This is a genomic window from Clostridium punense (assembly GCF_017874425.1).
In the GTDB taxonomy this organism is placed as follows: domain Bacteria; phylum Bacillota; class Clostridia; order Clostridiales; family Clostridiaceae; genus Clostridium_J; species Clostridium_J punense.
In genome coordinates this window covers 115,343-173,013 of sequence record NZ_JAGGLL010000005.1, presented here as the reverse complement: position 1 = coordinate 173,013, position 57,671 = coordinate 115,343, and the positions used below count along the sequence as shown (strand labels likewise).

Below are 57,671 nucleotides of genomic sequence, written 5' to 3'. Positions count from 1 at the left end.
CAAAGGGGTGAATTTGAATTTATGGAAGCATAGCTCCATCATTACCTAACTTGTAGCCACCTATGGTAGTATTATAAGCCATGTCACCACCAGCATAGAAGTAGTACCATTTGCCGCCAATAAGCACCCAACCAGTTTCCATACCACCATAAATATTTAAATAATATTTATGGTTATTTAGGGTAAGCCAACCAGTTCTCATAGCACCGCTGCCTTCTAAATAGTACCAAGTGTTACCAAGAAGTAGCCAACCAGTTTTCATAATACCGTTATCTTGAAGGTAGTACCAGTAGTTATTTACATATAACCAACCAGTTTTCATGGTTCCATCAGAATTAAAATAGTACCAGTTGCTGTTTTGAAGAACCCAGCCTGTGGTCATAACACCACTGCTGTTGAAATAATATTTTTTGGTTCCAACAGTAGCTATACCTCTTGCCATAATACCATCGGTACTAAAGTAGTAGGTTTTTCCATCAATGGTTTTAAGGCCTGTTTCCATAGCACCATAAATATTAAAGTAGTAGGTGTTACTTCCAAGTGTTATAAGACCAGTTACCATACTGCCGTAATCATCTAAGTAGTAACGCTTACCATCCACAGTAACCCAACCAGTTTTCATAGCACCAGTAGTAGGGTCTAGGTAATACCATCTATTGTTATCTCTTAGCCAACCAGTCTTCTTTACTCCAGTGGTAGTATCATAGTAATACCATATCTTATCCTGAAGAACCCAGCCTTTTTTTACTTCAACTGGAGGTGGGATAGTTGCCTTTGGAGAATTAATAAGCTTTAAACTATCAGTTTTAACATAAGCTTCTTTACTCCAATCAAAAACTCCATCAAATCTTCCGCCATCACTCCAAGGAATTGCTGATCTATCAGGGGTAATATTATAGTAAGAAGTAGTACCATCTCTAAAGGTATTAGAGCTTTTTACTACAATTACATTTCCAACCTTACCAGCCCCGGTTTTTACTGCCTGAGTAACAGTATAAAGCTTTGTAGCACTAGAGTTTGAAGCAGTTAACACATCTGTAGCATTTGTGAAAATTGCTAACTGATAGTTGTTAAAATCCTTTAAGTTGCTAATGGATGCATTATCACCTGCATTTGCTACTACATAGTTACTGGTGTGGTAATCCATTTTATACATATACTGAGATGCCTTTTCGCCCCAGAAAGGGTCTGAGGCATATTTAACATTTGCTCCTAAGTTTTTATTTCCTAAGTAAGCACCGTAATGTTTCCAATCATCGGGATCGGAATAATCTCTAGAAATATAGTTTTTAGTGAAGTCGTTAATGCAATCCTCCACTGAAGCAAAAGCATTAGCAGAACCTGCAGGATTAGAATCCACTGCATTAATTCCGAAAATATTATTCTTTTGTTGAGAAATAGAGGAAGTTCCTAATCCAGACTCATTGCAAGCTACCCCAAAGGTTATTAGTGCATTAACTCCATTAGAATTTTGTCCATTAACAAGATACTGGCCAATACTTCTTAACTTACTATTTGCTGCGAGTCCAGCTCTATCATTTAAGTAAGTGTTAATTTGATCGCCAGTAAAGGTACTCTTGCTTCTAAAGGGCAAAAACTGATAGTAGTTATAATAAACATTACTAGCATTTACTGCGTTGTTATGATGGCCTGCTTTTCCATCAGAAATTAAAGTCTTTAAACTAGTGTAAAAATAATTTCCATCATAGCTATAATATTTTACACCAGACTGCATGAAACTTGGTGCAGGACCTAGCTTTATACCATAGAGACTACCACCTGCATTTACAAGATCATAGCTTATGTAGTGTTTTAATTCACCATTTTCAGAAATATAATAGCTTGGGTTAGCAGCCTTATTAAGAGGTATAACTGCTAAGTCGAATTCTGATTTTGTGGTATCCTTTTGCATCCAGCCAGTATAACCTGCAACCTCTACTTTAGCGCTAGTTCCATTGTCCTCTAAAATGGGAACATCATCCACATAACCATGATTCACATAAGTATAAGCACTAGTCAGTAAATTGGAAGAATATACGTTAGAGTTTTTATCTACAGGCATATAGATTTGTCCATCTACAAACTTAACAACTCTTCCCATTGCCTCTGTAGCATAAACAATTAATCCACTTTGCTTTTCTAGAACTGCAGGAATTGCGTTAGGATCTGAGTTTGCTAATCCTTTTGCCTTTAAAATAGCAGCTTGAAGAGTATCTGCGGAAGTCACAAAAGTATTTTTATCTGGATAAGACAAAACAATTTCATAGTTAGCTGCTGTTAGTGGAGTTAAAGACGCTATGGTAGCTAGTCCACCTCTATCTAATTTGAATTCTTCTCTCTCATCTATATTGCTTGAAGCTGCACTAATACTGCGAGGAACTGGTTTTTTTGTCTCTTCATAGGTAGTCCCGAAAAGTTCAGACTCTTTTTTGTATTGTTCTAGTAATTGAGAGCTTGTACTATTTGTACTAGTACTTTGTAAAACTTTTACTTCATCTTTTGGCAAATCTGAAGCATAAACCTTAGTGATTGGCAACTGAGATAAAACTAAAGCTGCAGTAATCACTAAAGAAGTTGTTTTCTTCATTAAAAACTTCCCCCCTTAAAGACTAAATATTTAAAAATTAATTGCGTAATAACACATAAGTTATTACTATTTTAACATTAAAGCTTACTTAATTCTACACTAGGCATCTGAAAATAAATAACAAGTTAAAGATGTGAAGGCTATTTTGTGATAGACAAGGAAACAGGTTCCGCAGATAGTGGGGCTATCAAAGGGTTCTGTTGACACAGTATAGCACAAAATAGACGAGCAGATTGACTTATTTATTTTTTGAAGATGCCTTATTTAAAAAACTAAAATAGGTTTACATAGCACAAAAACTAGGATATTCTTTTATAAATATAGAATTTGTCATATAATGAGAAGTATAAGACTTTTAATGTATAATAAAGTCATGTATTTTTTGTTATGCATGAGTAAATGTAAGGAAGGTAAAGACTTCTTGGTAGTAATTTCAATTACTATTTATCTTGTTATATAATGATAGAATAAATTATATACAATGATTAAACCACAATAAGTATTGAGCATAAATTTCTATACTTGATGTAGTAGAAATAAATATGACTATACTACTATATATTGTGATTTAAATTGTAGCTTACTAATAATGATTAGTTTTTGTGAGATAATAATACCATATTTTATCCTTAAGCTTTAGAAAGAGCTGTATGCATTTATTTAGGGTACCTTAATCAAATAAGATAATGCAGTTTATGGTATAATAAAAATGTTTAATTTCCTATAATTAAGTTCTTAGTTGGCAGGGGATTATACTTAATGAGGTGATATAAATGAAAGGAATAATTTTAGCTGGGGGTTCAGGCACAAGACTTTACCCAATAACTAAATCTGTATCTAAGCAAATCTTACCTATATATGATAAACCAATGATTTATTATCCGCTATCAGTGCTTATGTTAGCTGGTATTAAGGACATTTTAATTATATCTACGCCAAGAGATTTACCATCTTTTCAGGAACTTTTAGAAGATGGAAGTCAAATAGGACTAAATATTCAGTATGCTATTCAGGAGCAGCCTAATGGGCTAGCAGAAGCTTTTATTATTGGAGAAGAATTTATCGGAGAAGATAAGGTAGCTTTAGTTCTGGGAGACAATGTTTTTTACGGTTATAGCTTTAGTGAAAGACTTAAAAAAGCTGTAGAAAGAGAAGAAGCTACTATTTTTGGATATCATGTAAGTAATCCAACAGAATTTGGAGTAGTTGAGTTTGATAAAAGTTTCAATGTACTATCCATAGAGGAAAAGCCAGAAAATCCAAGATCTAATTATGCAGTACCAGGTTTATATTTCTATGACAATTCAGTTATCGAAATTGCAAAGACTATTAAACCATCTTCAAGAGGAGAGCTAGAAATAACTTCAGTAAATAACGAATACTTAAGGAGAGGAAAGTTAAAGGTAGAGTTGTTTGGAAGAGGTATGGCTTGGCTTGACACAGGAACTCATATAGGACTTTTAGAAGCTTCAAACTTTGTGGAAGCAATTCAAACAAGACAAGGGCTTTACATAGCCTGCATTGAGGAAATTGCTTATAAAAAAGGGTTTATAGATAGAGACCAGCTATTAAAGTTGGCAGAACCCCTTTGTAAATCAGATTATGGAAAATACTTAATTAACATTGCAAATCAATAACTAAATGGTTATAAGTATATTTAGTAGGAACAGCTTTTTAACCGTTGTAGTGATAATATAAATATTTTTCCGTGGTAATTGAGATGATTAAATTCTTTAGTATTTCATGATTGGAGAGGTTATAGTGAAAACTTATTTAGTAACAGGAGGAGCAGGATTTATAGGCTCTAACTTTGTTCATTATATGTTAGATAAATACAAGGATATTAAAATAATAAATTTAGATAAATTAACCTATGCAGGGAATCTAGAAAATCTAAAAAGTGTAGAAAGTAATGAAAATTACACCTTTGTTCAAGGGGATATTTGTGATAAAGAAGTAGTAGAAAATATATTTAAAGCTTATGAAGTAGATTATGTAGTAAACTTTGCAGCTGAGTCCCATGTGGACAGAAGTATAAGGGAACCAGAAGTTTTTGCAAAAACCAATGTGTTAGGAACAGTGAACCTTTTAAATGCTTCTAAAGCTGCCTGGGAAACAAAAGATGGCTGGAAGGAAGGAAAGAAGTATCTTCAAGTATCCACTGACGAAGTTTACGGTTCCTTAGGAGATACAGGATTCTTTATGGAAACAACTCCACTAGACCCACATAGCCCATATTCTTCAAGTAAAGCAGGATCAGATTTAATGGTGAAGGCTTATGGAGATACATATAAAATGCCTATAAATATCACTAGATGCTCTAATAATTATGGCCCTTATCAATTTCCTGAAAAGTTAATTCCACTTTTAATAAACAATTGCTTAAATCATAAGGACTTACCTGTTTATGGAGATGGAATGAATATAAGGGATTGGTTATATGTAGAAGACCACTGTAAGGCTATAGATATGGTATTAACTAAGGGAACCCTAGGACAGGTTTACAATGTAGGGGGACATAATGAAAGAACCAATATTGATATAGTTAAAACAGTTATAAGTTATTTAAATGAAAATGTAGATAAAGAAGTTACAGAAAATCTTATAAAGTATGTAGAGGATAGAAAAGGCCACGATAGAAGATACGGTATTGACCCAACTAAGATAAAAGAAGAACTAGGATGGTATCCAGAAACTACCTTTGAAGTAGGTATAGTTAAAACTATAAAATGGTATTTAGACAATAAGAAGTGGATGGAACATGTAACTTCAGGAGAATACCAAAATTATTATAGTTCTATGTATGAAAAAAATTAACAACCAAACCTATATTTGTTTAAAATAAAAGCCTTCATCATTAGTTGGTGAGGGCGTTTTTAATGACATTTTGGAGGGAGTAACATATGGGAAACTTTAATTTTATAGAAACAGATATAAAGGGGCTTTACATAGTTGAGTCAAAGGTCTTTGGAGATAATAGAGGCTTTTTTCTGGAAACCTATAATGCTAATGCCTTCAAAGAAGCAGGACTAGATATGGAGTTTGTTCAAGACAACCATTCTAAGTCAAAAAAAGGTGTCCTTAGAGGGATGCACTTTCAAAGTAAACACTCTCAAGGAAAGCTAGTTAGGGTTACAAAGGGAGAAGTATATGATGTAGCAGTAGACCTTAGAAAAAACTCACCTACCTATGGAAAGTGGCAGGGAGTTTATTTAAGTGAAGAAAACAAAAGAATGTTTTATGTACCAGAAGGCTTTGCACATGGTTTTTTAGTTACTTCTGAGGAAGCAGAGTTTTTATATAAGTGTACGGATTTTTATCATCCTGAATTTGAAGGAAGCTTAATGTGGAATGACCCAGCAGTGGGAATACAGTGGCCCCTAGATAATATTGAAGAAGTTTTACTATCAGATAAAGATAAAAAGGGAACTTTCCTTAAGGATCTACATTTAGATTTTTAAGCACATTCTACAAGGAAATTTTTGTACTCTTCATATTTCTAAGGATATTTTAGAAATATGATTCTAACAGGCTTCTTAGGTAGAAACTTTGGCTAAAAACAAGCAATGAACAAAGGAAAGGATGCTTTTTTAAAAGAGAAATTCTCTTAAAGAATATTAAAGATAATTTAAAGAACAAGTTCATTTATTATTTAAGAATATTTTGGAAGGTGAATAAGGATGAAAATACTAATAACAGGAGCTAAGGGCCAATTAGGTACGCAACTAATAGAAATACTCAGTAGAGGGAAATCAGAGCTGGGGCCAGTGCCAAAAGAAGTAAAAAACTGTGAAATAATTCCTTGTGGTGTAGAGGAGCTAGATATTACAGACTTAAAGGCTGTAAAAGAGCTTTTTCATAAGAAAAAACCAGAAGTAGTAATAAACTGCGCCGCATACACTAATGTAGATGGCTGTGAAAGTAATGAAGACTTAGCGTTTAAGGTAAATAGCTTAGGACCAAGAAACTTAGCCATGGCCTCAGAAGAAATAGGAGCAAAATTACTGCACCTTTCCACAGATTATGTATTTAGAGGACAGGGGACGGTTCCTTATAAGGAGTATGATAAAGTAGACCCAGTAAGTGCTTATGGTAAAAGTAAGGCACTTGGTGAAGAATATGTGAGGGAATTTTCAACAAAGTACTTTATTGTAAGACCTGCTTGGCTCTACGGATACTATGGAAAGAATTTTGTTAAAACCATAATGAAGGTTGCAAAAGAAAAAGGCCACTTAACGGTGGTAAATGATCAAAGGGGAAATCCAACCAATGTAGAGGATTTAGTTCATCATCTTTTAAAACTAATACCTACAGAAGAATATGGTATATATAATTGTACAGGTGAAGGGGAATGCACTTGGTATGACTTTGCAAAGGCTATAGTAACCCTAGCTAAGATAAACTGCACTGTGGACCCTGTAACCTCAGAACAATTTAATAGTGCAGCTAAAAGACCAAGTTTTTCATCTTTAGATAATATGATGTTAAGGTGCACTGTAGGAAATGAAATGAGACCTTGGGAAGAAGCCTTAAAGACCTTTATAGAGAACGTTAAAACACTTGAAAAGTTTTAACCATATTTTGCAGGAGTGGCTCTCACACTCCTTAGCGTTTAAACATGATTAAGATAGGCGTTAAACCACTTTTTAAAGTGGATTTTTAAAATGAACTTATTCATTATTTATTGGAGGAACCAAAGTTAGGCACCTGAAAATAAATTTATTTATTTTTTGAAGATGTCTTAAGTCCTAACCTGTATATAAACCTACTATGGTTCCCTTAAGATTTTTGGCAAATGTATGAAATAAGGCTGGAGGTAATTAAGTTGACAGTAAATCCAAAGGTTATGCAAGTTTTTAATTATTTGCATAGCATCAAAACTATAAATGATAAAAAGATAAGAAATATAAGTGACTATGAAGAAGTGTTTTATGAAAATGACATAGGCTCCTTAGAAGGAGTTACCCTTGTATACAGTGAGGATAAAGATAACTGGATTGAAATAACAAAAACTTCAAAGGAACTTTATAATAAGTTTTCTAAACTTTTCTTTAGTTTAGAAAAAAATAGTGAAAATTTAGAAGTAATTTATGGACATGGACTCCTTGTAGGAAATTTTGGGCATGAAACCGTGGTACATCCTTTATTCACAACAAAAATGGATTTAACCTTTGATGATAAAAAATCCATGTTTATGCTAAAACCCTATAATAACATAACCAACGTAGAACTAGATATGTTATATGGGTTAGACGAAGAACATAAAGATGCAGAATTACAGGGAATAAAAAGTGATGTTGACCTTTCCTTAGAAAAGCTTATTAATGTATCAGGAAAGGTTAAGGCTCTCGGAATTAATCCAAGAGATGAGGAACAAATTTCAAAGGCAATAGCAGCTATTATAGAAGGCCTTAACCTTAATATAGAAAATGAGTACAAGCCAGTGGAATCTCTTTTTGACCTAGAAGGAGAAAGTGGATTTAATATATACAATGAGGCCGTAATTATAGTTAGAAAAGTAGACACTAGGCTTTGGAATATGGAGCTCACGTCTATAATAGAAGAAGTAAAAAAAGGCTTTAAAGTACCTAAAACTATAGAGGCTCTAGTTACAGAGGAGAAATTAACTCTTACAGAGGAAGAAGAGGAAACTTGGAGGGAATTAGGAGAAGAGCTTTTATTTCCACTACCCTACAATGAGGAGCAGAAGGAAATAACAAAAAGACTTAGTAAGAACTTTGGAGTAGTGGTTCAAGGTCCTCCAGGAACAGGGAAGAGTCATACCATAGTAAATCTTATTTGTCATCTTTTAGCTCACGGAAAAAGAGTTCTTGTAACTAGTCAAACAGATAGAGCACTAAAAGTGTTAAGTAACAAGATTCCAGAGGAGATTAAATCCCTATGTATGAGCATCCTAGGAGATGACTCAAAAGCTATGGAAGAACTGGATGAGTCAGTAAGAAAAATTACAGAAAATCTTTCTTTAGATACTGGAGAGCTTAAAAAAGAAGCTAAGCTTTTAAAATATAAGCTTAGACAAAGTGAAGAAAACAGCAAGGATTTACTTAACAAGTTGAAGGAAGTATATACCTTAGAAAATTCTCAAATTAATTACCTTGGAAATAATTATTATGTAGCTGACATGGCTAAGTTTGTAAAAGAAAACTTAAAGTCTTTATCATATATTGAAGACAATATAGACATCAATCATAATATTACTTTGAATAATGAAGAGTTTGAAAAGCTAATAAACTATAGTAGGGTTTATTCAAAAGACCTAGTAGAGCTTTATGAAAATGTAAATGAGTATATAAATAAGTTGCCACAGGCTGATAGACTAATTTCTAATATGGAAGGTTATAAGGCTTTACTAGATGATATCTATATTCATAGAAGTAATGTAAGCCACTGGCAGGATAAAGAAAACACTAGCTACACCAACTCTAATCTTCTTCAGACAATAGAAGAAGCTATTTCAGTGCTAAAGAAGTATGAACATACTCTAATGGAGGATATCTTAAAGCACATTTATACTAGTGAAACTAATAAAACCTTCTGGGGAGAGTTTGTTACTACAATAAACCAGCACCTAGAAGAAGTTTATACTCTTAGAGCAAAGGTAAACAAGTATAAAATAACAATTCCAGAAACCTTAGATATGGTTAAATTAAGAAGTGATTTTAACACAATTTATAGCACTCTAGCTTCTAAGGGGAAAATAGGTGCCATATTTAAGATTCTTCATAAGGATTTAAATTATATTCTTCAAGAAATCTTAATTGATGGAGAAAAATTAACTACCATAGAACAAGGTAATATCTTAATGGATTATCTAGCTTTAATAAAACTGGAGGAGAAAATTATAAATTACTATAACTCCACAGTGAAGACTTTTGAAGTAGAAGAAGTTTCATTTAAAGCAGATAATTATCTAACTATTATTCAAAGCTTTAGTAAAGAAGTAGAAAATCTTCTGACCTTTGAGGAAGATTATAAAAATAAGGTGTTAAAACTATTAAAGGTGAAAAAGTTTAATAGAGAACTAAACTTTTATAAAGTAGAAGCCTATGAATATCTAAAGTCTGTTATAGTGAGCTTGAATTTCATAAGAGAATTTGAAGCTTATGAAAGAGAGCTAGAAGAAATGAAAAAGGGTATAAATAAATACCCAGTACTTATGGAACTTTCAAGAAAAGTTGGAGAACTAAATATAGACTACGTGAAAAAATACTATGATAAAGTAGCCTATTTAATAAATCACAGTAAGGATTTAGAGGATTTCCTAACCCTTAAAAATAATTTAGTAGAAAGTTGTCCTAAACTTGTAACAAGCTTAATAGGTGGTAATATTTTTACCCCTAAGGATCAGGGAACTTTAAGAGCAGAAGAACACCAGAATAAAGATTATGGACAAGACACAACAAAGAAAAGCAACTGGTATGATTATAAAAACTTCCAAGGAGCTGTAAAATACTCAGCCTTTAACAGCTATATTAAAACTCTACTCAATATAGATGTTAAGTCAATAGAAAAAAGCCTACAGGAAGAAAAGTTAAGACAAGGTCAGCTTGTAAGAGAGATAGTTGCTAAAAAGTCTTGGTATAATCAAATTCAAAGAACTACAGAGCCTCAAAAAAGAAGCTTATTCACTTGGATGGAAGCCATCAAGAGAATTGGTAAAGGTACTGGGGCTCAGGCTGTTAAGTACAGAAAAATTGCTCAAGGTGAAATGGAAAACTGTAAGGATGTAATTCCTGTTTGGATAATGCCAATTAATAGGGTTATTGAAAATCTAAAGCTTAATGAAAATCTCTTTGATGTGGTTATTGTAGATGAGAGCAGTCAAAGTGATATTTCAGCCATAACTGCTTTAATGAGAGCAGAGAGAGCAGTAATTGTAGGGGATGAAAAGCAAATAAGCCCAGAAGCTATAGGAAAGAATGCTGAAAAAGTGGATGAGCTTATAGAGCTTCACTTAAAGGACATACCACACAAGGAATGGTTTGATTTAAAAACAAGTCTTTATAATACTGCTCTTAGAATATTTCCAAACAGGTTGGTTTTAAAGGAGCACTTTAGATCTCTAGAAGATATCATAGGCTTTAGCAACGGACTATGCTATTCTAATGAAATAACTCCCCTTAGAAATCCAATAAGAAGCAACTTGTTAACACCGATAAAAGCTGTAAAAATCGAGGAAGGTTTCAGGGATGAAAGCAAGGCAATAAACATTAAAGAGGCCTATGAAGTAGTTGAAACCATAAAAAAATGCTGCAAAGATCCTTCCTATGATGGAATGACCATGGGTGTTATATCTCTTCTAGGAGAAGCTCAAGCAGAACTTATAGAAAATATGCTTATAGAAAACTTAGGTTTAGAAGAGATGGTGAAAAGAAATCTTATTTGCGGAGATGCTTATTCCTTCCAAGGAGATGAAAGGGATGTAATGTTCTTATCCATGGTTGTGGGGAATAATATAAAATTTGCAGCCTTATCTAAAGCTTCTGATATAAGAAGATTTAATGTTGCAGCCAGCAGAGCTAAAAATCAAATGTGGTTATTCCATTCTGTAGATTTAGAAGATTTAAGTCCTAAGTGTGTAAGAAGAGAACTTTTATCCTACATGGAAAGTTATAATAATGCCAAAGAAGTAGAGAATCAGGCAGCAGCAACCCTAATTTTATCTCCTTTTGAAGAAGATATTTATGAGGAGTTAAGTAACCAGGGGTTAGAGGTAATACCACACTACAATATAAGTAAATATACCATAGACTTTGTAGTATGTGGTGAGAAAAACTTAGCCATAAAGTGCATAGGAAAAAACAATGATATGCCATATAACTATGAAGAGGAATATGCAGCACAGCATACCTTAGAAAGAGCAGGGTGGAATTTTCTCAAAGTTAGAAGCAGTGAGTTTTATTTGAATAGAGATGAAGTTATAGGGAAAATTAAAAGAAGTAATGGGATGAATTAATAATATTTGTTGAAGTAAGGCATCTGAAAATAAATAACAAGTCAAAGATGTGAAGGCTATTTTGTGTTCACAAGCAAATTAACTTATTTATTTTCTGAAGATGCCTAATGTAGAAGTAAAAGGAGAAATAGAAATGGAACATAGTTTAAATTTAGTCTGGAAAAATGAAAATGGTGACAGCTTTAATGTTGGTCAGCTTTCTTTTAGAAGTGAAAAATATTATTTCCAGTATGACCAAGAGGGCGTGAAAAAAGCTAAGGATTCTGGTTTTGAACCACTACCAAGCTTTCCAAGAACAAATTCAAAATACTTTAAGGAAGAGTTATTTACAACTTTTAGAAGCTGGCTTGGAGAAAAGGACCATAGAGAACATAAGGAAGAAGTTACCCTTGAGACCTTAAAAAACTTAGGAAACGGTGACTTTCAATTAGTGTAAATTCTAAAGTATATAGACACATAATATAAAATTAAGAAAAGTTAAAGCCCTGCAAAATTAAGTTTGCAGGGCTTTAACTTTTTATATAGGATTTTCAACTTTTGTGCCTAAAAAAAGCACCTGGAATGCCTTGTAATTACGGGGTTTCAGAGTGTGTGTAAAAAGGTGGCGGTAATCGCTAGCTTTTAAAAGGACCTGTGAATACACGCCTTTTTTATATGAATTAAATTGAGCTTTATTTTTGGTGGGTAGGCTGAAACCCGCATGAATACTATATCTTCTTATCTTCTTTTAAAGATATATTTAAATATTGATTTATTCGTATCTTGTTATATTTTTATAAATATTTATGGATATCTTATTTTATTGATGTCTTTTTAAAAAGACATCAATAAATCGATATATATAGTTATCTTAATTTATCCATGTATTAGAACTTCGAAGTATTGATATTATTCGTATAATGATACAGGGTATCTTGTTTTATTGGCATATTTTATCTTTATGTTCCTTATGTAATACAGGGCTTTGTTCTTATGGATCCTTATTGGGGCATCTGTAATTAAATAGCTTCTATTGTATAAGTTGAAGGTTACCATAATGGAACTTAAATGCTAAAGAAATTAATAAGGAGAAGGAAAGTGATAGATTTTATCTTGCAGTAAATATTGAAAAATGAGGATTGGTGAATTAATTTATCAGTTTTAGCTAATTGAGGAATAATGAAGATTAGTTTTTTTAAAAATGTTTTAATATTGGTATAATATTCTATACAAATTTTATATAACGTAGTACACTAAAGTAATAGCTGACAATTTTTATAGAGGTTATGTTTCATAAGATGAAATATTAAACTATGTTATACTACCTAAAAACATGGAAAGTGAAAGTTATAGTGAGGGATTTTTAACCATTATGATAATACCATAGGTTATGATATAATATTTTTAGTTAACATCATCATATTATCGACAATTTGCTTAATAACTTTATCTATAAAATAAAGTTTATTAAAAATTAATGGATTTAGTCTATATTTTATGGTGAGGTTATTTTCTTGCATACAAATTAAGAAAATAGAAAACTATGATTGTTTTGTTAGGCAAAATTGTAGCAAATTTGAGGAGGATTTTACATGTCTGAAATACAAACCCGGGAAATTGAAGTAAGTATACATAATAGTGTTACTAAAAAGGGAATTGCATATAAGCTTGTAAAAAGGATTATGGATATATTAGGATCCTTAGTTGGACTAATAATACTTAGTCCAGTATTTTTGATACTGGCTATTTTAGTTAAATTAGATTCAAGAGGACCAGTATTTTTTTCACATAAAAGACTAGGATATGGGGGAAAAATAATAAAAGTATATAAGTTTAGGAGCATGGTAACTGATGCAGAAGAGTTACTCAACAATTTAACTCCAGAACAAAAAAAAGAATTTAATGAAAATTTCAAGTTGAAAAATGATCCCAGGGTAACAAAAATGGGTAACTTTTTAAGAAAAACTAGTTTAGACGAATTGCCACAATTACTAAATATTTTAAAAGGGGAATTATCCATAGTTGGACCAAGACCAATCGTAGAAAAGGAAATTGAATTGTATGGTAAGTATGGAAAGAAACTTTTAAGTGTAAAACCAGGACTTACAGGTAATTGGCAGGCTAATGGAAGAAGTGATACCACGTATAAAGAGAGAATACAACTTGATATGGATTATATAGATAACGGAACAATATGGAGTGATATAATAATAATCTTGAAAACCTTTATAGTGGTATTTAAAAGAAGAGGTGCAAGGTAATTATTGAAATTTAACAAGAACGAGAAGGTGCTTAAATGAAAAAATATGATTACTTAGTGGTAGGTGCAGGCTTATACGGAGCTGTATTTGCTCATGAGGTTTCTAAAAGAGGTAAGAGTTGTTTAGTTATTGACAAAAGAAATCATGTAGGTGGAAATATTTATTGTGAAAATATAGAAGGAATTAATGTGCATAAGTATGGAGCACATATTTTTCATACCAATGATGAAGAAATATGGAATTATGTCAATGAATTTGCTGAATTTAACAGATTTACTAACTCACCAATAGCTAATTTTAATGGGGAGATATATAACTTGCCATTTAATATGAATACCTTTAATAAGCTATGGGGGGTAATAACACCTCAAGAGGCCAAAGATAGGATAGAGGAACAAAAGGCTATTTTAAAAAATAAGAAACCAGAAAACTTAGAAGAACAAGCAATATCCTTAGTTGGAACAGATATATATGAGAAGCTAATAAAAGGGTATACAGAAAAACAATGGGGAAGAAGTGCTACGGAACTTCCACCATTTATAATAAAAAGGCTTCCAGTAAGATTTACCTACGATAATAATTACTTTAATGATAGATATCAAGGCATTCCCATAGGAGGATATAATGTAATAATTGAAAATCTTCTTAGGAATTGTGATATTAGATTAAATACAAATTATTTTGAAAATAGGGAAGAGCTGGACTCATTAGCAAAAAAAGTGTTATTTACGGGTATGATTGATGAATATTATGGATATAAGTATGGTGTTTTAGAATATAGAAGCTTAAGATTTGACACAGAATTACTACAGCAACAAAACTACCAAGGAAATGCAGTAGTTAATTATACTGATAGAGAGACACCATTTACTCGTATAATAGAACATAAGCATTTTGAATTTAAAACCAGTGAATCTACTGTAATAACAAGGGAATATCCAATGGAATGGAAAAGCGGGGATGAACCCTACTATCCAGTGTTGGACGAAAAAAACTTGGATATATATAATAAATATAAAGCTCTTGGAGAAAAAGAAGAAACATTGATATTTGGGGGAAGGCTTGGAGAGTACAAATATTACGATATGCACAATATAGTAAGAGCAGCTATAGAAAAAGTAAAAGAGGAGTTTAAAAATTAATGAATATTAAGATACTAGTGGCTACCCATAAAAAGTATAAGATGCCAAAAGAAAAAATATATATCCCTCTTCATGTAGGAAAAGAAGGAAAGCAAGATTTAGGATATATAGGAGATAATACGGGAGATAACATATCCCTAAAAAATACAAATTACTGTGAATTAACAGGATTATACTGGGCTTATAAAAACTTAAAATGTGATTATATTGGGTTATGCCATTATAGAAGGTATTTTACTATAAAAGATGTAGTGTCTAGATTAAATAATGGTAAGGATAAAATTGATTTAATTCTTACAGAAAATGATATAGAAAAGCTAATGAAGGATTACGAAATTATTCTGCCTAAGAAAAGAAACTATTATATTGAAACAGTAAGGTCTCATTACAAACATGCTCACTACTTAAAGGATTTAAATAAAATTGAAGAAATAATAAAAGAAAAACATGTTGATTACATTGATAGCTTTAATTATGTAATGAGTGGAACAAAGCTCCACTTGTTTAATATGTTCATAATGAAAAAGGAAGATTTCGATAGATATTGTCAGTGGCTTTTTTCTATACTCTTTGAGCTTGAAGAAAGTACTGATATATCAAAATATGATGCTTATCAATGTAGAATATTTGGATTTTTAAGCGAAAGATTATTTAATGTATGGCTTCATAAGGAAAAACTTAAGGCAAAAGAAGTTCCAGTGATAAACTTAGAAAAAGTATATTGGGTTAAAAAAGCTAAAGATTTTCTCAAGAGAAAGTATAGCTAAAGAATTATATTATAAGTAACATGATAAAAAAATACTATAAAAGGTTATAATAAGAAAGATAGTAAACCGTAGGGAAATCATGAAAATAAGTAGATTTAAATTAGGTGAAATAAATGAAAAAAATATTATTTATAGCTAACTACTATTACCCAGATGTAGCGTCACTAGGACAGTTAATGACGGAAATATGTGAAGCTTTGAAAGAAAAATATGATATTACTGTTATTGCAGCTGTTCCAAATTATTCTGAAGATATTAATTTAGACAAAAGTCTATTGGATAAAAAATACTATCAGGAAGAAATTGCTGGAATAAAGGTATTTAGAGTAATTGTGCCAAATGTAAATAAAAGAAGTAAACTATCTAGGGTTAATTATATAAAGAAATATTATTGTAACGCTAAAGCTGCCATAAAGCATATAAAGGATTATGATGTTATTTTTACAGTTTCTCAACCACCAATATTAGGAGGATTGCTAGGGAGATATGCTAAAAAAATTAATCCAAAAGCTAAGTTAATCTATAATATACAAGACTTTAACCCAGAACAGATTGAAGCAATTGGGTATTCAAAAGTAAAACCTTTAATAAGCTCTTTGAGGAAAATGGATAACTTAACCTTAAGAGATTCAGATTGTATACTAGTAGTGGGAAATGACCAAGTAGAAACTGTGAAAAAAAGAGGGGAAGAGTTTCTTTCAAAAGTAACAGTAATCAATAATTGGATTGATGAGTCACAGATATTCCCCCTATCTATGGAAGATGAAGAGGTTGTGGCTTTTAAGCATAAGTACAACTTAGCAAATAAGTTTATTGTGATGTATTCAGGAAACCTAGGGCTATTTTATGATTTAGAAAATCTTATAAAGGCAGCACATCACTTTAAGCATAATAAGGACTTAATATTTGTTTTTGCTGGGGAAGGTGCTGTAAAGAAGGATTTAGAACAATATAAAGAAGTAAATGAATTAAGCAATATATTATTCCTACCTTATCAACCTAAGGATAAGCTTAATATATCTCTCAACATCGCAGATGTTCACTTAGTTGTTAATGCTAAAGGCATTAAGGGAGTGTCTGTTCCAAGTAAACTCTATGGAGTTCTTGCAGTTGGAAAACCCATAATTGGGGTTTTAGAAAGTAATAGTGAGGCAAGAAATATTATAACTAAATCAGATAGTGGAAAGTGCGTTAATCCAGAGGATTATAGTGGCTTTTATAAACTTCTTGAGGAGTTTTATAATAATAGAGAAACAATTGGAGCTATGGGGTGTAGAGGCAGAGTTTATCTAGAAGAGAATTTAACTAAGCGAATATCTATGGAAAAGTATGATAAGTTATTTAAGGAGCTTTAGCACAAGGCTCCTAAAAGTATTTACTATGAACAAAAATAACAATAAACATATTGGATTTTGCTTACGAGAGGAGTAGTACATGTATCCTTTAAAATTTCATAACTTATACTACGAGAAAATATGGGGTGGAAGGCAATTAGAAAAATATAGAGATAATTTACCTGAAGGCAATATAGGGGAAAGCTGGGATATTACTTGTCATAATAACGGGAAAAGTATTATTTCCAATGGCATACATAAGGGTAAAACCTTAGAAGAACTTCTAAAAAATCATAAAAATGAAATTTTGGGGGAAGTGTGTAAAGAAGGATCTTTCCCATTACTACTAAAAATAATAAATTCTAAAGATAGGCTTTCCGTTCAGGTGCATCCAGATGATAAATATGCTACAGAGGTAGAAAAGCAGTGTGGTAAAACAGAAGCTTGGTATGTGGTAGAAGCTATGCCAGGAGCAAACATAATATTAGGTACTAAACCCTGTACAAAACAGGATTTTAAAAAAGCTTTAGATGATAATAAAGTTGAAGAATACCTAAATAAGGTTGAAGTGAAAAAAGGTGATGTGTACTTTATTCCTAGTGGGTTAGTTCATGCTATTGGAGAAGGAATAACCATAGTGGAAATACAAGAGAGTAGCGACTTAACTTATAGAGTTTATGACTATCATAGAGGAAGAGAGCTTCATATAGAAAAGTCACTTGATGTAATTAACTTCAGCTTAAAAATGGAGAAAACAAACCCTAAAATAGAACAAAACGGAGATAATTTAATACTTAAACATTGCCAATGTCAGTATTTTACTCTTGAAGAGTTAAGGATTTCTCATAGTCTTAAGGAATGCACCCATAGAGAGAAATTCTACATATATACTTGCGTAGAAGGTAGTGGAGAAATAATCTATGAAGGTGGAATTGAAAAAATACAATGTTTGGAGAGCGTCTTAATTCCTGCATCGTTAGATACCTTTGAATTTAGAGGTGAAATGAAACTTTTGAAAATTTATGTGAGTAGAGAGTATTGCAATTAGGAAGGATTGAAATAAAATGAAAAAAGCATTAATTACTGGTATTACTGGACAGGATGGATCTTATTTAACTGAGTTTCTACTTGAGAAGGGTTATGAAGTCCATGGAATAATAAGAAGACATAGTACAATTAACACAGACAGAATAGATCATCTTTTCGAGAATCCCACCATTGGAAATAAAACTTTATTTTTACACTATGGAGACTTAACTGATTCAAGTAACTTAAATAGGCTTATTCAAAAAATTAAGCCAGAAGAAATATATAATTTAGCTGCACAAAGCCATGTTCAAGTATCCTTTGAAGTTCCAGAGTATACTGCAGAAGCAGATGCTATAGGAACCCTTAGACTGCTTGATGCAATAAGAGAAACAGGGGTAATGTGTAAATTTTATCAGGCATCTACTTCAGAACTCTTTGGAGGACTTCCAGAAACAGCGCCTCAAAGTGAAAAAACCCCATTTTATCCTAAAAGCCCCTATGGAGTAGCAAAGCTTTATGGATATTGGATAACTATAAATTATAGAGAATCTTATAATATATTTGCTTGTAATGGAATTTTATTCAACCATGAGTCTCCAAGAAGGGGAGAAACTTTTGTCACTAGGAAAATAACTAGGGCAGTAGCTAGCATAATTGCAGGAAAGCAGGAAAAACTTTCTTTAGGTAATTTAGATGCAAAAAGAGATTGGGGCTTTGCTGGTGACTATGTAGAGGCTATGTGGCTTATGCTTCAACAAGAAAAGCCTGAAGATTATGTTATCGCTACTAATGAAACCCATACTGTAAGAGAATTTGTAGAGAGAGCTTTTAAGGAAGTGGGGATAGATATAAAGTGGGAAGGTAAAGGGGTTAATGAAAAAGGTTATGATAAAGCAACAGGAAAACTCTTAGTGGATATCAATCCAAGATACTTTAGACCAGCGGAAGTAGACCTACTTTGGGGAGATTCATCAAAGGCTGAAAGAGAGTTAAATTGGACTAGAAAAGTTGATTTTACAAACTTAGTTAAAATGATGGTAGATGCAGACTTAAAGGAAATAGCAGGCATAAGTACATCTAGCTACCTAGCTGAAAGAGAAGCTGCATTATCCGCTAAAAAGTAAGAGACAGGAGTGAGGTAAGTGGATAAACACAGCAAAATATATGTAGCAGGCCATAGAGGGCTTGTCGGGTCTGCCATTGTTAGAAACTTAATAGACAAAGGCTATAGTAATATAATACATAGGACCCATGAGGAACTGGACTTATTAGATCAGAAGGCCGTAAAGGACTTTTTTATAGAGGAATCTCCTGATTACGTATTTTTAGCAGCTGCTAAGGTTGGCGGAATATATGCAAACAATACTTATCCAGCTGAATTTATATATGAAAACTTGATGATACAAAATAACGTAATAAAAGCGGCTCATGATTGTAAAGTTAAGAAACTTTTATTTTTAGGAAGTACTTGTATATATCCTAAAATGTGTCCACAACCCATAAAAGAAGAATATCTTTTATCAGGATATTTAGAACCAACTAATGAAGCCTATGCTATTGCAAAAATTTCAGGGCTTGAGATGTGTAAGTTTTTTAAAAGGCAGTATGGAGATAATTTTATAAGCTGTATGCCTACTAATCTTTATGGGCCAAGAGACAACTTTGACTTAAATAACTCCCATGTGCTGCCAGCTCTTATAAGGAAGTTTCATGAGGCTAAAAGAAGCAACAGTGACTTTGTTGAAGTTTGGGGAAGTGGAAAACCTCTCAGAGAATTTTTATATGTAGATGATATGGCAGATGCATGCATTTTTCTCATGGAAAACTACAATGAGGAGCAGCATGTAAACATAGGTACTGGAGAAGAAATATCTATAGGAGATTTATCAAAACTAATAAAGAGGACTACTGGATTTCAGGGCAATATAAAATTTGATAGTACAAAACCAGATGGAACTCCTAGAAAGTTGACAGATGTTACTAAACTACATAACTTAGGTTGGCATCATAAAGTTTCTTTAGAAGAAGGGATTAGGATGAGCTATGAGTGGTTTTTAGAGAATTATATAGGTAGTTAAAATAATATTAAGTGGTGATGTTGATGAAAATAGGTATAGACTTGTTGTGGTTAAAGCCGCAAAAAAATGGAGGAATAGAATCCTATATAAGAAACCTATTGGATGGACTTGATAAATACTCGGCAGAGGATGATAAGTTCATTCTCTTTGTTTCTAAAGATAATGAAGAATCTCTTAAAAAATACTTTAAAAGTAAAAAGTTTGAAAAAATTCTCTGTAACATAGAAAGTAATAAGGTGGGAAAAAGAATCATATGGCAAAATGCTCACCTGAACTCCTTGTGCTTAAAAAATGGAGTTGAAACATTGTTTACTCCTGTTTATAGCAAACCCTTAATTAATGATAAGTCATTAACCTATATAACAACTATACATGACTTGCAGGCTCTTCACTATCCAGAATATTTTTCTAAAGGTAAATATTATTGGCTAAGATTTGCATGGAAAAGATGTGCCAAGACTTCGGATAAAATAATTGCAATCTCGGAGTTTGTTAAGAGGGATATTATAGGAAAGCTTAATATAAAGGAAGATAGAATTAAAGTAATATACAATCCTATAATAGAAAATGGAGAACTGTATGAATTTAATAAGTTAAGTAATAAGTTGAATATAAAGAGTAGAGATTACTTTTATACTGTATCCCAACTACTTCCACATAAGAACTTAAAGACCTTATTATATACAATGAAGGAAATTAAAGATAATGAGGTAGAAATGCCACAAAAACTCATAATATCTGGAGTGGGTGGAAAAGACAAAGAAACACTTATTAACTTAATTAGGGAGCTGGATTTAGAGGAAAATGTAAAACTTACTGGTTTTGTATCAAATGAGGAAAGAGACTCATTATATTCAAATTCAGCGGCTTTTTTATTTCCAAGTATATTTGAGGGCTTTGGTATGCCTCCAATTGAGGCTATGAAGCTGGGAGTTAAAGTAATCACAACTAAGTGTAGCTGCATTCCAGAGGTAACTGAGGGAAAAGCTTATTATGTTAATGATTCTTATAATGCTAAAGAGTGGGTAGACGTGATTAAAAAAGCATTAAAAGATGAGAAGGTTATAAAATATAGCTTTGAAAAATATAGTTTAGAAGCAGTAACAAAGGAATACCTTAACTGTTTTCGTGAGATAGCAGGAAGGTGAAGTTATGATAAAAAATATAATTAAAACCTTTTTTTCTAACACTGGAAGTATAATTATAAACTTTATTACAAGTATAATAATTGCAAGGGTTTTGGGGCCTGAAGGAAATGGATATTTAACATCGGTAATATTAATTCCTAATACCCTATATATTCTTTTTTCAGGACAATATTTTGCAGATAGTTTGTATTTTATAAGAAAGAAAATATATTCCTTAGAGGAGGTATTAGCCTCTTCTTTAATAATTTATTTTGCTTTAGGCGTAATGGAAACCATAATCATATTAGGTTATTCCATTTTTTCGCCTATGGATAATCTTATATATATAATTATCATGATATTTATGTTAAACTTGAATTTTTTAATAATGCCAATACTTATTGCTATAGAAAAAATAGGAACAAAAAATATTCTTACAGTTTTAGCAGCAGTATTAAATATTTGTCAAGTATTATTACTACTTCTTATATTTAAGGGAAATTTAAATGTAGAACAAGTTATCATAACTCAGTTAGTAACCTTTGTTATAACAAACTTATTAGGAGCTTATGCTATACTCAAAAATATAAACACTAAGTTGAACTTTCAATTAAAAAAAAATATAAGTATCATTAAGACCATATTTCATTTTACTAAGAGTTGCTATATATCCAATTTAGCTAACTACTTAAACTTTAGACTGGATCAATGGTTTATCATGGCAATAAACGGAGTGTATAGTTTAGGAATATATTCAGTAGCAGTAAATTTGTCGGAAAAATTTTGGATAATTCCAGATTCTATATCAACTATTTTATACCCAGAAGTAGCATCAAGTAATGACCATAAGAAAATTATAAAAGGCATAAATAAAACTATATGCATATCCATAGGACTAGGGGTGCTTGGTTGGGTAATGGCACTAATATTGTTGGATCCAATTATCTTATTTTTATATTCAGATAAATACCTAGCTGTATCAAAGTTGATTAAGATATTGTTCCCAGGCATAGTATTATTTGCAATTGTGAAAATAATTACTAGCTTTTTTTCTGGAATAGGAAAACCAGAGTTGAGAGTAAAGGGAGCTATAGTTGGTACATTAGTAAATTTACTGTTAAATATTCCACTCATACCTGCGTATGGAATAAATGGAGCTGCCTTTGCTACTTTAATAAGTTATACTATCTATGGTATATGGATAATTATTACTTATCATAAAGTAGTTAAGGAATATACGAAAATATAAGGAAGTGTTTAAATGACAAAGATAATAGCTTTTTTTCTACCACAATTTCATGAAATTCCACAAAATAACAAGTGGTGGGGACAGGGATTTACAGAGTGGGTAAACACTAAAAAAGCAAAACCCTTATTTAAAGGGCATTATCAGCCTAGGGAACCCCTTGGAGATAATTACTATAATATGTTAGATAAGACTACTATGCATTGGCAAAAAGATTTAGCAAAACAATATGGAATACATGGTTTTTGCTATTATCATTATTGGTTTAATGGAAAAATGTTATTAGAAAAACCTTTAGAAATAATATTAGAAGATAAGTCTATAGACTTACCATTTTGTATGTGTTGGGCAAATGAGCCTTGGACTAGAGCGTGGGATGGTGGGGACAAAGAGGTAATTATGCCTCAGACCTACGGGAAAGAAGAAGCTTGGGAAAAACACTTTGAGTACTTAGTTAAATTTTTTACAGATGATAGATATATAAAAGTTGAAAACAAACCAATGTTTGTATTATATAGAACTTCTAACATAACAAACTGTGAAGATATGATTGCTTATTGGGATAAGCGATGCAAGGAATATGGGTTTAATGGTATTTACATAGTTGAAGAGGTAAACTCTTTTCAAAATAATGTGTGTCTAGAAAAGTCTCAGGGTTACTTAGAATTTGAACCTGTATACACCTTATGTCATGACCTTGGATTAAACGGAAATCTTAGGGTTAAAACCACGGGTTTATTAAAGAAATTAAGAAAGAATAAGGCAGTAATCCAAAAGTATGATTATGACTATGTTTGGAAGAGGATTATTACTAGAAAAAGGGAACAAAATGGGAAGACGCCAATATTAGGAGCCTTTGTAGATTGGGATAATACTGCGAGGAAAGGAAGCAACGGTATTGTATTTGAGAATATGACACCAGAAAAGTTTCAGTTTTATTTAACAAAGCAGCTAGAAAGATGTACAGAGACCAGTAGTGAGTTTTTATTTATCAATGCTTGGAATGAGTGGGCAGAAGGAACGTACCTTGAGCCAGATAAAAAATATGGCTATGCCAACTTAGAAGCCATAAAAAATGCACAACAAAATAAGTAGGATATAAATCAAAAAGTGTGGTAAAACCACACTTTTTTTGTAACCATGGCATAAATTACATTACAATATAAGACTCTTTTCGTTTGCATTAAACTATTAATATGTTATAATGAGTTTGTTAATTTGTTAAAATGTCGTTATATAAATATCGTTACACTTTTATATAACTTAATAAAGTTTTAAAAAAATAAAAATGTAATTTTATGTAAAATTGAAATATTTTGTAAAACACTACAACATTCGCAACTAAAAAGGAGGATGCTGCATGTCTCAACTACAAACATCTAATTTAGAGTTAGTTATAAATGGGGATATTACTGAAAAGAGTTTCATGTATAATTTCCTAAAAAGAACCATTGATATTGCAGGGGCATTGGCAGGGCTTGTTATACTTAGTCCAGTATTTATAGTCATTGCTTTATTAATAAAAATAGATTCAAAAGGACCAGTGTTTTTTGGACATAAAAGATTAGGCTATAATGGGAAATTAATAAAAGTTTATAAATTTAGAAGTATGGTAATAAATGCTGAGGAGTTATTAAATAACCTATCACCAGAGCAAAAATCTGAATTTGAGAAAAACTTTAAGCTTGAAAATGACCCTAGAGTTACTAGAGTAGGTGATGTTTTAAGAAGGACAAGCCTTGATGAGTTACCACAACTAGTTAACATATTAAAAGGGGAACTTACCATAGTAGGACCAAGACCAATTGTAGAAAAGGAAATCAAGCTATATGGTGAATACGGTAAAAAATTATTAAGTGTTAAACCAGGGCTTACGGGAAATTGGCAAGCAAATGGAAGAAGTGATACTACCTATGAAGAGAGAGTTAAACTTGACATGGATTATATAGACAACAGAACTATTTGGATGGACATTATGATTATTTTAAAAACTGTAGTTGTAGTTTTAAAAGGAAAAGGCGCTAGATAAGATTTTTAGGAAGACCTTATGATATAATCTTGGTTACAATATTATATTCATTAAGGTCTATATGTCTATTTAGAAGTATCCTTAATAAATTTCAGCTTATTCATCTTCAAAAATCCTTAGGGCAACCAAGGTAGGAGTAGTGTATAAGTTACGTGTTGAATTTGGTTCCATATGATGTGGAATAGTGATGTAAATGTTTAAGGGGATTATTTATGTTTAGTTGTGATAGTTATCCATAGAAACCTTATAAAGTGGAAGAAGGGATTACAATGAGAAGTATAATTTTTTGTATTTCGAGTTTCATATATAAAATATTAGCGTTATTACCTATTAAAGAAAACAGAATTATCTTAGAATGTGACTATGGCAAGGGTTTTTATGGAAATCTTCTATATATATATGAAGAAATTAAAAAACAAAACCTAGATTATGAAATAATAATTCCTGTCAATAGAGGAGTAACTATAGACCTAAAGGAATATAAAGATGTAAAGATAATCAGAACCAAATCATTAAAGCATTTATACTATTTGGCTATATCAAAGTATTGGATTACTAATAACCACTACTATCATTTTCTAAAAAAAAGAAAAGGTACTATAATGGTAAATACTTGGCACGCATTAGGTGCTTTTAAAAAGTTTGCACTTCATTCGGCGAAAAGTAGTGAAGATATTGATAGATTTAAAAAAGATGGAAATAATATAGATTATCTTCTAGTAAGCTCAGAAAACTTAAAGGACATTTACTCTGAAGCTTTAAATATTCCAATTGAAAAGATTTTATCTCTTGGAATACCAAGAACTGACCCTTTATTTGATGAAATCTATAAAAATAATGTAAAAAAAGAGTTTTTAAAAAAGTTTAAAGATATTAAAGATAAAAAAATAATTCTATATGCTCCAACTTTTAGAGATAATGAAAAGATAGACTTTAAAATGAAGTTAGATTTGGAGCTTCTAAAAAAGAATTTTGCTGGAGAATGCAAAGTTCTTTTAAGGCTGCACCCAATAATAAGACATAAGTACAGCATACCTATAGAATTACAAGATTTCGTCATAGATGTTGGCAAGGATAATATCAATGACTTAATGGTGGTTTCTGACATACTTATAACAGATTACTCCTCAGTAATTTTTGAGTATGCACTCCTTAAAAAACCAATTATTTTTTATGCCTATGACTATGATAAATATAATGAGCAGCTTCGTGGCTTCTATTTTCCTTACGAGGAATTTGTGCCAGGGCCCATTGTAAAAACCACAGAGGAAGTTGTTAAACTTATTAAGGAGAAAGAGTTTAACTTGGAGAAAATTGAAATCTTCTCTAAAAGATTTTGTGATTTTACTGATGGAAAATCCAGCGAAAGATTTGTAAACAACTTTTTGTCAAGGTAACTTAAGGACATTTTGGAAGGATAATTCTGTGTTTTTGAAGCCACTTAAAGATTCTCCTAAAGTTAATAAATAAAATAAACTCACTCATTATTTAATGAAAGTATGACTTGGTTATAAACAGTACTATATTTTATATGAATTACGGAGGTATTTTATGAACATAGCAGTAATACTTGCTGGAGGAAGCGGAACTAGAATGGGTAGTGAGGTTCCAAAGCAATTTATAGATATATATGGAAAGCCATTAATTGTTCACACAATAGAAGCCTTTGATATAAATCCTAAAATTGATTACATTGAGGTAATTTGTAAAGAAGATTGGCAAGAGGATCTAATGATTTGGATTAGGAAATATGGATTAACAAAGGTAAAATGGATTGTTGATGGAGGGGAGACAAGACAAGAGTCTGTGTATAACGGAATAAAGCATTTAAAAGGCTTTTGTAGTGAGGATGATATATTAGTAATCCATGATGCAGCAAGACCTCTGATTTCTCAGAGAATTATTGATGAAAACATAGCTTCAACGGAAGACTTCCATGCTGTGGATACGGTAATTGAAAGTGCCGATACTATTATAAAAAGCATAGATGGAGAAGTTATAGACGCTGTTCCTTTAAGAAAAGAACTATACCTAGGGCAAACGCCTCAAAGTTTTAAGTATGGACTAATAAAAGAAGCTCATGAAGAAGCTATTAAACAGGGAGTTTTAAGTGCTACAGACGATTGTCAACTTGTGCTGAAGCTAAATAAGGATGTTCATCTTGTAAAGGGAGACAAATTAAATTTTAAGGTTACTACATTCGAAGACTTACTATTGCTAAAGTCCATAATCAAATTAGGAAAATTAGAGGTGAACTAATATGCTTAGTAAGGGTTTTAAAATTGTATCGCCTAAAACCTTTGAAATATACTATGAAGATATAACAATGAAAGAAGATGAAGCTCTAATTAAGGTAGATATGGGAGCCATATGTAAGGCAGACCTTAGATACTATTTAGGACAAAGAAGTAAGAGAATTCTTGGGTTAAAATATCCCATGAGACTACTCCATGAAGTAGTAGGTACAGTATTAAAGGATCCAACAAATACCTATAAAATAGGGCAGAAGGTAGTACTAGTACCTAATATCACTATATGTAGTAATAAGTGTATAAACACTTGTAATTTTGATGTGAGCCTTGGGGAAAATTATTGTCCTGATGCAAAATTTGCTTCTAGTAATATAGATGGATTTTCCTGTGAATATATAAGTTTTCCCATATCCAATATAGTTCCAGTAGAAAAAGAAGTACCTCCTGAAAAGGCAGTATTTGCAGAACTAACTTCAGTGGCACTTTCTGCTATAAGGAGAATAAGCAAGTTAGATAGCGAAAGCCTACGGACTTTGGACGATAAGGTTATAGCTGTTTGGGGCGACGGGGTAGTAGGATACATATTAACTTCAGTATTAAAAACTTTAACTAATAGCAGAATAATAAACGTTGGTAAAAGCGAACATAAGTTAGAAAAATTTCCTTCAGATAGACAGTACATAACTGGAAGCAAGGAAATAAAAAATGAGAATATATACTTAGCATTTGAGTGCGTGGGAGGTAAGTCCTCACAGGTTGCTATAAATGAAATTATAGATAATCTAGTTATTGGAGGAAAGGTGGTTCTAACAGGAGTTGCAGAGGAGAACATAGAAATTAATACAAGAAAGATATTAGAAAAGGGACTTACAATTACAGGTTCGACTAGAAGCTCTGTAGATGATTTTAGGCAAAGCGTAAATCTCATTCAAGGGGAAGAGTATAGTGGATATCTAGAGGTATTGATAAAGAGTGTGGCAAATATTAGAACTATAACAGACTACTATAATATTTTTGAAAAAGAATCCTTAAGTAATGATTTAGGCAAGAATTTACTAAGGTTTAATTTATAGAATAACATAATTCCTCGGGGAATAGTTAAACCCGAGGATTTAAAATTAAATTAGAAAGTTTAGGAGTGTTTCCGCCTATGGATATAAAAATTTCTGTAATAATACCTGTTTATAATGTGGAAAAATATATAACTAAGACTATGGAATCCTTAATAAGCCAAACTTTGAAGGAGTTTGAACTCATACTAGTAGATGATGGTTCCAAGGATAGTAGCATAGAGCTGGCAGAAGGAATATTAAAAGGTTCTCATATTAATTATAGGGTTATAAAGAAAGTTAATGAGGGTGTTAGTAGAGCTAGAAATACAGGTATTGATATAGCGCAAGGAACATATATTTACTTTTTAGATTCTGATGATTATATTGAGGATACCCTTTTAGAAAAAATGTATCATTGTGCTCAGAAAGAGAGAGCCCAAGTGGTATTTTGTGGGTATACTCATATAAGTGATGAAGTAGAACATAATAGCAACTTCATAAAGCCTCTTTTAAAGGTGCATAAATATTTAGAAAAACCTATAAGTGGCATTGAAGCAGCAGAAAAAATGTTAAGGAATGAATTTTGGATAAGCGCTATATCTGGATTATATTTAAGAAGTTATATAAAAGAAAAAAATATATATTTTGATGAAAATATTAAGTTTGGGGAGGACACTATTTTTGCCATAAAAGCATTAATCAATGCAGACAAAGTAGCAAGTGTAAATGAAGCCTTGGCCTATTACGTGAGAAGAGGTACCTCTGTAACTAAAACTGGAGATAAAAAGTACTTTGATTTGCATAAGTCAAATATTGAAATATTAAATTATAATCGAGAAAATTTTAGAGCTTATGATGTAGAAAAAGCTCTTTTAGAATATAAAATTCCCCATTCAATCATAAGGATATTTTCGTCCTTATCAAAGAGTGGGAAAAATAAAGATGATTTATTTAAATTTATAAATGATAATAATATTAGAAGTTATCTTAAAGGGTTTAAGGTAAGTGATAATAAAGAAAACATAAAGTTTAAAGTAGCTGCTTATATGATACTTTACTTTCCTCATATAGCTTATAACTTATTTAAGATGAAAGAAAAATAAGACAAATATTATATGCAACAGCATGATAAACGAAGATAAAGGTAATAAGTTTAGACGAAGGTTACTGAAAAAATACTTTTAGTGGAGAAAAATATGAGAATTAAAAATGCTAAGAGAAATGTAATGTATGGAATTATTACATATCTACTTTTAATGGTACTTACTTTTGTAAATAGAAGAATATTCATAGATGTTTTAGGTCAGGATATGGCAGGACTTCAAGGGTTATTTCTCAATCTTCTTAGTTTTTTAAACTTAGTGGAATCAGGAGTGGGAATTGCAATTATGTTTTCTCTTTATACTCCTTTTGCAGAAGATGATAAAGAACAAATAAGAAGTATTTTAAGTCTATATTCTAGAATATATAAAACCTGTGGTGTAGCAATATTAATCATGGGTTTAGTACTTGTGAATTTTTTAGGCATATTTGTAAAAGGACAAGTGAATATAGAGTATGCAAAGATAGCATTTATTTTATACATTATAGATACAACTATAAATTACTTCTTTTCCTACAAAACTTGCCTTTTATACGCAAGTCAAAATGGTTACCTAATTTCTATTTGGGATTTTGTGTTTAAAGCAACCAGATATATAGTTCAAATACTAATAATTTTCTTAACAAAGTCTTTCATATATTTTATACTTATTCAATTAATTACAAACGTATTATACCTAATAGTAATCAATTATGTAATAAATAAAAAATTCTCGTGGATAAATAAGATTAAACCATCAGTAGTTAAGGGAAGGGACAATATTGTAAAAAACATAAAAGCGCTATTTATACATAAACTAGGAAGCTTTGTAGTTTTTAGTACAGACAACATACTAATATCTTATTTTTTAAATTTGAAGACAGTGGCTTTATTTACTAACTACAATATGATACTTTCCTTTTGTAGCAATTTTACGGGAAAAATTTTTGATGGTATTAATCCTAGTATAGGAAATCTGCTGACAGAAGAAAATCCAACTAAGTCCTATGAAGTATTTCAAAGAATATTTTTCTTTAACTTTTGGCTATCTTCTTTTATATCCATTTCCTTATACAATACTATAGATAATTTTGTAGTTTTATGGCTTGGAAAGCAGTTTATTATGGATAGAACAGTACTAGTAGTATTACTAATTAATCTTTATATAAGTACTATGAGAATGTCAATTGATAGATTTAAAGAAAGTGGAGGCTTATACTATGCAGATAGGTATGCACCATTTTTTGAAGTAATTATAAACTTAGTATTTTCTATTATCTTAGTAAAAAAGATAGGTCTTGCAGGAGTGTTTATTGGAACTCTTATAAGTAATTTATCGGTGATATTTTGGGTTAAACCCAAAATTGTTTTCAATAATGTGTTTAAAAAGAGCTTTTCTCAATACTTAGTCTTATATATAAAATATTTAGTTATAGCATTAATTCCGCTTTCTTTAACAAGGATAGCTGTTAATTTATTAAATTTAAATTACGGGTTTATGGATTTTCTATTAAATGTTATGGTTAATATAGTAATTATTAATTTAAGTTACTTAATTATATTTAAGAGAAATAAGGAATTGTTATATTATAAGAGGTTAATAATAGGAAAATTTAAAAAATAATCAAAGTTGTTTTAAATAAGAGGTGAAGTAAACATGAACACTGCCATAGAAAAATTTAAAAAGAGAATTATAAATTTTTGTGAAAATAAGTATTTTAAGGTTAGTTTGCTATTTATTCTGTTTTTGCTTAGTTCTGGTTTGCAAATTGTAGATAAGATTCCTATGATCGGAAAATTAGATGGAGCATTTTTTATTTCAGCAGCTTTATTGCTTACCATTGCATCCTTAATAAAAGGGAGAGAAAATAATTATATTAATATATTTATTTTACTTCTAGGGGGATTAAGCTTCCTATCTGTGCTTTGGTCTATTGAACCAGTAGAAACTTTTAAAAACAGTATATTATTTATTTCTACATCTATTATAGCAATCTATATTGGGCAGAATTATAAAAAAAGTGAAATTTTTAGAATGTTGATGTTCTGGTTTATTTTGCTTATGGTAGCAAACTTAATAGCAATAATTTTCAAGTTCCCTGGGATATATCAGATAGACGAAACTAGGTATGAAAGTGCAATTAAAGGTCTTTTTAGGCATAGAAATTCCCTAGGACTTTACATGGCTTTTGGAGGAAGCATGAGTCTATGGTTCCTTCTTCAATTTAAAGACAATAATAAGATAAAGAGCTTATATGCCATAAATCTTCTTGGAAGTATAGTTCTATTATACTTAAGTAAAAGTATGACTGCTATGCTTTTGGGAGTAAGCTTTTTACTTTTAGTAATTATCACAAGATATAAAAAGGTGAGTAAGGTACTAATATATAGCATCATTCCAGTCCTTATTGGAGCTGTTTACTTTTTAGTATACCAACCTCAGTGGTTTAAAGATTTTCTTCTTGCCATTGGGCGAAATCCCACTCTTACAGGAAGAAGTTTAATTTGGCAGGGAGCTGTAAAAGCTATAGAGTATAAAGCATTCATAGGATATGGATATGGAAGCTTTTGGACCATAAACCCTTACTCAGTTTTATTCATACTTCCAATATACAGGAGCATACCAGTTAATGCTCATAATGGATTTATGGATATAATGATAGATTTCGGGATAATTGGGGCCATAATAGTTTTTATATGGCTTGGGCTTACCTTAAGGAAAACAAAGAAACTTATGGATTATGTTAGTGAGAGAAATTATAAATACTTAAGTTTTTCTTTAGCATACTTCCTATTTATTTTGATGTATAACCTATTTGAAACGGTTTTTATAAGACAAAAAAGTGTCATATACATTACTCTAATAATATTTGCTAATATGGTTTATAGGATATCAAAAGAAGAAAAATAGCCATAAGAAAGGAGTTTTTTTATGCTTTGTGCAGTGATAATGGCTGGTGGAAAAGGAACTAGGTTTTGGCCGCTTTCTACAGAGGAAAAGCCTAAGCAATTTTTAAATCTTTTAGGTTCTAAGTCTATGATTCAAATGACGGTGGATAGACTACTTCCACTAATACCTATGGAAAGAATATTTATCGTTACAGGAAAACAATATGTAGAACTGGTTAAAGATAACTTTCCACAGATGGATGAAAGAAATATAATAGTTGAACCAACGGGAAGAAATACTGCGCCTTGTATAGCACTGGCCGCTTTTTATATTAAGAAGCTATATGAAGATGCAACCATGGTAGTTCTCCCATCAGACCACTTAATAAAAGAAGAAGATAAGTTTTTATGCCTAATTAGAGATGCTGCTGGTTTTGTAGAAAAAAAGCAAGAAGCTCTAGTAACTATTGGGATACCACCTACAAGACCTGAGACAGGGTATGGGTACATAAAGTATGAAAATAATAATGTAAAAAAACCCGAAGGAGTTATTCCAGTAGAAAGGTTTGTTGAAAAACCTAACTTACATAAGGCATTAGAATATATAGAAAATGGTGAATACCTATGGAATAGTGGTATGTTTATTTGGAAATGTAATAACATATTAAAACTCACCTCTAAATACCTGCAAAACACCTATGACATATTAAGTGAAGTTTCAATAACAAGGGATGACGAGTATGAAGAAGTACTGGAAAAGAAATATAAGGAAGTGGATAATATCTCAATAGATTTTGGCATCATGGAAAAGGCAGAAAACATATTTGTAATTCCAGGAAACTTTGGATGGGATGATATAGGAAGTTGGTCAGCGTTAGAAAGATATAGAGATAAAGATGAAAAAGGAAACATAGTAGACAATAATGTGGCTATTATTGATGGAAGTAATAATATTGTACTAGGAAAGAAAAAGCCCATAGTAATTTGTGGATTAGATAACCTGTATGTAATAGAAAGTGATGATGCTATTATAATAGGAAAAAAAGAGGATATGAATAGCATGGAAAGAGTAAAACCTCATGTAAATATTAAATAAACATAGTATATAAAGGGGAAAAATATGAATACAGCCATAAGAAAGCTATATTTATTTATAAGAGCTATACCAAAAACAATATATTTTAATTTCAAGTATCTTCCTCTTAAAAAAGCTTTAAAGCTACCTATATTGGTATCTCATAGAGTATGGTTAATGAATTGCAAGGGCAAGATTACTTTAAACTGCGAACATATTCAAACTGCAATGATAAAATTAGGCTTTGGTGAAGTTGGAATATTTGACCAAATGAGAGAAAGAGCTGTTTGGAATGTTAAAGGTGAGATAATTTTTAGTGGAAGTGGCATTTTAGGTCATGGATGCAAGATATCAGTGGAAGAGGATGGAACTCTGATTTTAGGAAGAGAATTTAATATTACTGCAGAAAGTGCCATAATATGCAGAAAAAGAATTGTCATAGGAGATAATGTAATGATTTCCTGGGAAAATCAGATAATGGATAGTGACCTTCACCCTATAATAGATAGTGATGGAAATAGAATTAATGAAGATGAGGAAGTACAAATAGGACATAATTGCTGGTTAGGTTCTAGATGTACTATACTTAAGGGTGCAAAAATTCCTGATGGGGGAATCCTTGGGGCTGGAACAATAGTAACTAAGAGCTCAAACAAAACTATGAAAGAAGAAAATCATGTGCTTTGGGCAGGCAATCCTATAAAACCTATAAAACTAAATGTGACTTGGAAAGTGAAATAGGGGGTAACTAAATGTATTATTTATTAAGTTTAATTCAACTAATAATATTTTTAACCTTTATGATAAATTCTTTTAAAAAACAGGGGTTAACCTCCATTGTGGATCAAGGGAAAATAATGTTCATTTTATGGATAATGTCTTTAACACTATATGATTTAAGGTTAAGCAGTCTATATAATCCCACTATTACTATTAATATTATAGGAATTTCCATTTGGGGTAGCTTTTTTATATTATCAAGATATATATTTTTAAAAAAAGAAGATATAACTTATACCCTTGAAAATGTGAAAAAATATGGAGTTAATGAAATTTATTCAGTAGCTGCAAATGTAATATTTGTTCTAGGACTAAGTTTATTTGCTTATAATGTGAACAAATACGGTCTTACAATTTTAGAAGAAAACAGAGTTAATAAGCAACCATTAGATCATTATAGCAGCTATGTTATATACATGTTGGTATTAGCAAGTGAAATTAAATATATTCTTTTTAGGAATTATAGAAAAATTCTAGATCTTATTATATTCATGATATCCATATTCGCGTTGTTTTTAACATTAAATAGGGGGCCCATAGCATTTTTATTTGTAACCATTGCACTATATGAAGTTTTTAATTTTATTAATATCAGCAAAAGGTTATCAAAAACTCAACGATATATAACTTATGGGAGTTTATCTCTATTAATAATTGGTTTTGTTATTTTCTTTGGATTTGTTGGGAACTTGAGAATGGAATATGTGTTAGAAGAGGTATACCAAACTACACTGTGGGAACATTATGGAGTAAGTACCTTAATGCCTTCGGCTCTTCTTTGGGTATATGTATACATCACAAGCCCTTTTGAAAATATAGCATTTTCCTTAGTTAATGAGACAGTAAGTTATGCATACTTTAATAACTTGCTGTATCCATTTATAAAGTTTTCAGCAAACTTAATAGGAAAAGGAGAAGAATACAAAGCTTGGCTAATAGGAAGAGGTAGTTACACCCCTTATTTACAAGAAAAGGTAGGATTAAATGCAGCCACCTTTATACCAGAAGCATATCAGGACTTTGGCTTTATAGGTTTTATTGTTTATCTAGGCATTTATATACTAATTGCCTATAGTACAATTAAAATTATGAAGACTAAAGTAGGATATAGCTCACTTGGAAAAATTTTAATTTATACAAATGGAACTAGTATGCTTATTTGGACGGTATTTACCAATTCTTTTAAAATACCAATATTAATAATGAATATTATGCTAGTCTTATTTATAGAATACGCCTACAAAAAAGGTTACTTTAAATTTTGGTTTGAAATTAAAAAAATATAACTGGGGAGGATACAATGAATATTCTATCTAATATACTTGGAAACTATAGTAGCAGAGAAGTAAAAAGGATTTTGCCTAAGGTAGAAAAAATAATGGCTTTAGAAGAAGCCATGAAAAACCTTAGTGATGAAGAGTTGAAAGGTAAGACCTTAGAGTTTAAAGAAAGATTATCAAAGGGAGAGACCTTAGATGATATTTTAATAGAAGCTTTTGCAGTGGTAAGGGAAGCTTCCTTTAGAGTGCTTAAAATGAAGCATTATAAAGAACAGTTAATAGGAGGAATAGTACTTCATCAGGGAAGAGTTGCAGAGATGAAAACCGGTGAAGGAAAAACTCTAGTAGCAACCTGTCCATCTTACCTTAATGCCTTAGCAGGAAAGGGAGTACATATAGTAACAGTTAATGACTACCTAGCTCAAAGAGATAAAGAAGAGATGGGTCAAGTTCATGACTTCTTAGGATTAACAACAGGGGTAATATTAAACAATATGGAAGCTCCAGAGAGAAGAGAAGCTTATAACTGTGATATCACCTATGGAACTAATAGTGAGTATGGTTTTGATTACTTAAGAGACAACATGGTAGTAGAACCTAGTGAAAGAGTTCAAAGAGAGTTAAATTTTGCAATTATAGATGAAGTTGATTCAATATTTATAGATGAAGCAAGAACTCCTTTAGTAATATCAGGTCAAGGTGTTAAGTCTATAGAAATATACAAAATAGCAGATAGATTTGCAAAATCCTTAAAAGAAGAGGAAGACTATGTTATAGATGAAAAAACTAAAACTGTTATTTTAACTGACGAGGGTGTAAATAAAGCAGAAAAATATTATTCCATTGAGAACTTTTCAGATGAAGAGCATATGAACATTCAGCATCACACCATGATTTCTCTAAGAGCAAATTATGTAATGACTCTTGGAGTGGATTACATCATAAGAGATGGAGAAATTATGATAGTAGACCAGTTCACAGGAAGAGTTATGGAGGGGAGAAGGTTTAGTGAAGGACTTCACCAAGCTATAGAGGCAAAGGAGAAAGTCAAAATCCAAGAAGAAAATGATACCCTTGCTACAATAACCTACCAAAATTACTTTAAATTATATAAAAAGCTTTCAGGAATGTCAGGGACAGTAGAAACAGAAGAAAAGGAATTTAGAGAAATATATAATGTAGATGTAGTTGTAATTCCAACTCACAAACCAGTAGCAAGAAATGATAGAGAAGATAAGATATACCCAACGGAGCTTCAAAAATTTAAAGCAGTGGTAGAAGAGATAAAAGAAACCTACGAAAAACAGCAACCAGTATTAGTAGGAACTGCTTCCATAGAAAAGTCAGAGATATTGTCCTTTATGCTTAAGAAAAAAGGAATACCTCATGAGGTTTTAAATGCAAAAAATCATGCCAAAGAAGCTGAAATAGTAGCAAAGGCAGGGCAAAAGGGTGCAGTTACCATAGCAACTAATATGGCAGGAAGAGGAACGGATATTAAATTAGAAGAAGGAGTAACTGATTTAGGCGGACTGAAAATCATTGGAACGGAAAGACATGAGGCAAGAAGAATAGATAATCAGCTAAGGGGACGTTCAGGTCGTCAGGGAGATGTTGGGGAATCTGTATTCTATGTTTCTTTAGAAGATGATATTGTAAGACGTTTTGGAAAAGATAGATTAGAGAAGCTAAGCAAGACAATAGACACTCAAGGGAATACTATAATTGAAAACAAGAAAATTCAAGACTTAGTAGATTTATCTCAAACTTTAGTAGAATCGCAAAACTTTGAAACAAGAAAAGATTTAGTAAAGTATGATGAGGTTTTGAACACACAAAGGGTTTTAATCTATAATCAAAGAAATCAAGTGGTAAACACAAAAGATATAACAGAAGATATTAAGAATATGATTGAAAAAGTAATAGACACAGAAGTGGCTCTTCATCTTACTGCAGTAAATAGTGATTTTGATGAGGACTTTAAAGCACTTAGAAGAACCGTGGAGGATTTATTAAACTTGGAAGAACTTACTGAGGAGAAGTTTGATAATCTTACTGAGGTAGGAATTAAAGCTACTCTTAAAGATATAGCACTAACCACTTACGAAGAAAAGATAACCACAATGGGTGAAATTCTACTAGATGCTCAAAAAAGAATTCTTCTTAAGACAGTAGATAGAAGATGGGTAGAGCATATTGAAACCATGGATAACCTGAAAAAATATATATCGCTACAAGCATATAATCAAAAGGATCCAATAATAGCTTACCAATATGAGGGAAGCAGATTATTTGAAGATACAGTTTACAATATGCAAAAGGAAGTAGTTAAATTAGTATTCCATGTGGAAGTGCCAAAAGAAATCAAGGTACAATTGCCAGAAGCAGAATTAGAAACAGCAGTTGACAATGAATAAGGAAGGTTACTATGAATAAAAAAGTTGCCATAATCTTGTTAAACTATTGCGGAGTAGAGGATACTCTAGAGTGCGTAAAAAGTCTTGAAGCAATAGATTATAAAAACTATGAAATTATAATAGTAGATAATAACTCGCCAGATAACTCTTATGAAGTCCTAAAACAAAGTATAGGAGATAAGCACACCCTTATAAAAGCAGAAAGTAATGGAGGTTTTGCTAAGGGGAATAATATAGGAATAGACTATGCCTTAAAAAGTGGTTGTGATTATGTGCTTCTTCTAAATAATGATACAATTGTAGAAAAGGATTTTTTAGGTCACATGGTAAACTGCTACGAAAGTAATCCTAACATAGGAATTGTAGGGTGTAAAATCCCATACTATAATAAGAAGGATTATATTTGGTTTGCAGGGGGAGAAATAAACTATAATAGATTTTATGGTTCTCATTATGGTGAGGGGCAACTAGATAAAGAAGCGTTTAACAAAGAAAAGAAAGTAACCTTTACTACCGGATGCGTAATGCTTATTGGAGTAGAAGTTATTAAAACTGTTGGAATGCTTCCGGAAGAATATTTTATGTATTTTGAGGATGTAGATTATTGCGTTAAGGTTCTGGAAAAAGGCTATAATATTTATTATTGCCCTAAAGCAATTGTTTATCATAAGGTAAGTGCAACCTCAGGGGGACAGCTTTCTCCCTTCTCAATAAAGTGGAGTACGAGAAATAGACTTATCTTTATGGAAAAGTACAAGAATAAGGTGAGTAAAATTCAATACATTAAAGCTAAAGCTTTCTTTTACAGTACTCGAAGAGTTAAAATTATAAATTACTCCATAACAGGTAGAAAAGAAGAGGCTAAAGCTATAAAGGAAGGTATAGAACAAGGAGTAAGTTACTTAAAAAACAATTAAGATAAAATAAAAGATTTAAAGCTGGTAATATAGTTTTTATATTGCTAGCTTTTTTTATTTAGAAATATATTGAATAAATAAAAAAGCTAGTGGGTAATTATGGTAATACAGGTATAATATACTTAAGATTGAAAGTATAAAGTATGTATAAGGTATATCGAAAATATAAGTATAAATATAATACATAAATAAAAAACAAACATAAAAAACATAGGAATTGAAAATTTATATGACTATAATGCATAATTTGAAATAATTTGAAAGTAAAGATAAAAGATGCTTGATATAAATTGGACAAAGATGTATAATATTGTTTGTTAGATAAATAATTGCAATGTGGGTAATTTTTAGTAAAAAAATCATTATATAACAACATTGCATTATTTTGAAATATTTATGGACAAACTATCTAGATTTATGTATAATATAAATAATTCACAAGTTTCAATAACTTGGAATATTTTCTAAAATGTATAATATACATAAAGAAGATAAGGTTAGTTATTGTTGTATCATAATCAATTAATATTGATACACATAAATATATATTTTTCAAAAAATGGGAGGGAATTAACTTGAATAAGAAAACAAAAAACACATTAGTTGCTGCGGTTGCTGCTACTATGGGAGCAGGAATTGTTGCACCAGTAGTACAAGCTGCTGCTGTTGATTATTATGCTTTAGCTCTAGAAGCAGTAGTTAAAGCAGAAACAAGCAAAGACATAAAGGATATCGAAACTGCTAAAGAAGCAATTGCTAAGGTTACTGATGCTAAGAAACAAGCTGAATTAAGCACAAGATTAGATAAAGTAGCTGGACCAGTTTTAAATGCTCAATTAAAAAATGCTTTTGATTTAGTTCAAAAAGCTAAAGAAACTAAAAAATTAGAGGATTTAAAACCAGCAAGACTTGCAGTAGATGAAATGTCTTACTTACTACAAGATTACAAAAATACTTGGAGTACAGAATTAGACCCAATAACTCAACCATTCCTAGTAGCAGTTGTTGATCCACTACTAGCTATGATGGATAGTGAAGCAAAAATCAACCAAACATCTTTAAATGAAGTTAGAGCTATAATCAATGGATTACCACAAACAAAAGCATTAAAACAATACATCCTTGATTATGCTGGAACTCAAGATTTAATGCAAGAGAAATATGGACAAAAAGGTTTAGCTGCTGCTAACAAAGCAAAAGCATCTGGACTTCAAGCTGATATTGATGCAGCTAAAGCAATATATGCAGACTTAATGAAAATTAACTATAGTGATGCTTTAAAAGCAGATTATGAAAAATACATTGGAACTATACTAAAAAGCTTAGATCCAGCTGTTAAAAACTTTGAAATTGTTTCAGCTGAAGCAAGAAGCAATACAGAAATTACAGTGGTTTTAAAAAGTGCGCCACTAGCAAACTTAACTGCAGCTGACTTTGCAATATCTCCTAGCTTAACTATTACAAATGTAACTACTAATAATAATGTAGTTTCTATAAAAACTTCACCACAAACTGCTGGAGCAACTTATACTGTTTCAACAACTACTGGTATTGGTTCAGCTTCCTTCACAGGATTAGCAGCAGTTGATACTACAGGAGCAATTTCTGGTATTGAAGTTCTTAACTTAAGACAGATTAAAGTTGCATTTAATAGAGAAATCAAATGGGGCTCTGCTAAAGAAGAATCAAGTTACTATTTAGAAATGGTTGATGACCTAACTGGTGATATAACTACAAGAAGATTAGATACAATACTAACTGGAGTTACTAACAATAAATGGGAAATGACTGCGGGAGATCAAGAAATTATAAGTGATGAAACTCCTGTTAAATATGTTATTTTAGAGTCTTCTGATGGAACTCTAATTAATAATGCAAAAGCAGATGGCGGATTAGGTATAGAATACAATAAGAGCATAACTCTAGAAGCTCGTAACCTAGTTCAAAAAGTTGGTGGATACATCAATACATCACAAGGAGCATTTACAGTTGTAGATGGTACTGCTCCAAAGATTGTTAATGTAACAGCTAATGCTGAAGTTGGAAGAATGTTAAAAGATAACATAATACCAGCATACTTAGGATATACATTAGCAGCTGACAAAGCATATGTAGAAGTTAAATTCAGTGAGCCAGTTATAGATAATGGTGATGTTAATGCTAAATTAGATTTATTAAAATACAAGAACTTAAACTCAGATTTTAAAGTATACGTTGATGGTATATTAGTTAAAACAGCAGGAACAGCAGGAACACCAGGAGTAACATATAGTAATGCTGAAATAGCAAATCCAGATGCAGCTACTGTAGATGGTTTAGCTGTAGAGCAAGATTCGATTGCTGAAGCTCAAAAAACTTTACTTCTTGATGTTACAAAACTTTCAAGAGGAGAGCATGAAGTTAAGATTGTTGGAGCTCAAGACTTAAAAGGTAATGTAATGGCACCAAACCCTTACCAAGCTAAATTTACTGTTAGTGATGAAATCAAAACTCCACCAACAGCTATGAAGCCTTCAATAAAAGAAATAAAGCAAGTTGCAGATAATGCTGTTGAAGTATACTTCAATGCAAAAGATGTTGTAATAGCAGATTCAGCTGCTGCTGATAAAAACCCAGTGGTTATAGAAAAAGCAGCTTGGGATGGAACAGATTGGAAAGACTTAAAAGCTGATTTAAATGCAGGTTCTGACATAGATATAACGGCTACAACCGCTGCACCAAAAGTTGTTTATGGAACTTATAGAGATACAGATGGAGTTTGGAAAGCTAAATGGACAGTTTTATATGAAGCTGGAAATGATAAGTCAACTACAGATGCTGAAACATTTAACTATGATTCACAAAACATTGTTATCAGAAATGTTATAGTTCAAAACTATGAAATAAGTGGAAATACTCAAGCATACTATGAAGGTGACACATATAGAGCATCATCTACATTCAAGAAGGATGTTGAAGCACCACTTGCTCAGCAAATTTATGCTGATAAAGAAAATGGAAAAATATATGTTGTATTCAAGGATGACCCATTCAATGGAGACATAGCTCTTGGTGCTGCTGGAAAAGTTAAAGTTAAGATGACTAACTCTAAGGCACAAGATTTCTATGGAGAATATGATGTAACAAAAGGTAATATTAGTGTAGTAACTAGTGCAGCTGGATTACCAACATATGTTGTTCCAGGAAAAACGGTTGCTATAGATGTTAGAAAACCTGATGATAATAATCAAAACTTAGTTGAGAAGTTTACGGCAACTAATAATACTACAGGTACTTTAATTGAGAGTGCTGTTTACTCAGTAACATTCCCACAAGGAACTATTGTTGATGCTGAGGAAAATATGGGTGGAAGTGCTACTCCAGATTATATAATGGTAGATCCTTCAAAAGCTCATAAGAATGCTGAAAAAGTAATGCAAGTATCAGTTTCAAAAAATAGCACTGATGAAGGTATAGTTCCTCAAACAACTAGAGGCTTAATACAATCAGGTTATGAAATTGCAAGTGGTAATATAATTGCTACTGGTTCAGGAACTGTGGTAGATAAAGCTACAGCTGGAACTGCATTATACATGGCTGAAAAAGAAAACACTAACAAAATTCTTGTAGTATTTGATGGAGAAGTTCTAGAAACAAGTGCTAAGAATAAGAACAACTACACATTCAATGGCGCTGTTCTTCCACAAACTGCACAAATTGAATTCTATTCAAATGATATAAACGCAACTGTAACAAACGGAGCAGGTGGAGCTGAGTCATATGTAGTAATTACATTACCAGAAGGTTCAGTTCAAAAAGATGGTTTATATACAATTGCTATAGATGGAATTACAAACAAGTCTGGTAAGAGAATGCTTCCAGTAAGAGATTCTGTTGCACTTGTTGACAATACTAGACCAGTATTAAACAATGTGAAAATAATCGGAGATAAGCAATTAGAGATTACATTTGATGAAGTAGTAAACATTGATAGTGCTGATCTTGCAAAAGCAGTAAATAACTTTGCTGTTACAGTTAACAACGGTGAAACAAGAACAGTTTCAACTGTAACTAAGGTTAATAATGAGCCTAATAAATTAATATTAACATTAGCTGATACATTTGATATTGCTAAGATAGCAAAAGTAACTGTTAAGAAAGATGTTAATGGAAACATTTATGTAACAGACACATCTGACTTAAAGAATGTTATGGCTGAAGTAACTGTTTCTTCAAAATAATACTATATTAAAAAAGGTGCTGTTTAGCAACAGATTAAATTCTGGGTGCTACAGCCCTTTTCTTTTTGATTGTTCTTAAAAACAACTTTTATATAAGTTCAAATTTACTGTCTTCCAATAAAATAGCAAGCATACTTTAATTCTTATCAATTTATAAGTTCAATTATCCAAAATTAAAAGGGCGTAGTTTATGGAAATAGTGTTTAATTAACAACTTTATCTACTACTTAAAAAACAAAAAAGTGAAAATTAAGGTAAATACTGAAAATATTAATTAATGATTTACTCCTAGTGTATACTTTATAATGTTATAGAGTGAATATTTTTCTGTCTCATAAGGCATAAGGTTAAAGAATTTAAAATTATTACCGGATAGCCTTACAATGTGCAGATAACTACATTAAAAGGAGGACATAGTTTGAGAAAAATAGCTAAGGTTGTTTTATATTTAAGTATTTTTATCTTATTTAAAGTAAATTACAATGTCAAAGCTTTAGAAAATCAATATACACTACCGCATGTGACACTGGAAAATTATAGACAGTTTAAATTTGAATTTGAAGAAAAGGTTAAAGTTAGCAGTATAACTGGAGATAATGTTTATGTTAATATGATGGACAACATAACATGGGATTTAAGCAGTTCTTCTTTAAAAAGCTTTTGTGGTGATCAACAATTCAATATTTACTCGGAAAGTGGGGAAGTTGGTAGCACTGTATATGTCGAAACAACAAAAAATAAACTTACAGATATAGGGTTCAATGAGAATGTGTTATATACAATAAGCTTTAGGAATGTGAAAAATTTATATGATGAATACTTATATACAACTTCAAGTCAACTATTATTTAAAGACACTGAGGGGCCATATCTTAAAAATATAAATGTTGTTTATGATTCGGACAACCTTTCTAGTGATAGAAAGTTAAGGCTTTTATTTAATGAACCGGTAAATTCTTATGAATACGAAGGCTATAAGTCTAAAGGGTTTATGATTTATATAGATGGAATCCCAGTAAAATATAAAGATACAGAAGGACTTAACAGTTCATTATCAGTGAAAGAGCAAAGTACTTTAGATATAAACTTAGAATCTAATTTATTTAGAAATGATACAATACATATTGTGGAAGTAGTAGGTAGCCAGGATTTGAGTGGAAACCTCCAAAAAGAAGGCATATTAAAATATGAATTTAAAATAGATGAACCACAAGTAAACTATCAACCAATGGAAGTCCCGAAAGTAAATAGTATAAATCAGATAGAAGATAATGTGCTAAAGGTCTCCTTTAGTGGTAAGAATGTTGTGCCAGTGAACAATGAAGATACTGTTGTTATAATACAATATGGAGTATATAAAGAAGGAAATGGAGATTTTGGGATTCCTAGTTTTGAAGATTTGCATATAAGAGGAGCTGATGTGGAGGTAAAGGATGGATATTGGCTAGTTAGATTTAATGCCGACAAAAATATGAGCAATAATACTTTTAGTTTTTTTCAACAGAACACAGTAATTAGAGAAGTTACAGTAAAAAACTATAAATCTATTTATAAAAATAGTATGGAAGAAGACTTATATAAAGGAAATACTGAATCAAGAGTAGTTAATTTTATTAGAGATACTAAGGCTCCTAAGATTGATAATAAGGCTATAGTAAACGAGAAAATGTATGATTTTGAAAATGGCATGATTAAAATACCTTTTTATGATGAACCTTTTAATGGCAGTATTCAAAAAGGACCTACTGGATTAATAGCAATTAGTTCAATTACTATAGAAGGAATAACTAAGGAGGTTATATTAGATGTTAGTGATGATAGAGTAAAAATATCAAATAATAACTCTATAGTTATTGACTTAAAACAAACGAACTTAACAGATTATCGAGGATATTTACTTGAAGGCAGTGATTACATAGTAAATTTTCAGGCGGGCAGTATTCGAGATGGCAATGATTACTTAGGAAAACAGTTTAATATTAACAGTATTGGAAATAATATAGCGCCTATAACTGTTCCTAAGCAAGTTGGTATTGATTTAGAAGGGGAGGTTCCACAAACAACTAAAGCATTTATTCAAAGTGGTAGGGACTTGCAACTTGGAATAAACGGACAAGTATCTAATATTGATTATAATCCTTATAAGATTGGAACAATAGCTTGGATGAGGAATAATCCAAGGGCGATTGTTGTAAGGTTTCATGGTAATCCACTACCAGAAAGTGCTTTGAATAAAAGCAATTACATAATAAATGGTAGTCCCCTATCAGAAACTTCGTTAATTAATTATTATGAAGAGGATATTGATACAAGGACATCAGGAAAAGAGAGATTTACTGTTATATATTTAGGGGAAAATACTATTAATGCGACTGGTACTTACAGTATTCAGGTTAGAGGAATTACAAATAATAAAGGAAAAAGAATGATGCCTATAAATGATGCAATTAGTTTAGTTGATAATACAGGTGCCACTTTAAAGAGTTATAAGCTAATAGGAAGTAGAGATATAGAACTTGTATTTGATGAGGCCATCGAGTTTTTCAATAACTCTGCAGAGTATAGAGCAATGGCAGTGAGTAATTTTGAAGTTATGGTTAATGGAAGTAAATTTTCAGTAGAGGATGTTTATATTTCAGCGAATACTATTAGATTACATTTAGCAGAAATTGTTAACGACTTCAATTCATTTATATCTGTCAGGGTAGTGGAGGATTATGATGGTAATATTTATATTACCGATAAGGAAAAGAATTATTTAATAAACACTAAATAATTTATTAAATCTGTTATAATATGAGTTAAGTTTTAAAATATATGTTATAATTAAATCGTTAAGTTTTGAGTAAGTTGGCTAATATATAATTTTATAGTAAATGTAGTAAAATTATAGTTTTAAGGTATCTAGATAGGAGTGGTTGAAGATGAAGAAAAAAATATTTTTACCTGTAATAGGTGTAGCTATAGCAGCATTGATAGGTGGAGGGTACTACATTAATAGTAACTCTAAAGTCAAGGATAGTTCAGCGACTAAACAAGCAGAAGATCAGGCACAAAAAAATGAAAGTGAGACAGTGGAACTAGAGAAAAAACAAGAACAAGAAAAAGCAGCAATTGAGAATGCTAAAAGCGTGGATGAGAAAGTTGCAGAAGATACAGTAAAAAAATTAATTGATATTGTTTATTTTAAACAAGGTACCTATGAGGAATATAAATCATTATTTTCGTTGCCAGATAGAGTTGCTTCAAAAGAAAAATTTGAAGAGGCTAGAAGTAAGTCTAGTGTAGTTGAAAAGTTTGGTAAGGAATATGAAAACTCAGAAGAAATAGTTAAGAATTTCAAAGTTGAAAAAAAAGATAGCATAACTACTGTTTTTTTTAAGTCGGAAGATGGTGAAAAGGAAAGTACATGGCAAGTTATTGAAAAGGATAGTAAATATCTTATATATAATGCTGTAATTAGTCAATAAATTTTAATAAACTTTTGAGTAGGTTATTTTAGATGAAGCATTTATGAAATAAGCTTAATAGGAGGTAGTTATGAATAATAATTTAGATATAAAATTATATTTGCCACAACATGAGGGACTGTCGCTTTTAAGGGCTCAGATTTTTGAGGAAGAGCTAAGCGAAATAAATAGAAACTTTCCGCTGGATAAGAATAAAGTTGATATAACTTCGACATATATTACAGAACATGAGGATTCAGTTGAAGTTGGCTTTTTTATTAGAAATACCTTGACAACTTATGTAGCCTTTGAAAGGGTAGCTTTATGTTTAAAAGATGAAGAAGGTGGAGTACTTACTTCACAAGTTTTTAATTTTAAGGATATGACAAAGGTTCCACCAAGTTCCGGAGTTCCGATGTCTATTAATTTTAAAAAGAATGAATCTTTTAATTTTGATAAAAATAAAAAATATATTATTAGCTTTGATAACGCCGACAAAATGGAAAGTTATGAGGGCGCTGGCTCTGAAATTGAAAATATGCCTACTAATCTTTCTTTTGAAAGTGAAAGGGAGATTCTAGACTATGCTAATGGACTTGAGACATTAAAAGCAAATGAGATTTCTTTATCGGTATTTAAATTGGCTCAGTCACAGGATAGAGGCATTGATATTACACTATTAATGAGAAATGGATATGATAGAAATATAAAATTGCAGGTACTGCCAGTGAAGGTTTTAAATTACAATGATACAGTTATTGGAAAGGATATTTTTAGAAACCCTGAGGGATTGGTTTCAATTTCTGCTAAAAAATCTAAGCTATTAAGGCTCCACTTGGATCCTTCAAAATTATATACTACAATTTTTGATCTTTCAAAATGCAAAGTTGTTTTTGAAGAATAATAAATAAAATACATAAATGGTAAGAGGTTGGAATTTAGCAACTTGCTTACCATTTGTTTTTGAGAGAATTTAACTGTTTTTATAGACAAATTTAATACCTAAATATACAATAATAAGGAAATACTAATATTCCCACATAATAATTTTAATAATTATGTTTTAAGAGTTTTATGGTGGGAAATGATTTACTTATTTTGGATTACAGAAAGGGAAAAGTTATGCTATTTAGTAGTTTAAGCTTTTTATTTGTTTTTTTGCCTTCAGTACTTTTTTGTTACTATTTAGTGCCAAGAAAGTTAAAGAATTTTATTCTTCTTATTTTTAGTTTATTCTTTTATGGATATGGAGGGCCAAGATACCTTTTAGTTATGCTTGCATCTATATTCTTAAATTATATCTTTGGTTTATTAGTGGATAGGTATAGAAATCACCCTGTTAAGATAAAATGGGTTCTAGTTTTAACTGTGGTGTGCAATATATTTATAATTGGGTATTATAAGTACACAAACTTCCTAGTAGAAAATATAAATAGTGTTTTAGGAAGTCATATTGAAATAGGAAATATAGTAATGCCTATAGGAATTTCTTTCTTTACTTTTCAAGCTATGAGTTATGTTATAGACGTTTATAGAGGGGATGGTAGAGTTCAATATAATCCTCTTAATGTGGCTCTTTATATTGTTTTATTTCCTCAGCTTATTGCAGGTCCAATTGTTAGATATGAAACGGTGGATGAACAAATTCAAAGCAGGAAAGAAACTGTGTCTGCTTTTACTTCAGGAATTCAACGTTTTGTAATTGGACTTGGAAAGAAAGTAATTATAGCAAATACCTTTGGACTTATTGCAGATGACGTATTTTCTCTTAATCCTTCAGATATGTCAGTACTTTTGGCTTGGGTAGGAGCTATTGCTTACAGTGCTCAAATTTACTTTGATTTCTCAGGATATTCTGATATGGCTATTGGACTTGGAAGAATGTTTGGCTTTGAGTTTTTAGAGAATTTTGATTATCCTTACATATCTAAGTCTATCACTGAATTCTGGAGAAGGTGGCATATTTCTTTAAGTACATGGTTTAGGGATTATCTTTATATTCCTCTAGGGGGAAATAAAGTAAGTACCTTAAAACATTTAAGAAATATTTTAATCGTTTGGTTTTTAACTGGTCTTTGGCATGGTGCTAGCTGGACTTTTATTGCATGGGGATTATATTATGGTGCTCTCCTAGTGGTTGAAAAGTACATTCTTAAGAAGTATATAGATAAGCTATGGGCGCCACTTCAACATATTTATGCTTTATTTTTTGTTATAGTTGGATGGATTTTATTTAGGGCTAACACCTTTGAGCAAGCTTTTGGATTTATAAAAACCATGGTAGGATTAAATGGGACTGAACTTATAAGTAATCACGGGATTTATTATTTGATTGAATACAAAGTAGAAATTATAATTATGCTTATTGCAGCTACTCCTTTAGGAAGGAATTTAGTTCTTAAGTTAGAAGAAAGACAATGGAGTAACATTGGAGAGTTGGGTTTCTACTTAGGTAAGTATTTATATTTGATTGTGGTATTTATTCTTTGTATTATGTATCTTGTTGGATCTTCCTTTAATCCATTTATATATTTTAGGTTTTAGGAGGTGGGATAATGAAAAAGATATATTCAATACTGCTTATAATAACCTTTGTTGCAATCTTCTTTGCTGGAGGAATATTGACTTTCATACAAAAGGATGAGGAAATTTCTAAATTAGAAAATAGAAAACTAGCTATGCCCCCGGTTGTTACTAAGGAGAAGCTAATTGAAGGTACTGTATTTAGTGAATTTGATGAGTATATAAAAGATCAATTCATATATAGGGGTAAATGGATTAAGGCCAACTCTAAGCTTAATACCATGCTTAATAAGAAGAAATATGTAGATGTGGTAGTTGGAAAGGATGGCTATCTTTTAAGTTTTAATGGATTTAAACATCATTTAGATGAGGAAAAACTAGTTACTGATGTAGATAGTGTTGCTACCAGTATTACAGATTTGAATAATAAAATTCAAGACCAGGGTGGAAAGCTTTTAATTACAGGGCTTCCAGGTCAATCTTACATTAACTCAGATAAGTATGAAAAGTATTTTGAAAGCATGGGTGAGTTTTATACCCTTCAGGATAAACTATACTTTGGCAAGTTAAATGATGTAGGCATAAAAAATATTAATATGAAAGATGTCTTCAATAATTATAATGAAAATTTATATTATAAGACAGATCACCATTATAATTTCAAGGGCGCTTATTTGACTTATAGTGAAATTATAAATTCTGTTAGAGATATGGGCTATAAGGTAAGAGAACCATATAAGTTAGAGGAATTAAACCCAGTGAAGATAAATAAGCCTTTCCATGGATCTTGGGGAGCGAAGATGAATTACTTATTTCCTAATGACGATTTTGTAGAAATACCAAATCCTAAATTCACTGTTCCAAAGTATGAAAAAATAGCTAATGGAAATAAAGACAATAGGCTTTATTATTTTAATAAAACAGATGAAGCTTCTAGTTATGCAGCCTATATGAATGGAGATAATAAGGAAGTGAAAATTACTACAGATAGAAAAGAGCTTCCTAAAGTATTAATTTTTGGGGATTCTTTTACTAATGGAATTGAACCTCTATTATGGATGCACTTTAATGAAACTAGAATATTAGATTTAAGATATTATAAAGATAAGAATCTTTATAAGTACATTGAGGAGTATAAGCCAGATTTAGTTATTTATGTTCTTAGTAGTTCCGTTTATACCTATCAGGGAGCTAATAATAATTTCAAAGGGGATTTAAAAGATTAAAAGGAAGTGATATATTATGTCAAGTAAAAAGTCCTTAAAGATTAGCCTAGTTATAATTAGTTTAGTTATAGTAGGTTTAGTTGGAAGTACTGCTTATGGAAGTGTGGATGAATACAATTCAAAAAAAGGCAAAAAAAGAGAACAATTAATATTAGAAAATATAGAAATATCAAAGGCCATGGTTAAAGATACATCTGTTATAGAAGATAAACTTACAACTTATCAAGGGTTAAATATAATGAAAAATAATATAGAGCTTAAAAATCTCCATATTAATGCTTATAATACTTTGGTTACCGCACGTAAAACTAAGACCCAAAGTGATATAAACGTAGCTAGATATACTATTAATAGTCTGCCAAATTCCATAGATTATATAAGAAATGGATTAAGTGCAGAGCTAGATGCGGTTCAGAACGAGTTGATGACAAATGCTTATGATGCATCTGTATTAGCTCAAAACACTAAAAACCCTGAAGATTATGCTACAGCTGTTTCTTTATATGAAGAACTTTTAACAGTAGAATATAATGACGGTGTTTTACAGTGGGTTAGGGAAGTGCTTGGTTCTGAAATTAATAAAGCTTCTGTAAAGTAGTGAGGATTTTACTATGAAATAATATTAACACAATTGTTACACAATTTTTTTTAGATAATTTTAGAAATTATATATTAAATTTATGGATATTATGGTATAATGTATCCAGAACATAATAATTTTGGTTAATTAATAAGTTGTTATTTTCTGCAAGTTTCTTAATTCAAGTTAAAGAAGATTCCTAGTCACATTAAAAGGTATAAGACTTTACACTGAGAGGTGTAAAGTCTTATGTCTTTTAGTGTATTTTTTATTATATAGAGAATTTAACTTTCTCTAACTGAAAATAATGCCATTAAGGTCTTGCAATTAGACCATTTCAAATTATAGCTCAAAGGGTGCAAGATTATAGATAGAGTGCGGATACTTATTTAAAAATATATCAGCATACGATTTATTCTTATATAAAAATAAAGATAGCAGAACATATTACTGCTATCTTTTCCATGTATTACTTGCCACTAGGTTTTATATCGTCAAATAGATATTTAAAGATTTGATCTCTAGTAGGCTCTTCATCAAAAGTTAATTGGTAAACTCCGTTAATTTTATCCCCTTTACTAAATTGATCTAATGGGAATCTTTGTTGTTCAACCTTTTTATTTCCTATGGTTAGAGAAGTAGATGCTAAATCTAGTATTTCACCACTGGATAAACTTGTTTCAACTAATGGAAGAAGCTTATTAACCATTCCAGGAAGTTTTCCAGGGCCAGCAGATGTTATTTTATCAAATAACATAGTTAAAACCTTTCTATGTCTTTCTGTTCTTTCTGCATCTCCACCATTAGTATATCTAATTCTTGTGTAAGCTAAGGCTTGAAGTCCGTTTAGATGTTTCATACCAGGTGAACTAATTTCTTTTGCTGTTACTCCAGCTCTTTTAGATAAGTCACGAATGTGTTCATTCATATTATCAAGCTCATCACTTCTTATTTCTATATCTAATCCACCTACTGCATCTATAACTTTTTCCATTTCTTCAAAGTTAACCTTAACATAATCTGTTATGTTAAGACCAAAGTTTTGGTTTATGGTTTTAATAGATAGTTGTTCTTTTCCAAAGGCATAAGCATGAGTTAACTTATCATAGCCACGGCCAGGAATATTAACATAGGAATCTCTCATTAAAGAAGTAAGCTTAAGTTTATTGTGAACTGGGTCTACCGTTGCAATTACTACTGCATCAGAACGACCACCATCATTTTCACGCTGATCAATTCCAAGAAGAACTATATTTTTAATTTTCTTTTTATCATCAGTGATTTTTGCTTCAACTTCCTGCTGTATTCCAAGCTCTTCTTTGTTTTCTGTGAAGTCCTTAGTTTTTATTTTGCTTAAGGTGAGGTATCCGTAGACAACAGTGCTAACGACAACAAAAAATAGAAATACAATCAATCCTAGCAATATTTTTCTTTGCCTTCTTTTTCTTTTTATTCTTTGAGCTTTATTTCGCTCCATTCTTTCTCCCATAAAGTTATACCTTCTTTCTAAATTGCCACTATAGTAGTTTTCTTTTAATAAGCCATATAAGTTGTAAGTAGGTTATGAAAGCTTATTATATTTACGCTTAATTTTAAATTATACTGATGCACTTTTACCTATGCATCCTAAAATAAATAATAGTCGAAAATAGAGAAACATACTATATTGACTATTTTTTAGATGCCTTATACAAAAGTTATTATAATACTAACTTTATTTTAAATAAAGCTATAATCATTATACAATAAGTTGCAGAAAAAAAGAAGCACCCCAGAGAATGGTATATATGTCCAGAGAACTGACAGAGTTGGCATTTAATTGAGGAACTAGTCTTAAAAAAAGACTAGTTTTTTTATGGAGTTAAATTATAGTTTTACGGCATGATAATAGTCTTATGGCAATTTATAGTTAGTTCTTATATCAGCTCGAATTTTATATAAAAATAAAAGGGGAGTAAAATATTTCATTACTCCCTTTGGTAAATGTATTGCTAATTAGGTTTTATATCTTCAAATAAATACTTAAAGATTTGATCTCTAGTAGGCTCTTCGTCAAATTGTAGTTGATATACTTCGTTAATTATATCCCCTTTACTAAATTTGTCTAAGGGGAATCTTTGTTGCTCAATTTTCTTATTTCCTATGGTTAGTGCAGTGGATGCTAAGTCTAGTATTTCACCACTGGATAAACTTGTTTCAACTAATGGAAGAAGCTTATTAACTATTCCAGGAAGTTTTCCAAGGCCAGCAGAGGTTATTTTATCGAATAACATAGTCAAAACATTTCTATGCCTTTCAGTTCTTTCATAATCACCGCCATCAGTACCTCTAATTCTCGTATAAGCTAAGGCTTGAAGTCCATTTAGATGTTTCATACCAGGAGAGCTAATTTCCTCTGCCGTTACCCCTCCTTTTTTAGATAAGTCACGAATGTGCTTATTCATATTAGCAAGCTCATCACTTCTAATTTCTATATCTAATCCTCCAACTGCATCTATAACTTTTTCCATTTGTCCAAAGTTAACCTTAACATAATCTGTTATGTTAAGACCAAAGTTTTGGTTTATGGTTTTAAGAGATAGTTGCTCTTTTCCAAAGGCATAAGCGTGAGTTAACTTATCATAGCCACAGCTAGGAATATTAACATAGGAATCTCTCATTAAAGAAGTAAGCTTAAGTTTTTTATGAACTGGGTCTACCGTTGCAATTACTACTGCATCAGAGCGTCCAACATCACCCTCAAGCTGGTCAATTCCAAGTAGAACTATATTTCTGATTTTCTTTTTCTCATCAGTAATTTTTTCTTCAACCTTTTGTTCTATTCCAAGTTCTTGTTTGTCTTCTGTGAAGTCTTTAGTTTTTATTTTGCTTAAGGTTAGATATCCATAGGCAACTGTACTAACAACAATGAAGGCTAAAAAAATAATTAATCCTAGTAATATTTTTCTTTGTCTTCTTTTTCTTTTTATTCTTTGAGTCTTATTTTTTTCCATTCTTTCTCCCATAAAAGTTATACCCTCTTTCTAATTTACCACTATAGTAGTTTTCTTTTAACAACATTTTGGAAGTTTTAAGTATTCTATCTTTTAAAGTAACAGCTAGTCAGCGTAGCCAAGTTACTTTGGCGTAACAAAGGTGTCTATGTGTCTAAATATGCTTCTGAAGTTGTTAAACAAAATGAACTTGTCCATTATTTAATAAGCTATATAAGTAGTAAGTAGGTTATGAAAGCTTATTATACTTTACGCTTAATTTCAAATTATACTGATACACTTTTACTTATTCATCTTAAAATAAATGATAAGTAAAATATAGAAACATACTATCTTGTTTATTTTTCAAGATGCCTTATGCAAAAGTTATTATAATACTAACTTTATTGTAAATAAAGTTATAACCATTATACAATAAATTGTAAAAAAAAGTATATGGTAATTACATTTTTGAAGGTAGTTATTCCACTAATTACGGATGTAAGGGATTTAACTTTTTTTATTTTAAGATGTTTCAGGGGTATGGCATAGATGCATAAAGGTAATCCTACAGAATGAAGAATAAAATAAATTATCATAAATAAGTAAAGAGTAGAATGTTTTTCACAAAAAAGGTTTTGTGGTATAATTTGTTATATTACACATACTTGGTATGTGAACACATACTAACCTATAACAAAATAAAGGGAGAGATCAGTTATGTCTATATTAGTAACAGGTGGAGCAGGGTATATTGGTACTCATACCTGCGTAGAGCTATTAAATGCTGGATATGAGGTAGTAGTTGTAGATAACTTTTCAAATAGTAAGCCAGAAGCATTAAAAAGAGTTCAGGATATAACAGGAAAGACTTTAAAGTTTTACGAAGCAGATATTTTAGATAAGGAAGCTTTAGAAAAGGTATTTAGTGAAAATTCCATTGAGGCTGTAATTCACTTTGCTGGACTTAAGGCTGTGGGAGAGTCAGTGCAAATTCCTCTTAGATACTATCACAACAATATCACTGGAACTTTAATTCTTTGTGAAGTTATGGAGAAGTTTGGAGTAAATAAAATGGTATTTAGCTCTTCAGCAACGGTTTATGGAATGAACAACATATCACCATTAACTGAAGACTTACCTCTTAGCACAACAAACCCTTATGGAAGCACAAAACTTATGATAGAGCAAATTTTAAGAGATGTGTTTGTGGCAAATTCAAAGTGGAGCATTGCTCTTTTAAGATACTTTAATCCAATTGGAGCTCATGAAAGTGGAAAAATTGGAGAGGATCCTAATGGTATTCCAAATAACTTAATGCCATACATAACCCAAGTTGCAGTGGGTAAGAGAGAAAAGCTTGGGGTCTTTGGAAATGACTATGAAACCCATGATGGTACAGGGGTAAGGGATTATATCCATGTAGTTGACCTTGCTAAAGGCCACTTAAAAGCTGTTGAAAAGATTATGAATTCTACTGGAGTTGATGCTTACAACTTAGGTACTGGAGTTGGCTACAGTGTTTTAGATGTGGTTAATAGCTTTGAAAAGGCTACAGGACAGAAAATTCCTTATGAAGTAACAGCTAGAAGATCAGGAGATATCGCAACTTGTTTTGCAGATTCTACTAAGGCCCTTAAGGAATTAGGCTGGAAGGCAGAGAAAACCCTTGAGGACATGTGCAGAGATTCTTGGCACTGGCAACAAACAAATCCAAGCGGGTACGAAGTACCCCAGGGGTGCGCGGATTCTGTCGAAGGAATTTAATATTTTAGAATGATAAAAGTGTGGTGATAAAATGAATCTGGACATTTATAGTTTAGCAGAAAGTGATGAAATAGAGTGTAAAGATGCATCGGGAGGGTTGCCAAAAGATTTATGGGAATCTTATTCTGCCTTTGCAAATACAAATGGTGGAACTATATTATTAGGAATACAAGAAAAGTCTAACAAGTTTTATGTTACAGGAGTAGATAATCCAGATCATTTAATTAAGGACTTTTGGGATAATATAAATAATCCTAAGAAGGTGAGTGCCAACATTTTAAGTAATGAAAATGTAGAGTTAAAAGTATCTGATGAAAAAAGCATAATAAAAATAACTATACCAAGAGCAGATAGGAAGCAGAGACCTGTGTATATTGGTGAAAATCCTTTTAATGAAGGTAAACATTCAGGTGTATTTAGGAGAAACTATTCAGGTGATTATAAATGTTCAAGGGAAGAAATAACTAGAATGCTGGCTGATCAAACAGAGGAATCACAAGATAGCAAAATATTAGAGGGTTTTGATATAGATGATTTAAATGAAGATTCTATAAAAAGCTTTAGAAATAGGTTGAGTGCAGTTAAGCCAGATCATCCATGGATATCCCTTGATACAAAAACGTTTTTATATAAATTGGGCGCATATGGAAAGGATAGAAAAACCAGTCATGAGGGGGTTACTGTTGCTGGACTTTTGATGTTTGGAGAAGAAAGGGCCATAATTGATGAGTTTCCAAAATATTTTCTTGACTATAGAGAAAAATATTCAGAAGATATTAGGTGGGAATATAGAGTAATATCCTCTGAGGGAACATGGTCGGGAAATATATTTGATTTTTATTATAAGGTCATTAATAAAATAGTTGATAATATAAATGTTCCTTTTAGGGTTATTAATGGTACTAGACAAGATGATACAAGAGTTCATAAGGCTATAAGAGAAGCAGTAGCCAATGCACTTATACATGCAGACTATAGAGTTCCAAGAGGAATAGTTATTGAAAAAGGTAAAACCTACTTTAAGTTTTCTAATCCTGGCACGTTAAGAGTTTCTAGAGAAGAAGCTTTAAAAGGTGGAGTGAGTGATCCAAGAAACGAAAATATATTTAAAATGTTTAATCTGCTAGGCATTGGAGAGCGTGCAGGGTCAGGGCTAGAAAATATTCAATTAGCATGGAAAGAACAGAAGTGGATTGCACCAGACTTAGAAGAGGAATACAATCCAGATAGAATAAATCTTATCTTAAGAACTGTTTCAATGCTCCCCATGAAAAGCGTTGAATTGCTTAAGGAGATATTAGAGGAAGAATACGAACAATTGAACAAGGATGAGGTTATGGCACTTATTACTGCACATCAAGAAGGTTATGTTACTAATTATAGATTACAACAACTAATTGACACTCATGCCATAAATAGTAATAAAGTTTTGTCATTACTAGTTGAAAAGGGATATCTAGAATCAGATGGTATAGGAAGAGGAACTAGATATTATTTAGCAAAAAATTTTAAGATAATAAATGAACACAATATTAATAAGGCAGATGATAAAAAAAACCAAGCCTCTGAAGAGAATAAAGAGAGTGATTCTACTTTATTAAATAATGATGAAGTGAAAGTAATTAATTTTATTAAGAAGAATGGTTATATTAATAATAGTCTTAGTAGAGAAACCCTAGGATATACAAAACATCAAAGTGTTATTTTGTTTAATAGCTTAATAGAAAAGGGCTTGATAGAAAAGAAGGGAAAGAGTAGCAGCACAACTTATCAATTAAAAAAAATTTAACCATTGAATACTCTAACATTGAGAAAAGATCATGATATCCGACAGGTCGTCGGAGGACCGACGAGTCGTCCGACGAGCAAGTTAATCCCCAGGGGTGCGCGGATTCTGTCGAACTAGCCTTATTCAAATGAATGAGGCTAGTTTTTTTCGTTTTTTTACCCCAGGGTGTATTGAATAAATAGATTAAAAGTGGTAAGGATTAGAATAGTTTATAAAGGGATGTGAACTTATGGGAACCAAGCCACGAGTATGGTATCCAGGAGCAGCTTATCATGTAACTGCAAGAGGAAACCATAAAAATGATATTTTTAAAGATAAACAGGATTTTCAAGTATATTTATCTATAATTGAACAAGCTATAGAATATTATGAGAACATGTATGAGGTCATATGTTATTGCCTTATGACAAATCATGTACATATGCTTGTAGAAACTAAGGAGAAACAGCTAGGTTATTTTGTGGGACGAGTTAATTCTATATATGCAAAGTATTTCAACAGTAAATATGACTATGTAGGTCACTTGTTTCAAGATAGATATTTTTCTTCTTTAATAGAAAATTGTGGGCAAATGCTTGTAACTAGTCAGTATATCCACCTAAATCCTGTTAGAGCAAATATGGTGAATAGACCAGAAGACTATGAGTGGAGCAGCTATAGCATGATTATAGGCCTTAGAAAAGAAAAACTAATCAAGTGTAATAAAATTCTTTCTTATTTCCATGAGAAAAATAGCAGAGAACGTTATAAGGAATTTGTTTTGGCACCCCAGAAGAAGCTGTAACACCCCAGGGGTATGCGGATTTTGTCGATATTTCAATTTTGGTTGAAGTATCGACTTTTTCC

40 protein-coding genes and 1 pseudogene are annotated in these 57,671 nt (G+C 31.3%); 38 read left to right on the top strand and 3 right to left on the bottom strand.

Annotation, left to right across the window (positions count from 1 at the left end; translation table 11 throughout):
* Positions 1 to 19: 19 nt before the first annotated feature.
* Complete coding sequence (locus J2Z44_RS04880) at positions 20 to 2,587, bottom strand: glucosaminidase domain-containing protein (protein WP_021281292.1); 2,568 nt, start codon at positions 2,585 to 2,587, stop codon at positions 20 to 22.
* Between the two features lie 773 nt (positions 2,588 to 3,360).
* On the opposite strand from J2Z44_RS04880, the gene rfbA reads away from it, so the two are divergent.
* The 35 genes and pseudogenes from rfbA to J2Z44_RS04705 all read left to right on the top strand — a co-directional run bounded on the left by rfbA (position 3,361) and on the right by J2Z44_RS04705 (position 50,315).
* Positions 3,361 to 4,224, top strand: a complete 864-nt coding sequence (gene rfbA / locus J2Z44_RS04875) for a glucose-1-phosphate thymidylyltransferase RfbA (protein WP_021281293.1) — start codon at positions 3,361 to 3,363, stop codon at positions 4,222 to 4,224.
* 124 nt (positions 4,225 to 4,348) lie between these two features.
* Positions 4,349 to 5,404: a dTDP-glucose 4,6-dehydratase gene (gene rfbB / locus J2Z44_RS04870; protein ID WP_021281294.1), complete on the top strand. Its 1,056-nt coding sequence runs from the start codon at positions 4,349 to 4,351 to the stop codon at positions 5,402 to 5,404.
* An 86-nt stretch (positions 5,405 to 5,490) separates the two neighbouring features.
* Positions 5,491 to 6,048: a dTDP-4-dehydrorhamnose 3,5-epimerase gene (gene rfbC / locus J2Z44_RS04865; RefSeq protein WP_021281295.1), complete on the top strand. Its 558-nt coding sequence runs from the start codon at positions 5,491 to 5,493 to the stop codon at positions 6,046 to 6,048.
* Between the two features lie 219 nt (positions 6,049 to 6,267).
* Positions 6,268 to 7,161 carry a dTDP-4-dehydrorhamnose reductase gene (gene rfbD, locus J2Z44_RS04860; protein ID WP_021281296.1) on the top strand — a complete coding sequence of 298 codons (894 nt, stop codon included), beginning with the start codon at positions 6,268 to 6,270 and terminating at the stop codon, positions 7,159 to 7,161.
* 251 nt (positions 7,162 to 7,412) lie between these two features.
* Positions 7,413 to 11,564, top strand: coding sequence for an AAA domain-containing protein (locus J2Z44_RS04855; protein WP_021281297.1), 4,152 nt, complete (start codon positions 7,413 to 7,415; stop codon positions 11,562 to 11,564).
* A gap of 133 nt (positions 11,565 to 11,697) precedes the next feature.
* Positions 11,698 to 12,000, top strand: a complete 303-nt coding sequence (locus J2Z44_RS04850; protein WP_021281298.1) for a hypothetical protein — start codon at positions 11,698 to 11,700, stop codon at positions 11,998 to 12,000.
* 1,135 nt (positions 12,001 to 13,135) lie between these two features.
* On the top strand, positions 13,136 to 13,804 hold the full coding sequence (locus tag J2Z44_RS04845) for a sugar transferase (RefSeq protein WP_021281299.1): 669 nt from the start codon (positions 13,136 to 13,138) through the stop codon (positions 13,802 to 13,804).
* Between the two features lie 35 nt (positions 13,805 to 13,839).
* A complete protein-coding gene (gene glf / locus J2Z44_RS04840) occupies positions 13,840 to 14,946 on the top strand; it encodes a UDP-galactopyranose mutase (protein WP_021281300.1) in 1,107 nt (368 codons plus the stop codon).
* Positions 14,946 to 15,713, top strand: coding sequence for a DUF4422 domain-containing protein (locus tag J2Z44_RS04835; RefSeq protein WP_209649382.1), 768 nt, complete (start codon positions 14,946 to 14,948; stop codon positions 15,711 to 15,713). The genes glf and J2Z44_RS04835 overlap by 1 nt, the downstream gene beginning before the upstream one ends.
* 113 nt (positions 15,714 to 15,826) lie before the next feature.
* Positions 15,827 to 17,068: a glycosyltransferase family 4 protein gene (locus J2Z44_RS04830; RefSeq protein ID WP_021281303.1), complete on the top strand. Its 1,242-nt coding sequence runs from the start codon at positions 15,827 to 15,829 to the stop codon at positions 17,066 to 17,068.
* A 79-nt stretch (positions 17,069 to 17,147) separates the two neighbouring features.
* On the top strand, positions 17,148 to 18,095 hold the full coding sequence (locus J2Z44_RS04825) for a type I phosphomannose isomerase catalytic subunit (protein WP_021281304.1): 948 nt from the start codon (positions 17,148 to 17,150) through the stop codon (positions 18,093 to 18,095).
* A 16-nt stretch (positions 18,096 to 18,111) separates the two neighbouring features.
* Positions 18,112 to 19,200, top strand: coding sequence for a GDP-mannose 4,6-dehydratase (gene gmd, locus J2Z44_RS04820; protein WP_021281305.1), 1,089 nt, complete (start codon positions 18,112 to 18,114; stop codon positions 19,198 to 19,200).
* A gap of 18 nt (positions 19,201 to 19,218) precedes the next feature.
* Positions 19,219 to 20,154 carry a GDP-L-fucose synthase gene (gene fcl, locus J2Z44_RS04815; RefSeq protein WP_021281306.1) on the top strand — a complete coding sequence of 312 codons (936 nt, stop codon included), beginning with the start codon at positions 19,219 to 19,221 and terminating at the stop codon, positions 20,152 to 20,154.
* A 23-nt stretch (positions 20,155 to 20,177) separates the two neighbouring features.
* Complete coding sequence (locus J2Z44_RS04810) at positions 20,178 to 21,302, top strand: glycosyltransferase family 4 protein (protein ID WP_209649381.1); 1,125 nt, start codon at positions 20,178 to 20,180, stop codon at positions 21,300 to 21,302.
* 4 nt (positions 21,303 to 21,306) lie between these two features.
* A complete protein-coding gene (locus J2Z44_RS04805) occupies positions 21,307 to 22,530 on the top strand; it encodes an oligosaccharide flippase family protein (RefSeq protein ID WP_209649380.1) in 1,224 nt (407 codons plus the stop codon).
* 12 nt (positions 22,531 to 22,542) lie between these two features.
* A complete protein-coding gene (locus J2Z44_RS04800) occupies positions 22,543 to 23,622 on the top strand; it encodes a glycosyltransferase WbsX family protein (protein WP_209649379.1) in 1,080 nt (359 codons plus the stop codon).
* Positions 23,623 to 23,887: 265 nt separating this feature from the next.
* A complete protein-coding gene (locus J2Z44_RS04795) occupies positions 23,888 to 24,556 on the top strand; it encodes a sugar transferase (protein ID WP_021283112.1) in 669 nt (222 codons plus the stop codon).
* A gap of 269 nt (positions 24,557 to 24,825) precedes the next feature.
* A complete protein-coding gene (locus tag J2Z44_RS04790; RefSeq protein ID WP_209649378.1) occupies positions 24,826 to 25,953 on the top strand; it encodes a CDP-glycerol glycerophosphotransferase family protein in 1,128 nt (375 codons plus the stop codon).
* 154 nt (positions 25,954 to 26,107) lie between these two features.
* Positions 26,108 to 26,815: a 2-C-methyl-D-erythritol 4-phosphate cytidylyltransferase gene (gene ispD / locus J2Z44_RS04785; protein ID WP_021283115.1), complete on the top strand. Its 708-nt coding sequence runs from the start codon at positions 26,108 to 26,110 to the stop codon at positions 26,813 to 26,815.
* A 1-nt stretch (position 26,816) separates the two neighbouring features.
* Positions 26,817 to 27,881: an alcohol dehydrogenase catalytic domain-containing protein gene (locus J2Z44_RS04780; protein ID WP_021283116.1), complete on the top strand. Its 1,065-nt coding sequence runs from the start codon at positions 26,817 to 26,819 to the stop codon at positions 27,879 to 27,881.
* A gap of 77 nt (positions 27,882 to 27,958) precedes the next feature.
* Complete coding sequence (locus tag J2Z44_RS04775; protein ID WP_209649377.1) at positions 27,959 to 28,963, top strand: glycosyltransferase family 2 protein; 1,005 nt, start codon at positions 27,959 to 27,961, stop codon at positions 28,961 to 28,963.
* Positions 28,964 to 29,056: 93 nt separating this feature from the next.
* Positions 29,057 to 30,565, top strand: coding sequence for a lipopolysaccharide biosynthesis protein (locus J2Z44_RS04770; protein ID WP_021283119.1), 1,509 nt, complete (start codon positions 29,057 to 29,059; stop codon positions 30,563 to 30,565).
* Between the two features lie 33 nt (positions 30,566 to 30,598).
* The gene (locus J2Z44_RS04765) at positions 30,599 to 31,852 is read left to right on the top strand and encodes an O-antigen ligase family protein (RefSeq protein WP_209649376.1); all 1,254 of its coding nucleotides are present in this window, start codon (positions 30,599 to 30,601) and stop codon (positions 31,850 to 31,852) included.
* A 21-nt stretch (positions 31,853 to 31,873) separates the two neighbouring features.
* A complete protein-coding gene (locus J2Z44_RS04760; RefSeq protein ID WP_209649375.1) occupies positions 31,874 to 32,926 on the top strand; it encodes a mannose-1-phosphate guanylyltransferase in 1,053 nt (350 codons plus the stop codon).
* Between the two features lie 24 nt (positions 32,927 to 32,950).
* Entirely contained in the window at positions 32,951 to 33,646 is a 696-nt protein-coding gene (locus tag J2Z44_RS04755; RefSeq protein ID WP_021283125.1) for an acyltransferase, read from the top strand.
* 11 nt (positions 33,647 to 33,657) lie between these two features.
* Positions 33,658 to 34,971, top strand: a complete 1,314-nt coding sequence (locus tag J2Z44_RS04750; RefSeq protein ID WP_021283126.1) for an O-antigen polymerase — start codon at positions 33,658 to 33,660, stop codon at positions 34,969 to 34,971.
* Between the two features lie 14 nt (positions 34,972 to 34,985).
* Positions 34,986 to 37,325, top strand: a pseudogene (gene secA, locus J2Z44_RS04745) (preprotein translocase subunit SecA); the annotation flags it as partial.
* 68 nt (positions 37,326 to 37,393) lie between these two features.
* The gene (locus J2Z44_RS04740) at positions 37,394 to 38,299 is read left to right on the top strand and encodes a glycosyltransferase family 2 protein (RefSeq protein WP_021283128.1); all 906 of its coding nucleotides are present in this window, start codon (positions 37,394 to 37,396) and stop codon (positions 38,297 to 38,299) included.
* A gap of 575 nt (positions 38,300 to 38,874) precedes the next feature.
* Positions 38,875 to 42,519 (top strand): SwmB domain-containing protein, encoded by a 3,645-nt coding sequence (locus J2Z44_RS04735; protein ID WP_021283129.1) that lies wholly within the window; start codon positions 38,875 to 38,877, stop codon positions 42,517 to 42,519.
* Positions 42,520 to 42,937: 418 nt separating this feature from the next.
* Positions 42,938 to 45,295 (top strand): hypothetical protein, encoded by a 2,358-nt coding sequence (locus J2Z44_RS04730; RefSeq protein ID WP_021283130.1) that lies wholly within the window; start codon positions 42,938 to 42,940, stop codon positions 45,293 to 45,295.
* 148 nt (positions 45,296 to 45,443) lie between these two features.
* Positions 45,444 to 45,989, top strand: a complete 546-nt coding sequence (locus J2Z44_RS04725) for a hypothetical protein (protein ID WP_021283131.1) — start codon at positions 45,444 to 45,446, stop codon at positions 45,987 to 45,989.
* 70 nt (positions 45,990 to 46,059) lie between these two features.
* Entirely contained in the window at positions 46,060 to 46,872 is an 813-nt protein-coding gene (locus J2Z44_RS04720) for an SLAP domain-containing protein (RefSeq protein ID WP_021283132.1), read from the top strand.
* 173 nt (positions 46,873 to 47,045) lie between these two features.
* Positions 47,046 to 48,512: an MBOAT family O-acyltransferase gene (locus tag J2Z44_RS04715; RefSeq protein ID WP_021283133.1), complete on the top strand. Its 1,467-nt coding sequence runs from the start codon at positions 47,046 to 47,048 to the stop codon at positions 48,510 to 48,512.
* 11 nt (positions 48,513 to 48,523) lie between these two features.
* Entirely contained in the window at positions 48,524 to 49,717 is a 1,194-nt protein-coding gene (locus J2Z44_RS04710; RefSeq protein ID WP_021283134.1) for an alginate O-acetyltransferase AlgX-related protein, read from the top strand.
* 16 nt (positions 49,718 to 49,733) lie between these two features.
* On the top strand, positions 49,734 to 50,315 hold the full coding sequence (locus J2Z44_RS04705) for a hypothetical protein (protein WP_209649374.1): 582 nt from the start codon (positions 49,734 to 49,736) through the stop codon (positions 50,313 to 50,315).
* 451 nt (positions 50,316 to 50,766) lie between these two features.
* On the opposite strand, the gene J2Z44_RS04700 is transcribed toward J2Z44_RS04705, so the two are convergent.
* Entirely contained in the window at positions 50,767 to 51,786 is a 1,020-nt protein-coding gene (locus tag J2Z44_RS04700) for an LCP family protein (protein ID WP_021283136.1), read from the bottom strand.
* A 502-nt stretch (positions 51,787 to 52,288) separates the two neighbouring features.
* Positions 52,289 to 53,302, bottom strand: coding sequence for an LCP family protein (locus tag J2Z44_RS04695; RefSeq protein WP_021283137.1), 1,014 nt, complete (start codon positions 53,300 to 53,302; stop codon positions 52,289 to 52,291).
* 687 nt (positions 53,303 to 53,989) lie between these two features.
* On the opposite strand from J2Z44_RS04695, the gene galE reads away from it, so the two are divergent.
* The 3 genes from galE to J2Z44_RS04680 all read left to right on the top strand — a co-directional run bounded on the left by galE (position 53,990) and on the right by J2Z44_RS04680 (position 57,609).
* Positions 53,990 to 55,036: a UDP-glucose 4-epimerase GalE gene (gene galE / locus J2Z44_RS04690; protein WP_021283138.1), complete on the top strand. Its 1,047-nt coding sequence runs from the start codon at positions 53,990 to 53,992 to the stop codon at positions 55,034 to 55,036.
* Between the two features lie 31 nt (positions 55,037 to 55,067).
* Positions 55,068 to 56,825 (top strand): RNA-binding domain-containing protein, encoded by a 1,758-nt coding sequence (locus J2Z44_RS04685; protein WP_209649373.1) that lies wholly within the window; start codon positions 55,068 to 55,070, stop codon positions 56,823 to 56,825.
* A 229-nt stretch (positions 56,826 to 57,054) separates the two neighbouring features.
* Positions 57,055 to 57,609, top strand: coding sequence for a transposase (locus tag J2Z44_RS04680; protein WP_021283141.1), 555 nt, complete (start codon positions 57,055 to 57,057; stop codon positions 57,607 to 57,609).
* Positions 57,610 to 57,671 lie beyond the last annotated feature (62 nt).

Coding starts and splice junctions, on each gene's coding strand:
- J2Z44_RS04880 (WP_021281292.1), bottom strand. CDS start 2,587: ATGAAGAAAACAACTTCTTTAGTGATTACTGCAGCTTTAGTTTTATCT.
- rfbA (WP_021281293.1), top strand. CDS start 3,361: ATGAAAGGAATAATTTTAGCTGGGGGTTCAGGCACAAGACTTTACCCA.
- rfbC (WP_021281295.1), top strand. CDS start 5,491: ATGGGAAACTTTAATTTTATAGAAACAGATATAAAGGGGCTTTACATA.
- rfbD (WP_021281296.1), top strand. CDS start 6,268: ATGAAAATACTAATAACAGGAGCTAAGGGCCAATTAGGTACGCAACTA.
- J2Z44_RS04850 (WP_021281298.1), top strand. CDS start 11,698: ATGGAACATAGTTTAAATTTAGTCTGGAAAAATGAAAATGGTGACAGC.
- J2Z44_RS04845 (WP_021281299.1), top strand. CDS start 13,136: ATGTCTGAAATACAAACCCGGGAAATTGAAGTAAGTATACATAATAGT.
- glf (WP_021281300.1), top strand. CDS start 13,840: ATGAAAAAATATGATTACTTAGTGGTAGGTGCAGGCTTATACGGAGCT.
- J2Z44_RS04835 (WP_209649382.1), top strand. CDS start 14,946: ATGAATATTAAGATACTAGTGGCTACCCATAAAAAGTATAAGATGCCA.
- J2Z44_RS04830 (WP_021281303.1), top strand. CDS start 15,827: ATGAAAAAAATATTATTTATAGCTAACTACTATTACCCAGATGTAGCG.
- J2Z44_RS04825 (WP_021281304.1), top strand. CDS start 17,148: ATGTATCCTTTAAAATTTCATAACTTATACTACGAGAAAATATGGGGT.
- gmd (WP_021281305.1), top strand. CDS start 18,112: ATGAAAAAAGCATTAATTACTGGTATTACTGGACAGGATGGATCTTAT.
- J2Z44_RS04810 (WP_209649381.1), top strand. CDS start 20,178: ATGAAAATAGGTATAGACTTGTTGTGGTTAAAGCCGCAAAAAAATGGA.
- J2Z44_RS04805 (WP_209649380.1), top strand. CDS start 21,307: ATGATAAAAAATATAATTAAAACCTTTTTTTCTAACACTGGAAGTATA.
- J2Z44_RS04800 (WP_209649379.1), top strand. CDS start 22,543: ATGACAAAGATAATAGCTTTTTTTCTACCACAATTTCATGAAATTCCA.
- J2Z44_RS04795 (WP_021283112.1), top strand. CDS start 23,888: ATGTCTCAACTACAAACATCTAATTTAGAGTTAGTTATAAATGGGGAT.
- J2Z44_RS04790 (WP_209649378.1), top strand. CDS start 24,826: ATGAGAAGTATAATTTTTTGTATTTCGAGTTTCATATATAAAATATTA.
- ispD (WP_021283115.1), top strand. CDS start 26,108: ATGAACATAGCAGTAATACTTGCTGGAGGAAGCGGAACTAGAATGGGT.
- J2Z44_RS04780 (WP_021283116.1), top strand. CDS start 26,817: ATGCTTAGTAAGGGTTTTAAAATTGTATCGCCTAAAACCTTTGAAATA.
- J2Z44_RS04775 (WP_209649377.1), top strand. CDS start 27,959: ATGGATATAAAAATTTCTGTAATAATACCTGTTTATAATGTGGAAAAA.
- J2Z44_RS04770 (WP_021283119.1), top strand. CDS start 29,057: ATGAGAATTAAAAATGCTAAGAGAAATGTAATGTATGGAATTATTACA.
- J2Z44_RS04765 (WP_209649376.1), top strand. CDS start 30,599: ATGAACACTGCCATAGAAAAATTTAAAAAGAGAATTATAAATTTTTGT.
- J2Z44_RS04760 (WP_209649375.1), top strand. CDS start 31,874: ATGCTTTGTGCAGTGATAATGGCTGGTGGAAAAGGAACTAGGTTTTGG.
- J2Z44_RS04755 (WP_021283125.1), top strand. CDS start 32,951: ATGAATACAGCCATAAGAAAGCTATATTTATTTATAAGAGCTATACCA.
- J2Z44_RS04750 (WP_021283126.1), top strand. CDS start 33,658: ATGTATTATTTATTAAGTTTAATTCAACTAATAATATTTTTAACCTTT.
- J2Z44_RS04740 (WP_021283128.1), top strand. CDS start 37,394: ATGAATAAAAAAGTTGCCATAATCTTGTTAAACTATTGCGGAGTAGAG.
- J2Z44_RS04725 (WP_021283131.1), top strand. CDS start 45,444: ATGAAGAAAAAAATATTTTTACCTGTAATAGGTGTAGCTATAGCAGCA.
- J2Z44_RS04720 (WP_021283132.1), top strand. CDS start 46,060: ATGAATAATAATTTAGATATAAAATTATATTTGCCACAACATGAGGGA.
- J2Z44_RS04710 (WP_021283134.1), top strand. CDS start 48,524: ATGAAAAAGATATATTCAATACTGCTTATAATAACCTTTGTTGCAATC.
- J2Z44_RS04705 (WP_209649374.1), top strand. CDS start 49,734: ATGTCAAGTAAAAAGTCCTTAAAGATTAGCCTAGTTATAATTAGTTTA.
- J2Z44_RS04700 (WP_021283136.1), bottom strand. CDS start 51,786: ATGGGAGAAAGAATGGAGCGAAATAAAGCTCAAAGAATAAAAAGAAAA.
- J2Z44_RS04695 (WP_021283137.1), bottom strand. CDS start 53,302: ATGGGAGAAAGAATGGAAAAAAATAAGACTCAAAGAATAAAAAGAAAA.
- galE (WP_021283138.1), top strand. CDS start 53,990: ATGTCTATATTAGTAACAGGTGGAGCAGGGTATATTGGTACTCATACC.
- J2Z44_RS04685 (WP_209649373.1), top strand. CDS start 55,068: ATGAATCTGGACATTTATAGTTTAGCAGAAAGTGATGAAATAGAGTGT.
- J2Z44_RS04680 (WP_021283141.1), top strand. CDS start 57,055: ATGGGAACCAAGCCACGAGTATGGTATCCAGGAGCAGCTTATCATGTA.